The organism is Anaerococcus obesiensis, from assembly GCF_016599815.1.
In the GTDB taxonomy this organism is placed as follows: Bacteria; Bacillota; Clostridia; order Tissierellales; family Peptoniphilaceae; genus Anaerococcus; species Anaerococcus vaginalis.
Genome location: NZ_CP067016.1, coordinates 1,557,131 through 1,614,801, shown reverse-complemented (window position 1 = coordinate 1,614,801; position 57,671 = coordinate 1,557,131). Strand labels below are relative to the sequence as shown.

At 26.7% G+C, this 57,671-nt stretch carries 65 protein-coding genes and 2 pseudogenes (2 of these 67 running past the window's edge); 8 read left to right on the top strand and 59 right to left on the bottom strand.

Features of this window, described 5'->3' with window-relative positions; genetic code table 11:
* The 4 genes from I6H46_RS08190 to I6H46_RS08175 form a co-directional block, all read left to right on the top strand.
* Positions 1-90, top strand: partial view of a hypothetical protein gene (locus I6H46_RS08190; protein ID WP_200225791.1) — the 3' end only. Its footprint begins 159 nt before the window's first position; 90 of the gene's 249 nt are visible here — the last part of the coding sequence; the start codon falls outside the window, past its left edge; it ends in the stop codon at positions 88-90.
* Between the two features lie 104 nt (positions 91-194).
* On the top strand, positions 195-563 hold the full coding sequence (locus I6H46_RS08185; protein ID WP_200225789.1) for a hypothetical protein: 369 nt from the start codon (positions 195-197) through the stop codon (positions 561-563).
* 134 nt (positions 564-697) lie between these two features.
* On the top strand, positions 698-1,435 hold the full coding sequence (locus I6H46_RS08180; protein WP_200225787.1) for a glycoside hydrolase family 73 protein: 738 nt from the start codon (positions 698-700) through the stop codon (positions 1,433-1,435).
* A 708-nt stretch (positions 1,436-2,143) separates the two neighbouring features.
* Positions 2,144-3,139 (top strand): tyrosine recombinase XerC, encoded by a 996-nt coding sequence (locus I6H46_RS08175; RefSeq protein ID WP_019117665.1) that lies wholly within the window; start codon positions 2,144-2,146, stop codon positions 3,137-3,139.
* Positions 3,140-3,244: 105 nt separating this feature from the next.
* Here I6H46_RS08175 and I6H46_RS08170 read toward each other — a convergent pair whose 3' ends face one another.
* From I6H46_RS08170 to dut, 6 genes are all read right to left on the bottom strand, one after another.
* Positions 3,245-4,531, bottom strand: a complete 1,287-nt coding sequence (locus I6H46_RS08170) for a methionine gamma-lyase family protein (protein ID WP_019117666.1) — start codon at positions 4,529-4,531, stop codon at positions 3,245-3,247.
* The gene (gene miaA / locus I6H46_RS08165; RefSeq protein WP_019117667.1) at positions 4,518-5,474 is read right to left on the bottom strand and encodes a tRNA (adenosine(37)-N6)-dimethylallyltransferase MiaA; all 957 of its coding nucleotides are present in this window, start codon (positions 5,472-5,474) and stop codon (positions 4,518-4,520) included. Before miaA ends, I6H46_RS08170 begins: the two co-directional genes overlap by 14 nt.
* The gene (mutL, locus tag I6H46_RS08160) at positions 5,464-7,275 is read right to left on the bottom strand and encodes a DNA mismatch repair endonuclease MutL (protein WP_040401569.1); all 1,812 of its coding nucleotides are present in this window, start codon (positions 7,273-7,275) and stop codon (positions 5,464-5,466) included. The genes miaA and mutL overlap by 11 nt, the downstream gene beginning before the upstream one ends.
* Entirely contained in the window at positions 7,272-9,881 is a 2,610-nt protein-coding gene (gene mutS / locus I6H46_RS08155; protein ID WP_019117669.1) for a DNA mismatch repair protein MutS, read from the bottom strand. The genes mutL and mutS overlap by 4 nt, the downstream gene beginning before the upstream one ends.
* Before the next feature lie 74 nt (positions 9,882-9,955).
* Positions 9,956-10,498 (bottom strand): hypothetical protein, encoded by a 543-nt coding sequence (locus I6H46_RS08150; RefSeq protein WP_019117670.1) that lies wholly within the window; start codon positions 10,496-10,498, stop codon positions 9,956-9,958.
* Positions 10,498-10,932 carry a dUTP diphosphatase gene (gene dut / locus I6H46_RS08145; RefSeq protein WP_019117671.1) on the bottom strand — a complete coding sequence of 145 codons (435 nt, stop codon included), beginning with the start codon at positions 10,930-10,932 and terminating at the stop codon, positions 10,498-10,500. Before dut ends, I6H46_RS08150 begins: the two co-directional genes overlap by 1 nt.
* 117 nt (positions 10,933-11,049) lie before the next feature.
* On the opposite strand from dut, the gene pepT reads away from it, so the two are divergent.
* Both pepT and I6H46_RS08135 read left to right on the top strand, forming a co-directional pair.
* Positions 11,050-12,267, top strand: coding sequence for a peptidase T (gene pepT / locus I6H46_RS08140; protein WP_019117672.1), 1,218 nt, complete (start codon positions 11,050-11,052; stop codon positions 12,265-12,267).
* A gap of 71 nt (positions 12,268-12,338) precedes the next feature.
* The gene (locus I6H46_RS08135) at positions 12,339-12,575 is read left to right on the top strand and encodes a hypothetical protein (protein WP_019117673.1); all 237 of its coding nucleotides are present in this window, start codon (positions 12,339-12,341) and stop codon (positions 12,573-12,575) included.
* A gap of 85 nt (positions 12,576-12,660) precedes the next feature.
* On the opposite strand, the gene I6H46_RS08130 is transcribed toward I6H46_RS08135, so the two are convergent.
* The 21 genes from I6H46_RS08130 to I6H46_RS08030 all read right to left on the bottom strand — a co-directional run bounded on the left by I6H46_RS08130 (position 12,661) and on the right by I6H46_RS08030 (position 28,402).
* On the bottom strand, positions 12,661-13,278 hold the full coding sequence (locus I6H46_RS08130) for a class I SAM-dependent DNA methyltransferase (RefSeq protein WP_019117674.1): 618 nt from the start codon (positions 13,276-13,278) through the stop codon (positions 12,661-12,663).
* A gap of 166 nt (positions 13,279-13,444) precedes the next feature.
* The gene (locus I6H46_RS08125; protein ID WP_019117675.1) at positions 13,445-14,674 is read right to left on the bottom strand and encodes a peptidase U32 family protein; all 1,230 of its coding nucleotides are present in this window, start codon (positions 14,672-14,674) and stop codon (positions 13,445-13,447) included.
* Positions 14,664-15,299 (bottom strand): O-methyltransferase, encoded by a 636-nt coding sequence (locus tag I6H46_RS08120; RefSeq protein ID WP_019117676.1) that lies wholly within the window; start codon positions 15,297-15,299, stop codon positions 14,664-14,666. Before I6H46_RS08120 ends, I6H46_RS08125 begins: the two co-directional genes overlap by 11 nt.
* Entirely contained in the window at positions 15,289-16,965 is a 1,677-nt protein-coding gene (locus tag I6H46_RS08115; protein ID WP_019117677.1) for a ribonuclease J, read from the bottom strand. Before I6H46_RS08115 ends, I6H46_RS08120 begins: the two co-directional genes overlap by 11 nt.
* The gene (locus I6H46_RS08110; protein ID WP_019117678.1) at positions 16,949-17,407 is read right to left on the bottom strand and encodes a Fur family transcriptional regulator; all 459 of its coding nucleotides are present in this window, start codon (positions 17,405-17,407) and stop codon (positions 16,949-16,951) included. Before I6H46_RS08110 ends, I6H46_RS08115 begins: the two co-directional genes overlap by 17 nt.
* On the bottom strand, positions 17,397-17,639 hold the full coding sequence (locus I6H46_RS08105) for a DUF1292 domain-containing protein (RefSeq protein ID WP_019117679.1): 243 nt from the start codon (positions 17,637-17,639) through the stop codon (positions 17,397-17,399). The genes I6H46_RS08110 and I6H46_RS08105 overlap by 11 nt, the downstream gene beginning before the upstream one ends.
* The gene (ruvX, locus tag I6H46_RS08100) at positions 17,632-18,051 is read right to left on the bottom strand and encodes a Holliday junction resolvase RuvX (RefSeq protein ID WP_026074029.1); all 420 of its coding nucleotides are present in this window, start codon (positions 18,049-18,051) and stop codon (positions 17,632-17,634) included. The genes I6H46_RS08105 and ruvX overlap by 8 nt, the downstream gene beginning before the upstream one ends.
* Positions 18,044-18,301, bottom strand: coding sequence for an IreB family regulatory phosphoprotein (locus I6H46_RS08095; RefSeq protein ID WP_019117681.1), 258 nt, complete (start codon positions 18,299-18,301; stop codon positions 18,044-18,046). The genes ruvX and I6H46_RS08095 overlap by 8 nt, the downstream gene beginning before the upstream one ends.
* A 9-nt stretch (positions 18,302-18,310) precedes the next feature.
* Positions 18,311-20,923: an alanine--tRNA ligase gene (gene alaS / locus I6H46_RS08090; RefSeq protein ID WP_019117682.1), complete on the bottom strand. Its 2,613-nt coding sequence runs from the start codon at positions 20,921-20,923 to the stop codon at positions 18,311-18,313.
* 14 nt (positions 20,924-20,937) lie between these two features.
* Complete coding sequence (locus I6H46_RS08085; protein ID WP_004838796.1) at positions 20,938-21,342, bottom strand: RrF2 family transcriptional regulator; 405 nt, start codon at positions 21,340-21,342, stop codon at positions 20,938-20,940.
* A 9-nt stretch (positions 21,343-21,351) separates the two neighbouring features.
* Positions 21,352-21,990, bottom strand: coding sequence for a DUF655 domain-containing protein (locus I6H46_RS08080; RefSeq protein ID WP_019117683.1), 639 nt, complete (start codon positions 21,988-21,990; stop codon positions 21,352-21,354).
* 24 nt (positions 21,991-22,014) lie between these two features.
* Positions 22,015-22,326 carry a ribosome silencing factor gene (rsfS, locus tag I6H46_RS08075; RefSeq protein WP_004838794.1) on the bottom strand — a complete coding sequence of 104 codons (312 nt, stop codon included), beginning with the start codon at positions 22,324-22,326 and terminating at the stop codon, positions 22,015-22,017.
* A complete protein-coding gene (gene yqeK / locus I6H46_RS08070) occupies positions 22,319-22,879 on the bottom strand; it encodes a bis(5'-nucleosyl)-tetraphosphatase (symmetrical) YqeK (protein WP_019117684.1) in 561 nt (186 codons plus the stop codon). Before yqeK ends, rsfS begins: the two co-directional genes overlap by 8 nt.
* Positions 22,872-23,465 carry a nicotinate (nicotinamide) nucleotide adenylyltransferase gene (nadD, locus tag I6H46_RS08065; protein ID WP_019117685.1) on the bottom strand — a complete coding sequence of 198 codons (594 nt, stop codon included), beginning with the start codon at positions 23,463-23,465 and terminating at the stop codon, positions 22,872-22,874. Before nadD ends, yqeK begins: the two co-directional genes overlap by 8 nt.
* Positions 23,465-23,752: a ribosome assembly RNA-binding protein YhbY gene (gene yhbY, locus I6H46_RS08060; RefSeq protein WP_004838791.1), complete on the bottom strand. Its 288-nt coding sequence runs from the start codon at positions 23,750-23,752 to the stop codon at positions 23,465-23,467. Before yhbY ends, nadD begins: the two co-directional genes overlap by 1 nt.
* An 8-nt stretch (positions 23,753-23,760) precedes the next feature.
* Complete coding sequence (gene obgE, locus I6H46_RS08055; protein WP_019117686.1) at positions 23,761-25,044, bottom strand: GTPase ObgE; 1,284 nt, start codon at positions 25,042-25,044, stop codon at positions 23,761-23,763.
* A 56-nt stretch (positions 25,045-25,100) separates the two neighbouring features.
* A complete protein-coding gene (gene rpmA / locus I6H46_RS08050; RefSeq protein WP_004838789.1) occupies positions 25,101-25,394 on the bottom strand; it encodes a 50S ribosomal protein L27 in 294 nt (97 codons plus the stop codon).
* 1 nt (position 25,395) lies between these two features.
* Positions 25,396-25,707, bottom strand: a complete 312-nt coding sequence (locus I6H46_RS08045; RefSeq protein WP_019117687.1) for a ribosomal-processing cysteine protease Prp — start codon at positions 25,705-25,707, stop codon at positions 25,396-25,398.
* Complete coding sequence (gene rplU / locus I6H46_RS08040; protein WP_004838787.1) at positions 25,707-26,018, bottom strand: 50S ribosomal protein L21; 312 nt, start codon at positions 26,016-26,018, stop codon at positions 25,707-25,709. Before rplU ends, I6H46_RS08045 begins: the two co-directional genes overlap by 1 nt.
* A 99-nt stretch (positions 26,019-26,117) precedes the next feature.
* Positions 26,118-27,284 (bottom strand): tRNA uracil 4-sulfurtransferase ThiI, encoded by a 1,167-nt coding sequence (gene thiI, locus I6H46_RS08035; protein WP_019117688.1) that lies wholly within the window; start codon positions 27,282-27,284, stop codon positions 26,118-26,120.
* Positions 27,284-28,402 (bottom strand): cysteine desulfurase family protein, encoded by a 1,119-nt coding sequence (locus I6H46_RS08030; RefSeq protein WP_019117689.1) that lies wholly within the window; start codon positions 28,400-28,402, stop codon positions 27,284-27,286. The genes thiI and I6H46_RS08030 overlap by 1 nt, the downstream gene beginning before the upstream one ends.
* A 73-nt stretch (positions 28,403-28,475) precedes the next feature.
* Here I6H46_RS08030 and I6H46_RS08025 point away from each other — a divergent pair, with 73 nt between their 5' ends.
* Positions 28,476-29,393 (top strand): ribonuclease H-like domain-containing protein, encoded by a 918-nt coding sequence (locus tag I6H46_RS08025; protein WP_200225785.1) that lies wholly within the window; start codon positions 28,476-28,478, stop codon positions 29,391-29,393.
* On the opposite strand, the gene I6H46_RS08020 is transcribed toward I6H46_RS08025, so the two are convergent.
* The 16 genes and pseudogenes from I6H46_RS08020 to recJ all read right to left on the bottom strand — a co-directional run bounded on the left by I6H46_RS08020 (position 29,388) and on the right by recJ (position 42,655).
* Entirely contained in the window at positions 29,388-30,071 is a 684-nt protein-coding gene (locus I6H46_RS08020; RefSeq protein WP_200225783.1) for a uracil-DNA glycosylase, read from the bottom strand. The genes I6H46_RS08025 and I6H46_RS08020 overlap by 6 nt on opposite strands.
* Positions 30,049-30,516: a signal peptidase II gene (gene lspA / locus I6H46_RS08015; RefSeq protein WP_019117692.1), complete on the bottom strand. Its 468-nt coding sequence runs from the start codon at positions 30,514-30,516 to the stop codon at positions 30,049-30,051. The genes I6H46_RS08020 and lspA overlap by 23 nt, the downstream gene beginning before the upstream one ends.
* Positions 30,513-30,791, bottom strand: coding sequence for a S4 domain-containing protein (locus tag I6H46_RS10485; RefSeq protein WP_325100599.1), 279 nt, complete (start codon positions 30,789-30,791; stop codon positions 30,513-30,515). Before I6H46_RS10485 ends, lspA begins: the two co-directional genes overlap by 4 nt.
* 84 nt (positions 30,792-30,875) lie before the next feature.
* A pseudogene (locus I6H46_RS10480) lies at positions 30,876-30,929 on the bottom strand (hypothetical protein); the annotation flags it as partial.
* Positions 30,930-30,995: 66 nt separating this feature from the next.
* A complete protein-coding gene (locus I6H46_RS10475; RefSeq protein WP_325100598.1) occupies positions 30,996-31,280 on the bottom strand; it encodes a hypothetical protein in 285 nt (94 codons plus the stop codon).
* Positions 31,281-31,302: 22 nt separating this feature from the next.
* On the bottom strand, positions 31,303-31,869 hold the full coding sequence (locus tag I6H46_RS08005; protein WP_019117693.1) for a cell division protein SepF: 567 nt from the start codon (positions 31,867-31,869) through the stop codon (positions 31,303-31,305).
* Positions 31,859-32,533, bottom strand: coding sequence for a YggS family pyridoxal phosphate-dependent enzyme (locus tag I6H46_RS08000; RefSeq protein WP_019117694.1), 675 nt, complete (start codon positions 32,531-32,533; stop codon positions 31,859-31,861). The genes I6H46_RS08005 and I6H46_RS08000 overlap by 11 nt, the downstream gene beginning before the upstream one ends.
* A gap of 12 nt (positions 32,534-32,545) precedes the next feature.
* Positions 32,546-33,526 (bottom strand): annotated as a pseudogene (locus I6H46_RS07995) (NAD(P)H-dependent glycerol-3-phosphate dehydrogenase).
* Positions 33,527-33,535: 9 nt separating this feature from the next.
* Entirely contained in the window at positions 33,536-34,114 is a 579-nt protein-coding gene (gene plsY, locus I6H46_RS07990) for a glycerol-3-phosphate 1-O-acyltransferase PlsY (protein ID WP_019117696.1), read from the bottom strand.
* Positions 34,111-35,427, bottom strand: coding sequence for a ribosome biogenesis GTPase Der (gene der / locus I6H46_RS07985; protein WP_019117697.1), 1,317 nt, complete (start codon positions 35,425-35,427; stop codon positions 34,111-34,113). The genes plsY and der overlap by 4 nt, the downstream gene beginning before the upstream one ends.
* A gap of 64 nt (positions 35,428-35,491) precedes the next feature.
* The gene (locus I6H46_RS07980) at positions 35,492-35,905 is read right to left on the bottom strand and encodes a SoxR reducing system RseC family protein (protein WP_004838775.1); all 414 of its coding nucleotides are present in this window, start codon (positions 35,903-35,905) and stop codon (positions 35,492-35,494) included.
* A 12-nt stretch (positions 35,906-35,917) separates the two neighbouring features.
* Positions 35,918-37,675: an aspartate--tRNA ligase gene (gene aspS / locus I6H46_RS07975; protein WP_019117698.1), complete on the bottom strand. Its 1,758-nt coding sequence runs from the start codon at positions 37,673-37,675 to the stop codon at positions 35,918-35,920.
* 9 nt (positions 37,676-37,684) lie between these two features.
* Positions 37,685-38,260 (bottom strand): MBL fold metallo-hydrolase, encoded by a 576-nt coding sequence (locus I6H46_RS07970; protein WP_234287349.1) that lies wholly within the window; start codon positions 38,258-38,260, stop codon positions 37,685-37,687.
* Between the two features lie 29 nt (positions 38,261-38,289).
* Positions 38,290-38,739: a D-aminoacyl-tRNA deacylase gene (dtd, locus tag I6H46_RS07965; protein WP_019117700.1), complete on the bottom strand. Its 450-nt coding sequence runs from the start codon at positions 38,737-38,739 to the stop codon at positions 38,290-38,292.
* Positions 38,739-40,916, bottom strand: a complete 2,178-nt coding sequence (locus tag I6H46_RS07960; protein ID WP_019117701.1) for a RelA/SpoT family protein — start codon at positions 40,914-40,916, stop codon at positions 38,739-38,741. The genes dtd and I6H46_RS07960 overlap by 1 nt, the downstream gene beginning before the upstream one ends.
* Before the next feature lie 8 nt (positions 40,917-40,924).
* Positions 40,925-42,655: a single-stranded-DNA-specific exonuclease RecJ gene (recJ, locus tag I6H46_RS07955; protein WP_200225780.1), complete on the bottom strand. Its 1,731-nt coding sequence runs from the start codon at positions 42,653-42,655 to the stop codon at positions 40,925-40,927.
* A gap of 172 nt (positions 42,656-42,827) precedes the next feature.
* Here recJ and I6H46_RS07950 point away from each other — a divergent pair, with 172 nt between their 5' ends.
* Positions 42,828-44,210, top strand: a complete 1,383-nt coding sequence (locus tag I6H46_RS07950) for an alanine/glycine:cation symporter family protein (RefSeq protein ID WP_019117703.1) — start codon at positions 42,828-42,830, stop codon at positions 44,208-44,210.
* Between the two features lie 75 nt (positions 44,211-44,285).
* Here the strand turns inward: I6H46_RS07950 and I6H46_RS07945 are convergent, their stop codons facing one another.
* From I6H46_RS07945 to I6H46_RS07870, 16 genes are all read right to left on the bottom strand, one after another.
* Positions 44,286-44,555: a preprotein translocase subunit YajC gene (locus tag I6H46_RS07945; protein WP_234287348.1), complete on the bottom strand. Its 270-nt coding sequence runs from the start codon at positions 44,553-44,555 to the stop codon at positions 44,286-44,288.
* A complete protein-coding gene (gene tgt / locus I6H46_RS07940; RefSeq protein ID WP_019117705.1) occupies positions 44,545-45,669 on the bottom strand; it encodes a tRNA guanosine(34) transglycosylase Tgt in 1,125 nt (374 codons plus the stop codon). The genes I6H46_RS07945 and tgt overlap by 11 nt, the downstream gene beginning before the upstream one ends.
* 8 nt (positions 45,670-45,677) lie before the next feature.
* Entirely contained in the window at positions 45,678-46,700 is a 1,023-nt protein-coding gene (gene queA / locus I6H46_RS07935; protein WP_019117706.1) for a tRNA preQ1(34) S-adenosylmethionine ribosyltransferase-isomerase QueA, read from the bottom strand.
* Entirely contained in the window at positions 46,700-47,710 is a 1,011-nt protein-coding gene (gene ruvB / locus I6H46_RS07930) for a Holliday junction branch migration DNA helicase RuvB (RefSeq protein WP_019117707.1), read from the bottom strand. Before ruvB ends, queA begins: the two co-directional genes overlap by 1 nt.
* A gap of 9 nt (positions 47,711-47,719) precedes the next feature.
* Positions 47,720-48,319 carry a Holliday junction branch migration protein RuvA gene (ruvA, locus tag I6H46_RS07925; RefSeq protein WP_019117708.1) on the bottom strand — a complete coding sequence of 200 codons (600 nt, stop codon included), beginning with the start codon at positions 48,317-48,319 and terminating at the stop codon, positions 47,720-47,722.
* A complete protein-coding gene (ruvC, locus tag I6H46_RS07920) occupies positions 48,319-48,813 on the bottom strand; it encodes a crossover junction endodeoxyribonuclease RuvC (protein WP_019117709.1) in 495 nt (164 codons plus the stop codon). The genes ruvA and ruvC overlap by 1 nt, the downstream gene beginning before the upstream one ends.
* A 51-nt stretch (positions 48,814-48,864) precedes the next feature.
* Entirely contained in the window at positions 48,865-49,614 is a 750-nt protein-coding gene (locus tag I6H46_RS07915) for a hypothetical protein (protein ID WP_234287347.1), read from the bottom strand.
* Positions 49,615-49,769: 155 nt separating this feature from the next.
* Positions 49,770-50,513, bottom strand: coding sequence for an HAD family hydrolase (locus tag I6H46_RS07910; RefSeq protein WP_019117710.1), 744 nt, complete (start codon positions 50,511-50,513; stop codon positions 49,770-49,772).
* Positions 50,500-50,847: a hypothetical protein gene (locus I6H46_RS07905; protein ID WP_019117711.1), complete on the bottom strand. Its 348-nt coding sequence runs from the start codon at positions 50,845-50,847 to the stop codon at positions 50,500-50,502. The genes I6H46_RS07910 and I6H46_RS07905 overlap by 14 nt, the downstream gene beginning before the upstream one ends.
* A gap of 2 nt (positions 50,848-50,849) precedes the next feature.
* Positions 50,850-51,251 (bottom strand): metallophosphoesterase family protein, encoded by a 402-nt coding sequence (locus I6H46_RS07900; RefSeq protein ID WP_234287346.1) that lies wholly within the window; start codon positions 51,249-51,251, stop codon positions 50,850-50,852.
* Positions 51,252-51,309: 58 nt separating this feature from the next.
* On the bottom strand, positions 51,310-51,918 hold the full coding sequence (gene rdgB, locus I6H46_RS07895; protein WP_019117713.1) for an RdgB/HAM1 family non-canonical purine NTP pyrophosphatase: 609 nt from the start codon (positions 51,916-51,918) through the stop codon (positions 51,310-51,312).
* A gap of 58 nt (positions 51,919-51,976) precedes the next feature.
* The gene (locus I6H46_RS07890) at positions 51,977-53,452 is read right to left on the bottom strand and encodes a hypothetical protein (RefSeq protein ID WP_019117714.1); all 1,476 of its coding nucleotides are present in this window, start codon (positions 53,450-53,452) and stop codon (positions 51,977-51,979) included.
* Positions 53,449-54,888: a sensor histidine kinase gene (locus I6H46_RS07885; RefSeq protein WP_200225778.1), complete on the bottom strand. Its 1,440-nt coding sequence runs from the start codon at positions 54,886-54,888 to the stop codon at positions 53,449-53,451. The genes I6H46_RS07890 and I6H46_RS07885 overlap by 4 nt, the downstream gene beginning before the upstream one ends.
* Entirely contained in the window at positions 54,879-55,574 is a 696-nt protein-coding gene (locus I6H46_RS07880; RefSeq protein WP_019117715.1) for a response regulator, read from the bottom strand. The genes I6H46_RS07885 and I6H46_RS07880 overlap by 10 nt, the downstream gene beginning before the upstream one ends.
* Complete coding sequence (locus tag I6H46_RS07875; protein ID WP_019117716.1) at positions 55,567-56,469, bottom strand: ROK family protein; 903 nt, start codon at positions 56,467-56,469, stop codon at positions 55,567-55,569. Before I6H46_RS07875 ends, I6H46_RS07880 begins: the two co-directional genes overlap by 8 nt.
* Positions 56,462-57,671: the 3' portion of a nucleoside kinase gene (locus tag I6H46_RS07870; RefSeq protein ID WP_200225776.1), read on the bottom strand. Its footprint extends 419 nt past the window's final position; the window shows 1,210 of its 1,629 coding nt (coding positions 420-1,629); its start codon lies beyond the right edge, outside the window; the stop codon is at positions 56,462-56,464. The genes I6H46_RS07875 and I6H46_RS07870 overlap by 8 nt, the downstream gene beginning before the upstream one ends.

Sequence of the window (57,671 nt, the reverse complement as noted above, 5' to 3'; positions counted from 1 at the left end):
AAAGACAAAATCAAGGAAAATGAATCTATACAAGAATCAGAAAAAATGAAGAAGTTGAAAACACTGATAAAAACATTGAAGAAGTTTTAAATAATCAAAATGAAGATAAATCTGAGGAAAATTCAACTATCCAAACTCTTGTAGATAATATAGAAGATGATCAAACAAATACTGTAGAATCAGAAAAAGAAACTTTGGAGGAAAATCTTAATGAAGTTAAAAATCCTGAAGTTTCAGAAAATAATATAGAAAATTCTAAAAATGAAAATGAAAAAGTTGAAAATGTTGAAGATGTAAAAGAAGAAACTGAAGAAACTGATGAAGATAAGCTTATAGTAGATGAAAAAGACAATATTCAAGAAGAAAATATTGATAATGTAAAAGAAAATTTACCTGAAAATCCTATAAATGATAAAAAGGATGAAGAGCCTATTAGGGAAAAAGCTGAAGAAAATAAGGCTGTTGATAATAAAATAGAAACTTCTGAAAAAGAATTAATAAAAGAAGAAAAGTCTGTTATTGAGCAAAAAGAAGAAAAAATTCTAATGAAGCTTTACAAGTAGCACCTGTAATTAAAAAGGTTGCTGTAAAAAGTCCTGCATTAAAAGCTGCGCCTAAAGCTGTTTCTTACCAAAATAAATCTTCTAATAATGGAAAATATATAAATAACTACAATAATAGAAAAGAATTTCTTGCTATGCTTGCAAGCCATTCAAGTCTTGCTAAAGAATATAATATTTTCCCGGAAGTAATGATGGGACAAGCTATCCTTGAATCAGGATGGGGAGAATCTACACTTGCAAAATATAGTAAGAATTTATTTGGAGTAAAAGTTCCTAATTCTGAAAAAGGAAAAGGTAAAGGTCACGTTTACCTAACTAACGAAGAAATTAACGGTAAAAATATAAAAATAAAAGACGAGTTTAGAAAATTTGATACTTACGAACAAAGTATTAGACAATACCTAAGCTTACTAAGTGGTAGATATTATAGCAGTTTTGGTGTTACTAAAGCTAAAGATTATAAAGAACAACTAAGATTAATTAAAAAAGCTGGATATGCAACAGCTAGTAATTATGTTGATGCTGTTTTGAATGTAATTACTAGAAATAATTTATCTGCATTAGCTAATCAATATTTAAATTCAAATACAACAAGAGCTAATAATTCTGCTGCAAAACCAAATAACGCAAAGAAAAACTCTAATACTTTAGCATCTAATACATCTAATAAAAATATAAGTACAATTAAAACCGACAAAAAGGCTAACGCAAATAGCAAGCAAAGTCAAAGAGTTGCTAAAGCTACACAAAAACCAAGTGTTAAAGTTGCCGATACTAAATCAACTACAAATCCACAAAATATTCTTGCATCATCTACTAAATCTAAAAACTTTCAAGCGATAGCAAAATATTATTGTAGCTTCAACAGCTAACGCAGTAAAAAACCGGTTGAAAATATTCAGGCAAATAATAATGTAGAAATAATGAAACTAAAAAATCTAGCCCAATAAATAATAGAAAGAAATCACAAACTACAGATAATAATGTAAGTGCAACAACAAATACTACTTACAGCAACAGTAGTTCAAAAAATGTAAAAACTGGAATAGGTTCACTAAGTTCTATTTTAACCACACTTTCTGCAGCAAGTTTTGCTCTAATAGCATCTAAGAAAAGAAATAATTATTTAAATTTTGGATAAAGAAAATTCTTTATCCAATTTTTTTATTTATATATTTTTTCAAATTATACTGTAATGAATTGTTTAAATCGATTTAAAATTAAATCAATACTCAAATATAAAAATTCGATTTTTATTATTTATTTAGGAGTAGAATTGTATTAGCAAAAATATAAAATCGCTTAAAACGCAAAATACGACGTCTGATTTTTTAGAAATTTAATATATTTTTAAAATTTGTTGTAATGATTTATGAGTCAACTATAAAGCTGCTGTTTTTATTTATAATTTTATTTCCAAAAAGTTTTTATGCTAAATATTTTGAACAAAAATACTTTATTAGTGGAGAGGTTTTTTGATTCTAAAATTATTGCACAAAATTATTATTTTGTGCAATAATTGATATTTTTATTTTTTTCTGCTATAATGATCTTAGCACAAAATATTTAGGAGTTTTTTTATGACTAAAATAAAGTCCCCCTTAATTTTAAAAGATTATCTTTCCTACTTAAAATCTATTAGAGCCTTATCCGAAAAAACTATTAGTGAATATCATTATGACCTTATTAATTTTATTTCTTTTCAAATATTAAGAAAGGTTTATTTTGATGATAAGGAAAAATTTGATTATGATTTAAAAAAATCAAATTTTGATTCTAATAAAATTTTCAATCAATCTTTTATTAATGATATTAATATTCAGGATATGTATTCTTATATATCTTATTTGGATAACGAATTAAACGATAACACTTCTACTAGGTCAAGAAAAATTTCTGCTTTACGTTCTTTTTATAAATATTTACATCAAGAAATTGAAATTATCGATAATAATATAACAGAAAAATTAAGAAATCCAAAAATTCAAAAAAGACAACCTGTCTACCTCACTTTGAGCGAAACAGAACACTTACTTGAAATTGTTAGTCAAGAAAAAAATGAATTTCTAAAAAATAGAGATATGGCTATAGTTTTCACTTTTTTAACAACAGGCATGCGTCTTTCCGAACTTGTTAGTGTAGATTTAAAAGATATTAAAGATGATCATTTTTCAATTATTGGCAAGGGCAATAAAGAAAGAACTATATATTTAACTAAAAATTGCATAGATTTAATTGAAAATTATATAAAGATTAGGAAAAAATATTTAAAAGATAAAAAAATCGACGCTTTGTTTATATCTACTAGAAAACAAAGAATATCAAACAGGGCTGTTCAATCAACTGTTGAAAAATATTTAGAAAAAGCAGGTTTTGATACAAAAATCTATTCAACTCACAAACTAAGACATACAGCAGCAACTTTGATGTATAAGTATGGAAATGTGGATATAAGAGCTTTAAAAGACGTATTAGGACACGAAAGTGTATCAACCACTCAAATTTACACCCACTTGGATGATGAAGATTTGAAAAAAGCAGTAAACAAAAATCCTTTATCAAATTTAAAAATATAAAAAAATTCTTATCTATTAATATTAATTTTTCAAAGTTAGAATTTATAAAAAAATACTCAATCAATAACTAATTCTTATTGGTTGAGTATTTTTTAGTTTCATCACTTATTTTATGGAATTTATATCTAAAATTTTATTATCCACAAATTTTTCTAATACCTTCATCAAGGCAAGTTTTCCGTGGTATTTATTTAATCCTCCTTGCAAATAAACTGTGTATGGTTTTCTCAAAGGACCATCGCAGGATAGTTCAGAAGTAGCTCCTTCTACAAAGCCTCCTGATGACATTATAACAGGGTCTTCATATCCAGGCATTTGGTCAGCTATTGGTGTTAAATTGGAATCTACACTACAAGATTCTTGGATTGCTTTTGCAAATAATTCTAATTTTTCGCTAGAATGTAATTTTATAGCTTGGACTATATCGCTTCTTGGATCATCTAATTTTGGGATTATTTCATACCCTAAATCATCAAAAACTTTCGCGAAAAGAAGAGCAACTTTTATAGACTCAATTGTAGTTTTGCTTGAAAAATATAAACCTTGCAAGACATTTCGATTCATTCCAAAACTTAATCCTTCATCTTTTCCAATTCCAGGTGCTGTAAGGGTATTTGCACAGTATTCAATTAAATCTTTTTTTCCAGAAATATATCCGCCAGTTATTGCAATTCCACCACCAAGATTTTTAATTAAAGAGCCAGCAATTATATCTGCACCTATTTCTATAGGTTCTTTGATTTCTGTGAATTCCCCATAACAATTATCTACAAAAATAATTACGTCTTTATTTATTTTTCGAATTTCAATAATAGCTTTTTCTATTTCACTAATACTAAAAGCTCTCCTATTTGTATATCCTGTTGATCTTTGAATCATTACAAGCTTTGTTTTATCATCTAATTTCTCTTTTATTTTTTCATATTGGATTTCTTGTTCATTTTTTAATTCTAATTTATCGTATTTAATTCCTTTTGAAAGCAAATTTCCTTTTTTATTTCCTTCAATTCCAATAACTTGTTGTAAAGTATCATAAGGATCTCCATTTATTGATAAAATCTTATCTCCATAATTTAAAAGAGAAAATAAAACCAAAGAAATAGCATGAGTGCCGGATACTATATTTGGTCTTACAAGAGAATCTTCAGATTTAAAAATTGAAGAAAAAATATTTTCAACCACCTCTCTACCAATATCTGCATATCCATATCCTGTTGCAGAGTTAAAATGAATAGCGGAAAGATTATTATCGCTAAAAGATTTTAAGACCTTTATTTGATTGTATTCACTTATCTTATCTAATTTTTTAAATTTATCTTCTAAATCTAGATCTATTTTTTCAATATAATTTTCAATCTTTGTATCAATTCCATATAATTTATTGTAAATCATAAGTCTCCTTTACAATTTTTTCCATATTTTCCAAGATTTTTTCATCCATATCCTCATCCCTATAAATTAAATTAGAAAAATCATATTTTAAATATTTTTTCATCCATGTGATTTGCCTTTTGGCATATCGTCTTGTATTTTTTTTAATTTCACTTCTTAGCTCATCATAAGAAATTTCATTTTCTTTATAAGTAAAAAATTCTTTATAACCTATAGCCTGTAATGACTTAGATAATGAACTTAGTTTATAGTTTTTAACTAGCTTATCAAATTCATTTTCTAATCCGTCATTAATCATTTGGTCAACTCTAAGATTGATTTTTTCATAAAGTTTTGACCTATCCTTATAGTTTATAAAAAATAATATAGGATTTATATTTTTATTTAAATTTTTTAGACCTTTTCTTAATTCACTTGGTTTTTTTCCAGTTAATTTGTAAGTTTCAAAGGCTCTTATAATTCTTTGAGTTTCATTTGGATGATATTTTTTAGCTTCTATAGGATCAATTTCACAAAATTTTTCATACATATATTCATTTCCATACATTTGAAAATCTTTTGTAAGCTTATCCCTTAAATTTTTATCTTTTTTATTTGTTCCATAATTCATATCAAATAAAATTGAATCAATATAAAAACCCGTACCACCAGCCACAATAGGAATTTTATTTTTTGAATTGATTTCACTAATTAGATTTCTTGCCATATCCTTAAATTCTTGAACAGAATATTCTTCATTAGGATATTTTATATCAAGCCCATAATGTTTTATGCCATCCGTTTCGATTTTTTTTATTTTGTTTGTTCCTATATACATATCTTTATAAATTTGTTGGCTGTCAGCAGAAATAATTTCTCCATCAAATTTTTTGGCAAGTTTTATAGCAAACTCACTTTTCCCACAAGCTGTAGGTCCTGTTACAATCAAAACTTTATCTATCAAAATATTTCTCCAATTCATCTTCTTCAATCATAATAATAGTCGATTTTCCATCGTAAGTTTTATATGGATTATCACACTTATTTAATTTATCTATTGTAGCCATAACTTCTGCTTTATTAAGAATGTCTCCTTTTCTAAAGACATTTTTGTTTATTAGCTTTGAAATTTTATTTAAAAATAAGTTTTCATTTTTCTCATCAATATCTAATAAATCATAGAAAAAATTTTTATTTTCAGGTTCTTCAAATATTAAAGGAACAGCTCTAATTATCAATTTGTCATAAGAAAATTCCTCAATATCAAAACCCATTTTTTTGAAAATTTCTTTTTTTTCAAGATATTTATTATATTCTTGAAGATTTACTTTAATAGTTTTTGATTCAATTAATTGTTGAGAGGAAATTTTTCCATTATTAAAATTTTCTATATATTTATCAAATTTAATTCTTTGATCAGCTCTTCTATTATCAAGGATTAAAATTTTATCATTATAAGAAAATAAAGCATACTTATTAAAAATTGAACACTTATAAGAAAGCTTATCAATTTCTAATTTTTTTACTGTTCCAAGGCTTTTCTTATCGTAGTCTATATCTTCTATTTTTTCATTTTTTTCTATAAAATTTAATTCTGCACCTCTAAAGAAATCTTCTTCCTTTTTTGCTTGGTCTTTTGTATCTGGATTTTTTTCAAAATTATAGGAATTATCTTCCTCTTTTACCCTATTGTATGAATTTAAAATCTCGCTATAATCATCATAAAAATTCAATTCTTCTTTATTTTTTTCTGATACTTTAACTTCCCTAATATTAATATTTTCATATAAGATTTTAGATACTTCATCTTCTAATAAATCAATCAACTCATTTTGATATGTGAATTTAATTTCTTTTTTGTTAGGATGAATATTTACATCAATATTGTTAGAATTTGTTTCTATAAAGATAAAAAAAGCTGGAAATCTTTGACTTGGAATAAGTGTTCTATATTCATTTTCTATAGCCTTGCTTATATTCTCATTTTCAATAAGCCTATTATTTACAAAAATATATTGAAAAGACCTATTTCCCCTATAATAATTAACTTTTGAAATAAATCCATTAATTTTATAAAGAGAATTTTGAATTTCTATTTTGATAAGATTGTCTTTTAGATTCTCATCCAACAATTCAATAATTTTATTATCCATAGCTTGGTCTTTTAATGTATGAAAAATCAGCCTATTATCTTTTATAAATTTAAATGAAACATCATTATATCCAAGAGCTAATGCTTGCATTATTTTTGCTATTTTATTTGATTCATTTATATCAGATGATAAAAATTTACGTCTTACAGGAAGATTTAAAAATAAATCATAAACTTCTATACTTGTCCCCATATTTGTAGCTATAGAATTGTATGACTTTATATTTCCATTTTCAAAAATCAATTCTTTTCCTAGATTTTGATTTTTTGTTTTTGAAATTGCTTTTATATTTGCACAAGCAACAATTGATGATAAGGCTTCGCCCCTAAATCCAAGAGTAAATAAATCATATAAATCTGAGAAGTCTTTAATTTTTGAAGTTGCATGTCTTTTAAAGGCTCTTTTAAAATCATCCTCATCAATTCCTATGCCATCATCTGTAACTCTTATATAAGATTTTCCGCCATTTTTTATTTCTACAACTATATTTTTGGCATTTGCATCTATTGAATTTTCTACTAATTCTTTTACTATAGAAACAGGAGATTCTATAACTTCTCCTGCCGCTATTTTTTCTATTGTTTTTTTGTCAAGTTCTATGATTTTCATCATATCTCCTTTATATTATCAATAAGCTTATTAAGAATATTTATTGCTTCTAATGGGGTTAATTCATTTATATTTATCAAATTTACTTTATTTTTCAATTCATCAATTTTAATTTTATTCAAATCATCTATAGAAGATTTTATTATTTTGTTATTGTCTTTGAATATCTCATCACTTTCATCAAGTTTATTCATAAATACTTTTGCATTTTCTATTAAATCTAATGGTAAGCCGGACATTCTAGCAACTTCAATCCCATAAGACCTATCAGATTTTCCTCTAGAAATTTTTCTCAAAAAAACTAAGCTATCATTTTCTTCTAATATATCTATTTTTAAATTGATGACATTATCCAATTTATTTTCAAGAACTGTCAATTCATGAAAATGCGTAGCAAAAACTGTTTTAGCCTTCTTCTTTTTGCTTAAATAATCAACCAAGCTCATAGCTATTGATAAACCATCATCAGAGCTTGTCCCCCTCCCTACTTCATCTAAAATAATGAAGGACTTGTCAGTTGAATTTTTTAATATATTACTTACTTCATTCATCTCAAGCATAAAGGTTGACTCGCCTTTTGAAATATTATCGCTAGCTCCAATTCTTGTAAATACCTTATCACAAATACAAATACTTGCCTTTTCGCAAGGAACAAAAGAACCCATTTGAGCAAGAATTATAATTATAGCCATTTGTCGCATATAAGTAGATTTTCCTGCCATATTAGGCCCTGTAATTATTTGAATTAGATTATTACTTTCTCCGATGTCCGTATCATTTGAAATAAACTCATTTTCTTTAAGTTTTTTTTCAATAACAGGATGTCTGCCATTTTTAATTTTTATAATATTATCTGTAGTAATTTTAGGTTTACAATAATTATTTTCCCTAGCAAGTTTTGACAATGCATTAATAGAATCAATAATTGAAATTAATTTTGATAAGTATTGGAGTTTTTTGGTATTATCCAATATAAATTCTCTTATTTGACAAAAAATTTCATACTCAAGGTTATTTATCCTATCGCTAGAGCCCAAAATCAAATTTGAAAGCTCCTCAAGTCTTTCTGTAGTATATCTTTCTCGATTAATTAAAGTTTGTTTTCTTATATAAGTATCAGGAACTAAATCTAAATTTGATTTAGTTATCTCTATTGAATACCCGTTATTTTTATTGTAATTTATTTTTAATTTATTTATGCCTGTCTTTTCTTTTTGTTCATTTTCATAAGCAATCAAATCATTTTCTGCTGACAAAGAATCTTTTTTTAACTTATCCAAATCATCATTGAAACCTTCTTTGATAATTTCCCCTTCAGTAATTAAAACAGGTGGATCTTCAACTATAGATTTATCTAAAATATCATAAATATTTGAAACATCTGGAAGATTTTTTGAAAAAGAAATAATATCTTTATTATCAAGTCCTGCCAAAAATTTCTTAAATTCTGGAATATTTCTTATTGATGTTTTCAAAGAAATAAAATCTCTTGCATTAGCTCTTTGATAAGAAATTTTTCCAATAATTCTTTCTAAATCAAATATATCATCCAAAAAATATGAAACTTTATTTGATAAATCAGGGTTTAAAAAGAAAAATTCGACTAAATCTAGACGTTTATCAATTTTTTCTTTTTCGATTAGTGGTCTTTCAAGCCACATATTTAAAAGCCTTGAACCCATAACAGTATCAGCTTTATCTATTAATTTAAATAAAGAATTATCCTTACCTTTTTTATCAATATTTGAATGTAGTTCAAGATTTCTTCGTGTATTTGCATCTAACTGCATATAAGATGCAATATCTAAAATTTCAATATCATTTATATGAGCTAATTTTTCCTTGTGATAACTATAAATATAATCCAATAAATTTGAAATAGCTATTAAAGCAATTCTCATATTTTCTATTTTTTTGAAATTTTCTACTCCCAAATTTTTATATACATTTTCACTTAAACTTTCATAGTCCTTGCTATCGTCAATTTTATTTATAAGGATTTCTTTATTTAAGTTTAGATATTTTAAAACTTTTTTATTAGAAAAATTTGAATTTATTATTATTTCTGATGGAGAAATTTTTTCTATTTCATCTATTAGCTTGTTTGCACTAATGCTTTGATTATTTCTTATTTCAAAAGCCATTAATTTACCAGTTGAAATATCTGAAAAACAAGCGCCAATTCCGTATTTATTTTCATATATTGAAAGTAAAAAATTATTTTCTTTTTTATCAAGCGATTCCAAATCTATTATTGTACCTGGACTTATAACTCTTGTTATAGCTCTTTTTACAAGGCCTTTTGCCATTTTTGGATCTTCTACTTGATCACACAAGGCTATTTTAAATCCATTTTGAACTAATTTATTTATATATGTATCAATAACATGATGAGGAACTCCACACATAGGTGCTCTTTTGTCATGACCACATTCTTTTCCAGTCAAAGCTAATTGGAGATTTTTGCTAATAATTATAGCATCATCAAAAAAAGCCTCGTAGAAATCTCCGACTCTATAAAGTAATAGAGAATCCTCAAAGTTTTTTTTGACATCCACATAGTGCCTTAACATAGGGGTTAATTTATCATATTTAAAATCTGAATTCATATAATCACATCCTTTGATTATTATAACATATAGGAAAATTCATATAAAAGAAATAACCCATGATAAATCATGAGTTATTTAATATTTATTGATTGAATATTTTTTATCCATTTACTTGAATCTTTTTCTTGCTTGTCAACTATAAAAAATATGCCCAATTTTTTGTCATAGTCCATATTAGCCTTATTATTGATTTTATAAACTAATAAAACTCTGTTTACTTCAAGAGCAGTTTCCATACTCATATTTGTAGTGTGTCCATACCCATCCGAAAACTCAACTGTATTATTCAAATTAGGATTAATACCTTCTTTGTTTAGGATTTTTTCAATTGATACTCCCACAAGTTTAAATTCCTCTCCCTTAGGAGTAGTAAATTTCATTTCGTTTTTTCCCATTTTTCTTATATCTTTCAAAGACAAGGAATCTATTTCGCTATCATTATTTTTAATTACAATAATTTCATTATCATAATTAGATAATGACTTATTAGAAATATAACTTGCTAGCTTTGAAAATAAAAAGATTGAAATCAATAATACTATTACAAGTAAAACAAGATTGTATTTATTTTTATTATAAAGTTTTGAAATATTGTTACTTTTATTATTTCTCATTATTTTCCGGTTGAACCGAATCCACCTTCTCCTCTTTCACTTTCACATAAGTCATCAACTTTTTGAATTTCAACTTTTTCATAAGGTTGAACTACCATTTGAGCCAATCTTTCATTTTTTTTGATAACTTGTTCATTTTTCCCAAAATTATAAAAAAATAATTTTATCTCTCCCCTATAATCACTATCTATAATTCCTGTAGAATTAGCAAGCATTAATTGTCTTTTAACACCTGTAGATGACCTAGGATAAATGGCAACAAAAAAGCCTTCAGGAATTTCGATTTTTAAATCAGTAGGAACTTTGCCTACTTCTCCTGGCTTTATTATAATTTCTTCTTCATTTGAAGAATATATGTCCATACCAGCTGAATAAAAAGTCTTATATTCTGGTAATATATTATTAGTTTTTATTTTTAAAATTTTTTTAGTCATAATTTCTCCTATCTAATCGTCTTTTATATTTTATCATATATCAATAGAAATTTGAATTAAAAATACCAGTATAATTAAATATTCTAAGGGTGTATAATTAATTTATAGGAGGATAAAATGGAAAAAATAAAAAACAGATTTTTAAAATATATTGCAATAGATACAAGAAGTGACGAATCAAAAGCAAATTTGATAAAACCAACAAGCAAAGGTCAATTAGAATTAGGTAAAATTTTAAAAGAAGAATTAAATGATTTAGGTCTTGATGCCTATATAAATGAAGAAGGATTTGTTTTTTCATGCCTAAAAGCAAATACAGATAAAAACTTACCAAAAGTAGGATTCATTGCTCACATGGATACTTCTCCAGAAATGCCAGGAGGAATAAAAAATCCACAAATTATAAAATACGAAGGTGGAGATATAAAATTAAAAGAAAATATATTTATAAAAGAAAAAGATTTTCCATTTTTAAAATATTTAAAAGGAAAAACTTTAATTACAACAAATGGAGAAATGTTATTAGGAGCTGACGACAAGGCAGGAATTGCTGCAATAATGGATGCCATAGAATTTCTTATAAATAATCCACAAATAGAGCATGGAGATATAAAAATTGCTTTCACACCAGATGAAGAAATCGGAACAGGATGCGATAGCTTTGATGTTGATTATTTTGATGCAGATTTTGCCTATACCCTAGATGGAGGACGACTTGGAGAATTAGAATATGAATCATTTAATGCAGCAGAAGCAAAAATTTCAATAAAAGGCAAATCCGTCCATCCAGGTACTGCAAAAAACACAATGATTAACTCTATAAGCGTTGCAAAAGAGTTAGATGATTTAATAGGTCAAGTTCAAAGACCAGAGCATACAGAAGGCTATGAGGGCTTCTATCATATGATTTCAATTGATGGAAGTATTGAAGATACAAATTTAGTTTATATAATCAGAGATTTTGATAAGGAAAAATTCGAAAAAATGAAAAAATTCCTAAATGATTGTGTGAATTTCTTAAATTCAAAATATGGCAATATTATAAAAATAGAAATGAGCGACACTTACTATAATATGGGAGATGTTTTAAAAAATCATAAAGAAATAATAGATTATGCAAAAGATGCTATGGAAAATTTAGGAATAAAAGTAATAACACAACCTATTAGAGGCGGAACTGATGGTTCAAAATTATCATTTATGAATCTTCCTTGTCCAAATTTATTTACGGGTGGTTATAATTTCCATGGTATTTATGAATTGATACCTATTGAAGATATGAAAAAAGCATCTGATACAATTGTAGAAATTATAAAAGAAATATCAAAAAAATAAAATGGTTAAATTTATTCAATTGGGTATAGTAATAGTAAGATTCTAATTTTAAAATTTAAAAGGAGATTAAAATGACTGACGAAAACAGAATAAGCAATGACAACCAATACAGAGGAGACAAAGAACTTGATAAAAAATCAAGAGAAGCAAATAAAGCTGATGGTAGTGAATCTCTAGATAAAAAACATACTGCAGATCAAGAAAATTTAAGAAGTATAACTGATGAAGCTGACACCAACTCAAACGTTGGAGCAGAAGCAAGAAGAACAAGATCAGATTTTTCTGAAAATCCATCAAAAGATAAGTAAATTTAAAGGCTGTAAAATAATTACAGCCTTTTTTGTATTTTATCTAAAATTTTATTATTACCATTTAATTTATCTAGAAAATATCCTATTTTTTTAATGTAATTAATCCTGAGCATTCAGAAAATTTTTCAAATTTCAATTTAGGAAAATAAGACCTAAATTCATCCACAACAAAATAAATCTCATCATTATCCCACTGTTCATAAGATTCTTTCATACATTTATCATGTAAAGCACGAGATACAAAAGCTATATCTCCAATGTATATACATCCCCCACCATCTAATTGTTCTAGTAATTTTTTCAAAAATATAACTTTTTTCTCATTAGTTATATGATGAAGTGAATATGTAGCAATTATTGCATTATATTTATGTTCTAACAAGGGATTAACCAAGCCCTTAGAAATATCTCCATAAAAAAGCTTCGCATTAGGCATTTTATTTTGTGCTATTTCTATCATTCTTTTAGAAAAATCTTGCCCATAGATTTTATAGCCATGATCATATAACTTGGATATTAAAGTTCCTGTACCAAATCCAATGTCTAAAATATTTCTATAAGATTCATTTAATATCCTATTATATATTTCATTAAGTATATTTTTATATCCTGCAAAAGGATATGAACCATCATTATCAGATATTTCAACGCTTTGATCATAATCATCAGCCCACAAATCAAAACCTTTATTACTTAACAATTTATCCTCCAAATTACTATCTTGATTATACCAATTTTAATAAATAATTAAAATTTAATAATTTTCTTTTTGAAATAAAAAATCCTCCTGATTAGTTTTGTTAATCCTAATCAGAAGGTGCTTGCAAAAATTTTATATGATTTAAAAAATCATTTAAAATTTAAAGTTATTCATCAATTTTGCGTCTTACCATATCTCCTTTTTTAAGCTCATGGTCAATTTTTATATAAACTATTTGTTTTGCCTTGTTGGCTATTTCTATACCATTTCCTTTGGAATCTTTCATATTTTCAATTTTAAATTTTATAAAGTCTGGACTATCTCCAAAAATTTCGACTTCATCTCCCAAAACAAATCTATTTCTTTCTTCTAGTTTTGCAATTTTATTTTCTTTGTCATAATCTAAAACCACAGCAATAAAATCATAATTTCTAATGTATGAAGAATTTTCATAAATTTGAGAAGAAGAATCCGCTTTATTATAGAAAAATCCTTTTGTAAAATGTCTATGGCTAGCTTTTTTTATTTCATCCATATATTTTTTAGCAATTTCTTTATTATAAACTCCATTATAGTATGCATCAATTGCTTGTCTGTAGCTTCTAATAACTGTTGCAACATAAAAGACGGTTTTCATTCTTCCTTCAATTTTAAATGAATCAACTCCTGCCTCTATTAGCTTATCAATTTCATCTATTAGGCATAAATCTTTGGAATTCATAATAAATGTTCCATTTTCATCTTCGCCTATAGGATAATATTCGCCTGGTCTTTTTTCTTCTTGTAGGGCATATTTCCACCTACAAGCATGAGCGCAATCTCCTCTATTTGCATCTCTTCCTGTCATGTAATTACTTAATAAACATCTTCCAGAATATGAAATACACATAGCTCCGTGAATAAAACATTCAATTTCTAAATCTTTTGGAACATTTTTTCTAATTTCTATTATTTCATCAAGTGATAATTCTCTTGCAAGTATAACTCTTTTTGCACCAAGTTTATACCAAAAATTAATTGTGTGAGAATTAGTTACAGATGCTTGAGTTGAAATGTGTAAATCTATATTAGAATTTTCTTTTGCTATATTAAAAATACCAGGATCTGAAATTATTAAAGCATCTACTCCAATTTTTTCAAGATATTTGATGTATTCTACAATTCCCTCAAGATCATTATCATGAGGAACTATATTCATAGTAATATGACATCTAACTCCATGTTCATGTGCGTAATCAACTGCTTCTTTAAGTTCATCTTTATCAAAATTTTTTGAATTTTTTCTAAGACCAAAATTATTTCCAGCCATATAAACAGCATTTGCTCCAAATTTTATAGCTGCTTTTAATTTTTCCATATCTCCAGCTGGTGCTAATAATTCAACTTTATCTTTCATCAACTCTCCTTGTCGTTAAACTAATACCATCGCCTATTGGTATTATACTTGTTACATATTCATCTAAATTTGTAATATGAGATAAAAATTTTCTCAAATTTTTTACCATAGTTATGTGTCGTCTATTAATTAAATCATCGTTTGTAATTTCTCCCCTAAAGAGAATATTATCACAAACAATAAGGCCATTTTCATTTAATAATTTTAATGATTCATTAAAGTAATATTCATATTGTGATTTATTTGCATCTATAAAAACAAAATCAAAGCCTTGATTAAAATTATTCAAGGCTTTTTTTGCATCCATATTTATTAAATTTATTTTTTTATTATATTTAGAAAAATTAGCTTTTGCTATTTCTGATATATCTTTACTCTTTTCAATTGTAGTAATATTTGCATTAGAATATTTAGAAAAAAGTAATGAAGAATAGCCAATCGCTGTTCCAATTTCTAGAATATTTTTAGGTTTTGAAATTGAAATTAAAGTTTTAAGAAATTCTTTTGTTTCTAATTTCATTATAGGAATATTATTTTCAATTCCGTAATTTCTTAATTCAATAAAATCTTCATCAATATAAATATTATTTAAATAATCAACTATATGATTATAATTAATATTCATTGCTATCAACTTCTGTTAAAACTGGTAAAATCATAGGATCTCTTCCAGTTTGATTATAAATATATGATTTCAATGCTTCTCTTATTTGATATTTAATTTGACTAATAGCATGAATATCTTTTTTTTCACATTTTTTCATTGTTCTCATTACAATATCTTTTGAATTTTCAATAAGATCTTGATTTTCTTTTACATAAATAAATCCTCTTGAAACAATTTCAGGATTTGATAAAACTCTTTGTGTATGTTTTTCAATTGTTAAACTTACAACTAAAAGTCCATCTTCAGAAAGATGTTTTCTATCTTTAAGAACAATATTTCCAACATCGCCAATACCGGAACCATCTACTAGAACATTTCCTGCTTGAACTTTACCATTAATTCTAGCAGATTTTTTGGTAAATTCAAAAACGTCTCCATTTTGACCGACTAAAATATTTTCTTTATTCAATCCCATATCCATAGCTATTTCCATGTGTTTTTTCAATTGGCGTGGTTCCCCGTGAGCTGGAATAAAATATTTTGGTGTTGTTAATTGGTGCATTAATTTAATTTCTTCTTGGCAAGCATGACCTGATGCATGAACTTTTGCCAAAGAATCATATATAATATCACAACCAATTTTTGTTAAATTATTAATTGTATTATTAATTGGCATTTCATTACCAGGAATTGCTGATGATGACAAAATTACAGTATCTGATGAATTTAAATGAACTTGCTTATGTTCATTATTTGCCATTCTTGTCAATGCAGATAGTGGTTCTCCTTGAGTTCCGGTTGACAAGACAACAATTTGATCATCAGAATAATCTTTAATATTTTTCATATCAATTAAAGTATTATTTCTAATTTTCAAATATCCTAATGAACTTGCAATTTTTACGTTATTTATCATAGATCTTCCAGATAAAACTACTTTTTTATTATATTTTTCAGCAGCAAATATTACTTGTTGAACTCTATGAAGGTTTGAAGCAAAAGTTGCTACAATTATTCTACCTGGTGCTTGTCCAAATAAATTAATAAAAGTTTCTCCTACTTCTTTCTCACTCATTGAACTTCCTTCTATTTCTACATTTGTAGAATCAGAAAAAAGACATAATAATCCCTTTCTACCTAAAGAAGCAAGCTTTTGTATATCAGTAGGTTCGCCATCTATAGGCGTAAAATCCATTTTAAAATCGCCAGTAAATAATATAGTTCCTATTGGAGATTTTACAGCTATTGCGCAAGAATCTGGAATTGAGTGACTTACTCTGATAAATTCTGCACTTAGATTTCCAACTTTTACTGTATTATTGACATTAACCATCTTTAATCTATTAGAATTAAGTCCATGTTCTTTAAATTTATTTTCTAATAATCCTTTTGTAAGTTTTGAACAGTAAACATTAGTATCTACTGTTTTTAAAAGGTATGCAATTGCTCCAATGTGGTCTTCATGACCATGAGTAATGAATATACCTTTTAACTTATCTTTGTTTTCTTCAACATAGGTAAAATCTGGTATAACTATATCTACACCTAACATATCCTCATCTGGAAAAGTTAAGCCACAATCTATCATAATCATTTCATTTTTATATTCGACAATTGTACAGTTTTTACCTATTTCTCCAAGTCCTCCTAATGGGATGACTTTTAGTTTATTTTGCATTCTCATTTTTACTCCTTAAATTATCTTCACATTCGGAGCAAATACCATATATTCTTAAAGAATAATAATCCAATTCAAAGTTATATTTATCTTTTAAACTTTTTGCTAATTTTTCATTATCTAAAATTTTTTCTTCAACAATTTTTCCACAATTAGTACAAATTAAATGGTCATGGTGTGCATCTTTTTGACTAATAAGCTCATAAGTATTCACAGAATCTGTAAATTCTTGCTTATTAACAATTCCCAAATCTTCAAAAATATTAAGAGTTCTATAAACAGTTGCTATACCAACTTGTTTATTATCTTCATGTACTATAGAAAACAACTCTTCTGGTGTCAAATGTTTTGAATTAGAATTTTTAAGAGCATTGAAAATTATTTGTCTTTGTTTTGTAAATTTATGACCATTTTTTTCAAATACTTTTTTTAACTGTTCAATGTTCATTTTCATCTTCTTTCATTTCTTCATATATTTTTACAATTTCGTCTAATTCTTTATTATTATCGATTGCCTTAAAGCTAACAGAATCTTTACTTTTCATCATTTCAAAAATCAATATAAAATCTTCATCTATTGGCTCTAAAACAGCATAATCTTTATCGTCTACTCCGAATGTATCTATCAAATTAAATTCGACTTCGTTATTATTTTCATCTGTTAAAATTATCTTATTCATTATTTCTCCCATCCAAATAGGTCTGTAAAATAAAAGAGGCAGCAATTTTATCTACATATTTTTTTCTATCTTTAAGATTAACATTCATATCCATCAAGACCTGATCTGATTGTATAGTAGTCATTCTTTCATCCTGATATTTAATTTCAATATCAGTGGATTTTTTTAATAAATCGACAAAAGAAATCACCTTCATGGCTTGAGGACCTAAGGTGTTATTCATATTTTTTGGAAGTCCAATAATTATTAAATTTACTTCTTTTTCATTAATTATTTCAATTAATTTTTCAATATCTAAACTTGCTTTTTTTCTTTTAATTGTAATATAGGCTTGGGCAGTGATAAAAAACGTATCGCTTAATGCGACTCCGATTGTTTTATCACCCAAGTCTAATCCCATAATTCTACTCATTAATATAATATTTTAATATTTCTTCTAGAATAGTATCTCTATCAACTTGTCTTATCAATTTTCTAGCATTTTTGTGTCCTGTAATATAAGTAGGATCTCCACTAATTAAATATCCAATAATTTGGTTTGTTGGCTTATATCCTTTTTCTTCTAAAGCATTATAAACTTCTGTAATAATTTCTCTTATATCAACTTTTTTCTCATCTTGTGGATTGAAACGCATAGTTTCATTGAAGTTTTTGTCTGACATAATTTCTCCTTATATTAAATCATAAACTTTTTCTAAAGCTTCATCTAGTTTAGAAATATCTTTACCTCCAGCTTGAGCGAAATTTTTCTTTCCTCCACCATTTCCACCTGTTATTTTACTAACTTCTTTGACAATTTTTCCTGCATTGTATTTATCTGTTAATGAATCAGAAACAGATGCTGTAAAGATTATTTTATTATCTTTTACAGTAGCAAATACAATTATTAAATCTTTGTATTTGTCTTTTATTCTGTTTTCAAAATTTCTCAATGTATCAAGATCTTCATTCTCAAATTTATGAACTAAAAGATTTATTCCATTAATATCCTTAACTTCACTTTCTATATCTTTATAAATATCTTTTTCATTGAATTCTTTTAGCTTTTGAATGTCATCTTTGAGCTGTTTTATTTCTTCATTTAAAGATTTAGCTCTTGACAATACATTTTTAGGGTTTGTTTTTAATTCATCAGAAATTGAGTTAACTATTTCTATATTATTATTTAAATATTCATAAACTTTTTTTCCTGTTATAGCTTCTATTCTTCTTATACCTGAAGCTGCAGATGATTCTTGAATTATTTTAAATATTAAAATCTCAGATGAATTATTTACATGACATCCACCACATAATTCTTTTGAATAATCAGAAACTGAAACAACTCTAACCATATCTTTATATTTATCTTCAAATAAACCTATAGCTCCAAGTTTTTCTGATTCTTTATAAGACATAATTTCTTTTTTTACAGGCAATTGTTCTCTGATTTTTTCATTTACTTCATCTTCTATTTTCTTGATTTCATCCTTAGTTAAAGCATTTGGATAAGTAAAATCAAATCTTAATTTATATTCATCTACTAATGATCCAGCTTGTTTAACTTCATCACTTAATAAATTTCTTAAGGCTTGATCTAGTAGATGTGTTGCAGTGTGGTTTCTTGTTATATCTAATCTTCTTTGTTTATTAACTTTAAATAATGCATTACAAGATTCTAACTTACCTTCTTCAACTTTAACATAATGAAGTATAACATCTTTTTTCTTTTGTACATTATAAACTCTTGCTTTTGAATCATCTGTGATAATAAATCCTGTATCAGCTACTTGTCCGCCACCTTCTGCATAAAAAGAAGTCTTATCACTTACAATTATACCCTTATGACCTTTTTTTATAAAGTTTACTTTTTCTTTATTATCAAATAAGCCAATAATGTTTGCATTTATTTCAAAATTTTCATAACCTACAAATTCTGTTTGTTTAAATTCATCTACATTTATCGATTCAAGAGACCAACCTGCATCAGATTTTCTTGCATTTCTTGCAAGGTTTCTTTGATTTTCCATATATTCATCAAATTCTTTTGTATCAACTTTTAAATCATTTTCGTCAAGAATTTCTTTTGTCAAATCTAATGGAAAACCGTAAGTATCGTACAATTTAAATGCATCTTTACCTCTAAGTATATCTTTATTATTTTCTTTTAATTCTTTAATATAAGAATTTAAAATATCCAGACCACTGTCAATTGTTTTTTGGAAATTTTCTTCTTCTTTTTCTATAATATTAATGATTTTTTCTCTATTTTTTGTAAGTTCATCATACTCAACTTTATAAGAATCAATAACGCAATCAACAATAGATGATAAAAATTCTCCTTCAATTCCTAATAGTTTTCCATGTCTAAATGCTCTTCTTATTAGTCTTCTTAAAACATATCCTCTTTTTTCATTTGAAGGTTGAATACCGTCTGATACCATAAAAGTCATGGCTTTAGCGTGATCTGCAATAACTCTTATAGAAATATCATCTTTTTTATTTTCCTTGTATTTTTTATTTGATAATTCTTCAATTTCTTTGATAATATTTTGGTTTACATCAACTTCGAAAATATTGTCTTTATTTTGAAGAACCATTGCCATTCTTTCAAGTCCCATTCCTGTATCAATATTTGGATGAGCTAATGGTATATATTCCTTATTTGCGTTTTTATTAAATTGAGTGAAAACTAAGTTCCAAACTTCCATAAACCTATCTGAATCATCATTTCCTGGTTTATTATCATTTTCATCAACAGCTTTTTCTATACCTCTGTCAACAAAAATTTCTGAATCTGGGCCACATGGACCTACTTCTAGTTCCCAAAAATTATCTTCTTTTCCAAATCTTAAAATTCTATCTTTGGCAATTCCTATTTCATCATGCCAAATATCAAATGCTTCATCATCATTTTCATAAACTGAAACCCACAAAAGATTTTTATCAATTTCAAGATTAACTGTTAAAAATTCGTATGCCCAATGTATAGCTTCTCTTTTAAAATAATCCCCAAAAGAAAAATTACCAAGCATTTCAAAAAAAGTTCCATGTCTTTCGGTTATTCCAACTCTTTCAATATCTCCAGTCCTTATACATCTTTGTGAAGATGTAGCTCTGTTATTTTTCATTTTCTTTTCGCCAGTAAAATATTTTTTTAATGGTGCCATACCAGCATTGATTAAAAGTAATGATTCGTCATCTTCTGGTATCAAAGAAAATGATTTTAATACTGTATGATTTTTTTTAGAGCCAAAAAAATCTAAATATTCTTTTCTAAGTTCGTTCATTCCTAGTTTTCTCATAATTTTCTCCTAATTTATAGTTTTTCATTAACCATATCTTTTATAGTTATTGAATTAACTGCCTTGTTGATAGCATCATCAATTTTTGCAAAAACATAATAAGCTTCACATTCTGAATTATTACAGTTATTTCTATCAGCTACGCATTCGCTTGAGGTCATTTCGCCTTCCAATACTCTCAAAACATCTCCAACTGTAATTTCGCTAGAATTTCTAGAAAGTTTGTAACCTCCCTTAGCACCTCTTGCTGATATTACTAAATTATTTCTTTTAAGTATTCTTATTAATTGTTCTAAGTAATTTTCTGGCAACTTTAAGGCATTAGAAATATCAGAAACTGAAATATATCCATTATCTTCATTTTCTGCTAAATAATGTATAGCTCTAAGTCCATACCTACCTCTAGTTGATAATTTCATATTTACTCCTCAATCTATCACTATCATATCTTTCATCGCTTCAAAATACTTATCCCCAATGCCAGATACATTTTTAATATCTTCAATCTTATTAAATTTGTTTTTTTCTCTATATTCGATAATAGCTTGCGCTCTTTTTTCTCCAATATTTGGCAAAGTCATCAACTGAGCCTTATCAGCTTTGTTAATATTAACTTTTTTATCGTCAATTTTTTCTACGGGACTAATAAGTTGATTTGTAGAATTATCCACATCATTATTTTTGTCATTGATGTTTGGAATTATTATTCTCATTTGGTCTTCAAGCTTTAATGCCAAATTTATTTTATCAATATCAGCGTTTTCAGTAAGCCCTCCCGCATCATTTACTAAATCCTCTAATCTATAATCTTCATTTATTTTATAAACTCCAGGCTTATTAATTTCACCACTAATATGTACTTTTCTAATAGAATTTTTAGATTCAGAATTTAGTTTATTATCATCATTATTTTTCTTATCTTCATTTGATTTCATTTCAATTGACAAGCCTTGTTTTTCAAATACAAGCTCATCATTATTTCGACTTGAAACAAAATTTCGAGATATAACAATAACAATTCCAATTATCAAAGCAATGATAATCTTATCTTTTTTATCAGTTTCCATAAAATACCTCTATTTAACGATAATTTATGACTCCCATAAATCTTCTATATTATAAAATTCTCTTTGATTTGATGAAAATATATGAACTATCACTTCGCCACAGTCCATTAATATCCATTTTCCTTCTCTCAATCCTTCAATAGATAAAACATCAAATCCTTCTTTTTTAAGATTTTCCTCAATATATTCTATTAAAGCTTTATTTTGATTAATTGAATTTCCAGTAGCAAGTACAAAATAATCTGCTATTGAAGATTTATTTTCAAGATCAATAACTTTAATATCATAAGCTTGTTTATCTTCTAAAGTTTTTACTATAATATCTAATTTACCCATTTTTCTCCCTTAATAAATAATTTCTTGCTTTTATAGTCAAAGGAAATATTACCATCTTCCTATCAACCAATGACTTTATAGTTCCATCTAAGCTAAATAAAACAGCATCATCTAAATTTTTAAAGGCTAACTCTCTTAACTTATCCACGCCTTCATAATTTCTATTTTCTTCACAAGCATCTGCAAGAAATATTATTTTTTCAAAATCAGTCATATTTTCTTTTCCAGTAGTATGATATTTAATTGCATTTAAAATTTCTTCATCATCTACACCATATTCATATTTAGCAACAATAGGTCCTAAAAATGAATGTAAAATTGCTTTATTAGAAATAATTTCATTTGAAAAATCACAATATTTCTTATACTTATCTAAATAATATTTTTCATTATATTTTGCACAATCGTGTAATAAAGCTGCTGTTTTTATTTTCTCAATATCTATATTTTTATTGATTTTTAAGGCCATATCCTTAACTCTGATTACATGATTAAATCTTTTTTCTCCAATATCATTTTTAAGCTTGTCTTTATATTTAGAAAAATCAAACATACAATTTCTCCTCTTTAATGATATTTATAACTTCATCGTTTACCAAATATCTGATACTTTTATTTTCTTTTACTAAGTTTCTTATCAAAGTTGATGAAATATCTAAAGCTATATTATCAATTAGGTATATATTTTTATTATACTTTCTTACTTGATTTATTTTAGATATAAGAGAAAAATTTTTGTTGCTATATCTTTTAAAAATAATCAAATTTTCTTTTAATATTTCTTTGTAATTTTTCCATTTTTCAATATCAAGAAATGAATCTTCGCCCATTATAAAGAAAAATTCATCATTGGGATAAGATTTTTTAAAATAATTAATTGTGTTAAAGGTATAGTGAATTTCATTATCTCTATAATCATAATCATTTATTTCAAGTTTTGGATTGTCTTTTATTGTTTCATTTACCATTTTTAGCCTTAAATTTAAGGCTGTTTTTTTATTTTCTAATTTGTGTGGTGGATTTGAATTTGGAAGAACATATATTTTATCCAAATCCAAATTATTAATCACATTTTCCATCAATATCATGTGCCCAATATGAATCGGGTCAAATGTACCACCAAATAGACCAATTTTCATTATAAATCTATCTTTTTATTTTTCTTGCTTTCTCTATATATGGTAAAAATATTACCTAAATGAGAAACAAATTCGCAATTTAATTTTTCAATAACTTCATCAACAATTTCATCATTATCGTCTAAGTTATTATTTAGTATTTTTATTTTTATAAGCTCTCTTTTTTCCAAAGCCTCATCAATTGAAGTAATTACTTCATCAGTTAATGAATTTTTTCCTATATTAACAATTGGCTTTAAATCATGAGCTAAAGATTTTAAATATGATCTTTGTTTTCCTGAAATCATTTTATCTCCTATTCATAATAATCAAAAACTATATCTCCTATAGCAACAGAATCTCCTTCTTGGATTCCCATTTCTACAAACTTTTCAAAAACACCCATTTCTCTTAGATTTTTTTCGAAATACATACGACTATCATAATCATCTAAATTAACTTTTTCTAAAAGCTTATCGATTCTATATCCGTTGCAAACATAAATCCCATCTTCTATTTCAAAATTTAATTCATCACTTGCAATTGACTTATCATAAAATTCTTCAAGATAAGCTTCATCGACTTTTTCATCAAGATCGTATTGTTCATCTTCAAAATTATATAAAACTCTTGAAACTTCATCAATCAAATCTTTTATTCCATTTGTTGTAGCAGCTGAAATTCTAAAAATTTTATATTTATCTGAGTATTTTTCTTCGAATTTTTTATAATTTTCATTAAAATCTAAGTCTGATTTATTAAGAGCAACTATTTGATATTTGTTATAAAGATTTTCATCAAATAATTTTAATTCTTTATTTATAAGCTCAAAATCTTCAATAGGATCTCGTCCTTCAAAACCTGAAATGTCTACTAAATGAACAAGAATTTTACATCTTTGAACGTGTTTTAAAAAATCATGGCCAAGACCTAAACCTTCATTGGCACCTTCTATTAGTCCTGGAATGTCAGCAACTATAAAAGATCTTTCTTTATCAATTTTAACGACTCCTAGATTTGGATCAAGAGTTGTAAAATGGTAATTTGCAATTTTTGGTTTTGCTTTAGAAATAACAGAAATCAAGGTTGATTTTCCTACATTTGGAAGTCCAACCAAACCGACATCAGCCAAAATTTTAAGCTCAAGACTTATAGTTATTTTTTGACCTTCTTTTCCTTTTTGAGCAAAACGTGGAGCTTGTCTTGTGGAAGATTTGTAATGAACATTTCCTTTTCCACCTTTGCCACCCTTCGCTATTAGAAATTCTTCTCCATTTTTTTTCAAATCTTTTATAATTTTTCCGCTTGTACTTTCTCTAACAATTGTTCCAACTGGTACATATAAATAAAGATCTTCTCCTTTTTTCCCAAATCTTTTTTTACCCATACCGTCTTCGCCATTTGTTGCTTTATATTTTGTTTTATATCTATATTCTTCAAGCGTTGAAAGGGAATTTGTAGCTTTTATATAAATACTTGCTCCATCTCCTCCATCTCCACCTGCAGGCCCTCCTGTAGGTTCATATTTTTCTCTTCTGAAGGCGACTGCTCCATCTCCACCTTTTCCGGCTTGAAGTTCAATTTTTGCATAATCAATCATTGGTGTAAATTTCCTTTTTACAAAAAAAGCTTGCCCGTGGGCAAGCTAGTTCTCTATTAAGCAATGTCTTGCTTTGGATATACAGAAACTTGTTTTCTATTTTTTCCTTTTCTTTCAAATTTAACTACTCCTTGGCATACAGCAAAAAGTGTGTCATCGCCACCTTTTTTTACATTTTCGCCAGGGTGAATTTTTGTTCCTCTTTGTCTAACGATAATTGTTCCAGCATTTACTGTTTGTCCATCAGCTCTTTTAACGCCAAGTCTTTTTGCATTAGAATCTCTACCGTTTTTAGAAGAAGAAACTCCTTTTTTACTAGAAAATCTTTGTAAGTTTATGTTTAAAAACATCCTAAACCTCCCTATAATTTAAATTAACATATTCATTATAATTTGTGAGTAAAGTTTTAATACCAATTTCAAAATCATTTAAAATAATTTCAGATTTTTCATTTGAATTTTTTAACGAAACTTTCATTTCGTTTTTATCATCAAAAAAATCAAATTGTACTTCGTAATAATCTAAGGTATTTACTGCTGTGTATGATAAAATAGACACTGCAGCACAAACTATATCATATCCGTGTTGATCAAAATTTGCATGACCTTTTATTGCAAATCCTAATCTTTTTTCTTTTTTTATTAATAAAGTAACATCAATCATTAACAAGAAATATTGTTAATTTCAACTAAAGTATATGGTTGTCTATGACCTTTTTTAGTTTTTGATGCTTTTTTAGGTCTATATTTAAACACAACTATTTTTTTGTCTTTAGCTTGATCTTTTACAGTAGCTTCAACTTTTGCATTTTCAACTATTGGAGTTCCAACTTTTAAATCACTATCGCTTTTTACTAATAGTACATCTTCAAAGCTTACACTATCTCCTATTTCTGCATTAAGTTTTTCAACTCTAACTAGATCGCCTTCTGATACTTTATATTGTTTTCCACCTGTCTTAATTATAGCGTACATAGTACACCTCCTATTTAGATTCTCGCCAGTCAAGGTGATCAGTACCCATACTGAGCGGTTTACCATAATATATTACCAATAAATACAAGTTTTGTCAACTTATATATCAAATATTTCCATATTTTCAATTGCCTTATTTTCTAGATTTTCAATATCTAAATTACTTTCACTTTCTTTTATATATTTTAGTTTTGGTTTTGTAATTGGATTTGATGGGGCAAAAATTGAGCAACAATCATCATAAGGTTCAATACTTTTTTCATAAGAACCAATGAATAGTGCCCTATCTATTATTTCTGTTTTATCAAGTGCAATTAATGGTTTAAAAATTGGAAGTTTTGTTGCATCTTCAATTACTGTCATAGACTCTACTGTTTGGCTTGCAACTTGACCTAAACTTTCTCCTGTAATTAAAGCATGGTAATTATTTTTTTCTGAAATTTTTTCAGCTATTCTCATCATAAATCTTCTTGATAAAATTGTTGTTTGATTTCTATGACAATTTTTATTTATTGCCTTGTAAATTTCTGCCATATTTACAGAATATATTCTCATTTTCCCAGTATATTGGGATAATATTTTTCCTAAATCAACAGCTTTTTGCAAGGCTCTTTTTGATGTAAATGGATAAGAATGAAAATGCAGACAATTAATTCTCATTCCTCTTTTTGCCATCATAAAACCTGCAACTGGTGAATCAATTCCTCCTGATAATAACAAAAGTCCATTTCCACTTGAGCCTAGTGGAAGTCCTCCCATTCCTTCGTGTCTATTTGCATAAACATAAGCGTATTTTTTTATATCTATAAAAACTTTAAAATCTGGATTATGAACGTCAACTTTTAAATTATTTTCTTTTGCATAATTTTTTAGGATAAATCCACCCATCATTTGTGAAAAGTCTGGAGATTTTATTTCAAATGATTTATCAACTCTATTTGTTATAACTTTAAAACTTTTATTTTTTATATCCATATTATCCAAGATTTCTTTTAAAGCATCTTCAATTGATTCGATTTTTTTATCGCATCTTTTTATCTCGGAAATATAAATTATTCCAAAAACTTTTTTTATTTCTCTAATAAGATCATCAAAATCATTTTTATCGGCTTTTATATATAATTTTGAGCTTTCAAGATACATATCTTCATAGCCAATGTCTTTTATATTTCTTTTTATATTATCGATTGCAGCCTTAAAAAATTTATTTCTATTTTTTCCTTTTAAAAACAATTCCCCAAAGCTTACTGATAGTAAATCTTCCATTAAAACACCTTTCTTATTTCTTCTACATAAGCATATAATTTACTAGCTACAAGATCCAAATCTTCGATGGAAATATCATTTGAAAATGAAAATCTAATAGCTCCATCCATATATTTTTCATTCAAATTAAGTGCTGAAAGTATCCTGCTATTATTTCCTTTTGAGCAAGCTGAACCGCTTGATACATAAATTTCATCTGATTCTAGCATGTGAAGTAAAACTTCTGATTTTATTTTACCAAAAGATATATTTAAAATATAAGGGCTTGAATTTTCTAAGGGAGAATTTACGTGAATATCAGAAAATTTATCCAAAATTTTATTTCTTAAATAAATATTTAAATTTTTAACATAAGAAAAATCTTCTTTTTCTTTTGATAATTCTAATGCCTTAGCAAAGCTGTAAATTGCAGGAGCATTGGTTGTACCTGAAGAAAATATTTCTTGCCTTCCGCCATACATTAAGGGTTTAATTTTATTTTTAAAGGAATTTTTAATATATAAACCACCAATTCCTTTTGGTCCATGAACTTTATGTGATGAAAAGCTCATAGCATCAACCCCTAATTTTTTAACATCACAAGAAATTTTACCTAATGCTTGAGTTGCATCTATATGAAATAAAATATCCTTATTTTTTTTCTTAATAAGATCAGAAATTTTTCTTATATCTTGAATACTTCCTATTTCATTTTGAACATAAATTATTGATACTAATTTTGTTTTTTCATCAATAGCTTTTTCTAATTTATCAACATCAACAAATCCAAATTCATCATTTGAAATAAGTTTTACTTCCTTATAAATTGAATTATCAAAAGCATCAATAACAGACGAATGTTCTAATTTTGTTGTTATCGCCTTATTATTTTCGCCTGCTAATGAATTTATTACTATATTATTGGATTCTGTTGCTCCTTTTGTAAAATAAATTTCTCTTTCATTTGCATTTATGTAAGAGGAAATAATTTTTCTAGCCTCTTTTACTTTATTTTCCACATCCATACCAAAACTATGTAAGGCTGATGGATTGGCAAAAAAATTTTTTTCAAAATCTTTTTCTATATCAATAACTTCATCATACATTTTTGTTGTAGCAGCATTATCTAAATATATCATTTTATCACATCCTTTAACTTATTTATTATATTATTAGAAAGAAAATAAATCAAATATAAGGTATAGTATAAGTATGTTATGTGTTAGATACCCTTTTTATGGGAAAAATTTAAAAAAAGATGAATGTATTTTAGATATTGAAACTACAGGACTTGATCCAAAAAAAGATAAGCTTGTAGTTTTAGGACTAATATATTTTGATTATAAAAAAAGTAAATTTTATATAGACCAATATTTTTCAAAAAATGATAAAGAAGAAGTAAAATTATTAAAAATTTATAAAGAAAAAATTCAAAATAAAAAATTAATAACCTATAATGGAGATATTTTTGATCTACCTTTTTTAAATATTAGATTAATAGAAAATGAAGAAGAACCAATCTGGCAAATTAATTTGGACCTTTATAAAATTATAAAGAATAAAAGAAAATTAATAGAATTTGATTCTATGAAACTTACTAATATTGAAAAAATTGTTGGAATAGAAAGAAATGACCCATCTAGATACAAGGTTATTAGTAAATTAAATGATGATATTAAAAACAGGAACAATCCATGGCCTATATTAATTCATAATAAAAATGACCTAATATCAACAGAAGCTATTGCTAACATTGAAGAAATTATTAATGATGAACTTTCATTTGAAATAAATAATTACAAAATTCACTTAGATAGTGCTTATATTGATAAGGATATTGCCTATATAAAATTTTTTTCAAACAAAAGTTTAAAAAAATCATATTTTCGTGGAGAAAACTATTCATTAAATATTAACGACCATTCTATTGAATTAAAAATTATAGTTTTGTATGGGAAATTATCAAAAAATTCATCGGGTTTTGTAACAGTTAATAATTTTAATATCGAAAATAAAGGAAAGTATAAAATAAATAAAAATTTAATATCCATATTGGAAGATAAGATTTTTTCTTGTGAAACTATCTTAAATATTATGAAATTTTTAATCGAAAAAAACCTAGATTTATAAGTCTAGGTTTTCTATTTGCCAATCAATTGAACTCATATTATTTTTTATTAAAAAATTATTGGTTTTTGAAAATGGTTTTGAACCAAAAAATCCTCTATGAGCTGCGAATGGAGATGGGTGAGCACTTTTTAAAATTAAATGCCTATTATTTGTTATTAACTCTTCTTTAGATTGAGCAAACTTTCCCCAAAGAATAAATACAAGAGGTTTTTCTCTTTGATTTAATAATTTTATAATATTATCAGTTAATATTGTCCAACCTATGTCTTTGTGAGAATTTGCTTGATGAGCTCTAACTGTTAATGTAGAATTTAATAACAAAACTCCTTGATTAGCCCATTTAATTAAATTTCCATTATTAGGTATATATAAGCCTAAATCATCATGTAATTCTTTGTAAATATTTAACAATGATGGGGGTGTTTTTATACCTTCTTGAACAGAAAAAGAAAATCCATGAGCTTGCCCCACACCATGGTAAGGATCTTGCCCTAATATTACAACTTTTGTATCTTCATAAGAAACTTTTTTTAATGCATTAAAAATATCATACATATTTGGATAAATTGTATAATTTTTATATTCATTAATAAGATTTTTTCTTAATCTAATATAATAATCTTTTTTCCATTCATCTTTTAAAATTTCATCCCAATCATTTCCTATTTGAACTGACATTTTCTTCTCCATCCATTTTTCCGAAAATTATAAAAATAATCAACAAAACTGATCCAGTTGTAACCAAAATATCTGCTACATTAAAAACTGGAAAATCAAAAAAAGAAAATTCTATAAAATCTACAACAAATCCATGAAATAATCTGTCATAGAAATTTCCTAAAGCTCCAGAAACAATTAAAGATAATGAAATGTTTAATAATTTCGGATTGCTTTTTATGTTTCTAATGAAATAATACAATAAATAAATAACAACAACTAAAGTCAATACAAGAAAAAATATCCTCTTATTTTGCAATATCCCAAAAGCTGCACCCCTGTTTTCTACATAAAGAAAATTAATAAAATTTGTAAAAACTGGATTTTCAATAAAATGTGATATTGCATAAGCTTTTGTAAACCTATCTAGTATTATTCCAATAATTATTAAAATTGTGTAAATCATTTATACTTCCTATATTCTATGTGATAATTATCTTTTTTACTCTTTCCTATTACCTTATCAAAAATAAATCTGCCTTCTTTTCTAATCGATATTAAAGAATTATCATCAATAATTTTTGAAGGATTATCAATAATTTGATAATTAACCTTCACTAACCTTCTTTGAATTAAAATTTTTGCCTTTGATCTTGAAAGATTTATAAATTCACTAACAATATTATCAAGTCTAAGCGAAGAAACAAATCCTCTATTTTCTATATAATCAATTTTTGGCAAATTTAAAATATTATCTTTTTTAAAATCAATATTTACTCTTTCATTTTTTATTTTACTTAGGTTAAATTTAACAAAATCCTTATCCTTATTTAAAACTACAAATTCGCAAATTTTATCTCCAACATAAATATCCCCAATATCATTTCTTTCAAGACCTAAATTTAAAAGAGCTCCAAGGACATCTGGATGTTTTATATTATTTTTTTAGAATTCTAATACACTTATGTAGTTTCTAGTATTAATTTCATTTGAATAAGGATTTGCAACAAATATTTGTCTTTCGCTAGATTCATTGCATGACAAAAAAACTATCTCTATATTATTAATTTTTGCTATATCATTTAATACAGAAATCTCAAATGGATTTAAGAAAAAACTTGAAACTTCCTTTCTAGTATAAAATGATTTTTCTAATAAAGAGATAGCTTTTTTTATATTTGCTTTGACAGACTTATCTTCAACAAAATCAATATTATATTCTAATTTCATAAAAGATTTATTAAATTACAAATTATAATTGATTGTAATTTCCGCTAGAAATTTGATCTTCTACATAATTATCAATATCTACGCCCTTTGGACAAATTACAAAAATTCCTTTAGAAACTTTTTCTACTGTTCCTTCAAGAGCATAAACAGCACCAGATACAAAATCTAAAATTTGTCTTTTTTTGTCAACTTCAAGCATTTCAAGATTTAATACTACAACTTTTTTATCTAAAATATCATCAACAATTTTTGGACCATCTTCATCGTAGCTTAATGGTTCTTGAATAGAAATTCTAAAAGAATTTGATGTGCTTTTGCCGAAGCTTCTATTATTACTATTCATACTAACTATATTGTCTCCTCCCCTAATTTTTCTAGCTTTGTTATTAGAAGAATAATCATTTGAAAATGATGAATAGGTGCTTGTCTTAGCGTTATCTGAGCCCATTGTACTACTAAAATCATAAGTTGAGCTAGGGCTGTAAGTTTTTTCGCTAGTTTTTTCTAATTCTTCCTCTTCATCAACTTCTTCATCATATTCATCGTAATCATCGTCAATTCCTATAAATTCTTTAAATTTATCTAACATTTTTATACATCCTTTTACCAAATATTTTTGATCCTACTCTAATTATATTAGCTCCTTCTTCAAGAGCTATTTTATAATCATGAGTCATTCCCATAGAAAGATATTTCATTTCAATATTATTATAACTTAAATTGGATAATTTTTCGAATATTTTTTTAAGTTCCCTAAAGCAATTTCTAATAAGATTTTCATCTTCTGTATTAGGAGCCATAGTCATTAAACCTTTTATGTTAATATTATCTAATTTTGAGGCCTCTTCAATAACTTTATCAATCTCATCAACAAAAAATCCTGACTTTGTTTCTTCTTTTGAAACATTTACTTGTATCAAACAATCTTGAACAATTGATAAAGATTTTGCCCTGTTATTAATTTTCTTTAAAATTTTTAAAGAATCAACAGAATGAATTAATGAAACTTCTCCTACAATTTTATTAACCTTATTAGTTTGTAAATGACCTATCAAATGCCAATTAATATCTTCTGGCATTTTTTCTTTTTTTTCTATTAATTCTTGAACTTTATTTTCTCCAAAATCCCTTAAACCGTAATTGTAAACTTCCATAATTTTATCTATTCCATGAGTTTTTGTTACAGCCAATAGATTAGCATTATAATTTTCTAAGTCTTTTTTTAAATCATCAATATTATCTTTTATACTCATAACACATCCAATCTAATATTCGCTTTTTTTATCTCTATTCATCAAAACTTCTACAGAATCTTTTGGATTTTTATTTTCAAAAATCACCTTATAAATTTCGTTTGTAATAGGTAGCTCAATATTTTCTTTTTATGATAGATTGTAAAGAGCCTTTGTAGTTGGAATTCCTTCAACAACTGTTTTAACTTCCTTACAAGCATCATCTAATGAATAGCCTTTTCCAAATAATATTCCACACCTATTATTTCTTGAATGCATACTTGTAGCAGTAACAATTAAATCTCCTATTCCACAAAGTCCATTTATTGTTTTTCTATCTGCTCCTTGGCTTATAGCAAATTTATTCATTTCATAGATTCCTCTAGTCATAATCGCAGCCTTGGTATTATCTCCAAATCCCAAACCTGTAACCATTCCTATGCCAAAAGCTAGTACATTTTTTATAGCTCCACCAATTTCACATCCTATAACATCAGTTGAAGTATATACTCTTAGATAATATTTTGAAAATATATCTTGAATTTCTTTTGCGATTTTTTCATCTTCACAAGCACAAACCAAAGCTGTAGGCATTTTTCTAATCACTTCTTCAGCATGACTTGGCCCTGACAAGACTGCATAAGTGCAATTTGGATTTAATTCGTAAATTACTTGTGATATTCTTTTTAATGTTTTAATTTCTATTCCCTTGGATAAATTAACCAAAATTTTCTCATCAAGACCATCTTTTATATTGCTTAATACTTCTCTTGTATGTTGAGTTGGTATAGCATTAATTATTATTTTATTTTCTAATAAGTCTTCTATTTTATTAGTAGACTTTATATTTTCACTTAATTTTATATCAGCAAAATATTTTTTATTGATATGCAAATCATTTATATTATCTACATCTTGAATATTTCTAGCATACATTAAAACTTCATTGTCTTTTGAAAGGAAATCAGCAATAGCACTTGCCCAACTTCCTGCTCCAATAATTGAAATTTTCATAATACTCCTTTAAAACATTTTCTTTTCTTCATGATTTTTAATTCTAATTATATTTGACCTATGTTCAATTATTATTGTAATTGCTACAAATAATATAATTAGTGTAAAGGCACTTAGACCTTGAAAATAATAAGAAATAAATGGAGCAAGTAAACTTGCACTTAATGATGCTTTTGAAACTGTTCTTGTAAGTAAAAAAACTATTAAAAATAAAATTAATAGACACAAGAAAACTCTCAAATCATAAGCAAACAACGCTCCAGCAGATGTTGCTACCCCTTTTCCGCCCTTAAATTTTAAAAAAATTGAAAATATATGACCTAAAACTACAAAAACAAGAGCAGTTAAAGCATATTTTTCGCCAAGGAAAAACATAGAAAAATAAACTGCCACTAATCCCTTAGCCATATCTAAAAACAAGCAAAAGCAACCTGCAAGTGCTCCAAAATTTCTAAATACATTTGTAGTTCCAGGATTTCCACTTCCCATAATTCTTATATCTTTTTTGAAAAAAACTTTAGCTATTATATAAGAAAAAGGGATAGAACCAATTAAATATGAAAAAAGTGCAACTAAAACAAATTTCATTTTTCTTTCCTTTCTCTAATTTCAAAAGTAAAAGGTACTCCTTGAAGACTATAATTTTGTCTTATTTGATTTTCCAAATATCTTTGATATGAAAAATGCATCAACTCTTTGTCATTTACATGCAATAAAAACTTTGGTGGAGCAGTTTGAACTTGTGAGATATAGAAAATTTTTAATCTTTTCCCCTTATCTTGAGGAGGTGCTGTCATCATTATTGCATCTTGCAAGATAGTATTTAATACTCCAGTTTTTATTCTTGTGTGATAATTGCTATTTACAATTTCAATTAAATTCAAAAGATCTGTAATCCTTTGTCCTTTTAAAACTGAAATAAAAATAATTGGGGCATATAAAGCAAAAGAAAGTTTATTTCTAATTTCTTTTTCCATATTTTTCATTGTATTTGTTTCTTTTTGAACCTTATCCCATTTATTAACAGCAATTATAATTGCTTTTTTCTGGTTGTGAGCATATCCTGCAATTTTTGTATCTTGTTCAGTTACTCCAACTGTTGCATCTATTAAAAACAAACAAATTTCTGAGCTATCAACAGCATCAAAAGTTCTTTGATTAGCATAATATTCTATATTATCGCTTACTTTATTTTTTCTCCTAAGTCCTGCTGTGTCAATCAAAACATAGTTATTATCTTTATATTGCCAATAAGTATCTATGGCATCTCTTGTAGTTCCTGCAATATCGGTAACAATCATTCTTTCTTCATTCAAAAGATGATTTACAAGAGATGATTTACCAGCATTAGGTTTTCCAATTATTGCAATTCTTGTAGCATCTAAATCCGTATCGAATTTAGAAAAATCTATAAAACCAACAATTTTATCTAACAAATCTCCAAGATTTTTTGAACCTTCTGCAGATGTACTAATCAAATCATCAAAACCAAATTGATAAAAATCATAAATATGATCTGGTATATTTGCTCCATCAATTTTGTTTGCTACAACTATAACTTTTTTATTATATTTTCTAATTTCATCAGCTATTTCATAATCGTGTGGATTTATTCCTTCTCTTCCATCTACAACAAAAAGAATTAAATCACTTTCTAATAAGGCTTTTTCAACTTGAGACTTTATTTCTTGATTCATAAGTTCTTTATTTGAAATATCAAGTCCACCCGTATCAGCTAGTATAAATTCATGACCTATCCATTCAACTTTGTCATAAACCCTATCTCTAGTGACTCCATTCACATCTTCTGTAATAGCTTTTCTTTTGCCAACTAATTTATTAAATAATGTCGATTTCCCAACATTAGTTCTTCCTACCAGTGTAACTATTGGTGCGTTCATTATATTCTCCATTAATTTTAAGATAAATAAATAGATAAAGTTAGCAAAGCTAACCTTATCTATATTAGGCTTTTCTTATTGTAATTATATCCTTATTTTCATATCTCTTATCCATCATTCTTAGAATAAAAATAGATATTGCTAAAAATAAAAATATAAACAAAACAGTAAGTAAATTATTATCTAGAAACTTATCTTTAAATATTGTATTGGCTAAAACAGCTCCAAATATCATCATAAAAACTGGAAATAAATAAGTGAAATAAGAAAGTCTATTTACAGTTTTTACATCTGAATCTAGATAAACAAAGTCTCCAGGATTTAGATTTTCATTAGTAAATGTAGTGTAGTAAGATGGTTTTATTTCACAACCACCACATGAAGAGCAAGATCCACATCCTGATTCCTTTTGAATCATTACTTTTACATTGCCATTTAAATTTTCTACGACTATTCCTTTTTTACTAATAGTTTGCATCCAATGCTCCTTTTATTCTTTTACCTCAATGCTTAATTCATTTAAACTTTTTTCATCAACTATACTTGGAGCTTGAGTTAATGGGCAAGTTGCTGATTGAGTTTTTGGAAATGCAATAATATCTTTAATATTTTCAGTTTTTGCAAATAACATTACCAACCTATCAAGTCCATAAGCAAGTCCTGCATGAGGAGGTGTTCCATATTGTAAAGCTTCTATAAAGAAACCAAATTTTTGTTCTATGTCATCATCAGATAATTTTAAAGCCTTAAATACTTTTTCTTGAAGTTCTTGATTGTTTATTCTTACTGAACCTCCACCCATTTCATCACCATTTATTACAATATCGTAAGCTTGAGTTCTTACCTTTTCAGGTTCTGTAAGTAATAAATCAATGTCTTCCTCATTTGGCATTGTAAATGGATGGTGTTGTGAAACGTATCTGTCTTCTTCTTCGCTATATTCAAACATAGGGAAGTTTACAACCCAACAAAAAGCATATTTTTTTTCATAAAGATTTTGATCTTTTGCAACTTTTCTTCTTAAAGCTCCAAGTCCTTCAAGAACTGTTTTATTTTTATCAGCTCCAATTAAAATCAAATCATTATCAGAAATATCTAATTTTTCTATTAAATTTTCAACAATTTCGTCAGTTAAGAATTTTTTAATAGAAGAATTTATATCATCTTTTGAATTAAATTTAATAAAACTCAATCCTTTTAAACCATAATCTTTTACAAAATCTGTTAATTTATCTAATTGCTTTCTTGAATAATTTCCTGCTTGTCCTTTAAAATTAATTGCCCTAACAGAATGGCCTTCTTTGATATTATCTGTAAAAACTTTAAAGTCAGAATTTTTAAATATTTCTGAAATATCATTTATCTTATATCCATATCTTAAATCTGGTTTATCAGATCCGTATGAATTCATAGCTTCAGAATAATCCATTCTTTGGATTGGAAGTTTTAAATCATAGTCAGTAAAATTATCAAAAAGTGTTTTTAATAATCCTTCATTCACTTTAATAACATCATCTTGATCTGCAAAACTTAATTCAAGATCCAGTTGTGTAAATTCTGGTTGTCTATTTGCTCTTAAATCTTCATCTCTAAAACATTTTACTATTTGGAAATACCTATCCAATGAACCAATCATTAACAATTGCTTCATTAATTGTGGAGATTGTGGCAATGCGTAAAACTTTCCTTGATTAACTCTTGATGGAACCAAATAATCTCTTGCTCCTTCTGGAGTTGGTTTTGTAAGAAATGGTGTTTCAACTTCTGTAAATCCATTATCATACATATACTCTCTCATACACCTAACAATATCAGATCTTAATTTTAAATTTTTTTGAACTGATTGTTTTCTCATATCAAGGTATCTGTATTTTAATTTTAAATTTTCACTTACATCATCATCTTCTTTAATATAAATAGGAGGTGTTTTTGCCTTATCTAAAATATTGATTTTACTAGCTATTATTTCTATGTTTCCTGTTGGAATTTCTGGATTTTTAGATTCTCTTTCTCTAACTTCTCCCTTAACTTCCAAAACATATTCTCCAGCTACATCTTTTGCTATTTTATAATTTTCATTATCATCTTCACGTGTTACAATTTGTGTTATACCTGTTTTATCTCTAAGATCTATAAACACCAATGAGCCAAGATTTCTTTTTTTGGCAACCCAGCCCATAAGTACAACTTCATCTCCAATATTTTCTTCTCTAAGTTCGCCACACATGTGACTTCTTTTAAATTCCATACTAACCTCCTAATTTAAAAATGGATTATTTTCTTTTTCAAAACCAATATTACTTGATTGTCCATGTCCTGGATGGATCCTTGTTTTTTCATCATATATAAATATTTTATTTTTTATAGAATTAATCAAAGTGTTAAAATTTCCTCCTGGAAAATCACTTCTTCCAATTGATAAATTAAATAAAGTATCTCCAGAAAAAATATCATCTTCAATTTTATATGACATTGAATCTAAACTATGACCAGAAGTTTTGATAGCTTTTATTTTGAATGGAGAAAATTCTTGACCATCTTTTAAATATGAATCAATTTCTACATTTATATTGCAATATCCTCTAGATAAATTATAGTCTGGATCATTTGCAATATTTTTACTATCATCACTAGCGTAAACATCTACATTCAATTTGTTTTTAAAATATTCAAGCCCCAACACATGATCAAAATGTGTATGGGTTAATAAAATAAACTCTATATTAATTTTATTCTTATCTATATAATTTTCAATTTTTCCACCTGGATAAACTGGGTCAATCAAAAATCCATTTTTATTTTCGTCATAAACTACATAACAATTAGCCATCATTGGCCCTTCTGTGATTTTTTATATATTCATTAATACAACCTTTCACTATCAAGCTGTATAGTAACAGGTCCATCATTTATTAATGAAACTTCCATATGTGTTTGAAATTTTCCGGTTTTTACATTAAATCCATCATCTTTTAACTCTTTAATCAATATTTCATAATATTCTTCTGCCTTATCTGCACTTGATGAATTTATAAATGAAGGTCTATTTCCTTTTCTTGCATCGCCATATAAGGTAAATTGGCTTACAATTAATAATTCGCCCCCCTCATCTTCTACAGACAAATTCATTTTTCCTTGGTCATCTTCAAAAATTCTTAATTTTTCAATTTTCTTTTTTATATAATCAATATCTTTTTTTGTATCAGAATCTGTTACTGCTACAAAAACCAATAATCCTTCTCCTATTTCTGAAATCAACTCATCAGAAACTTTTACACTTGCTTTTTTTACTTTTTGTACAATTGCTCTCATTAACTTTTCACCCTATATATACTTTCAATCATTTTTATTGTTTTCAATTTCATAATTAATTCATTAAGTTTTTCTGTATTTGGAACTGAAACTGTAAGATCAATAATTCCCTCATGATTTTCATTGCTTCTTACATTCATCGCCTCAATACTTACATTTTCTGTTGAAATTAATTTAGTTATTTCAAAAATAATTCCAGTTTTATCTTTTGTTGTAATTTGTATTCTTACAGGGAACATATCATCAGAATTATTTTGCCAATATACATCAATTAATCTTTCTGGAGATTTTAAGCTTGTTATATTTGGGCAAGTCCTTACATGAACGCTTATGCCATTTCCTTTTGTAATATATCCAACAATTTGATCTCCTGGTACTGGATTACAACATTTTGCAAATTTTACATCCACTTGGTCATCAAGATCGCTTACCCTTACTTCATTAGAAAAAGATTTTTTTGGTTTTTCCTTATTTATATCTAAATCTTCAATTTTTTTAGGCAATTCATCTTTGTGTTTTTTTATCAATTTTTGAATTATTTGGTCTGTATTTGTTTTGCCAAATCCAATCGATGCAAACATTTCATCTTTTGTTGGATAACCTAAGTCGTTTGCAATTTCTATTAGCCAATCATCTTTTATATCTTTTTTGTAAATCTCGTTTGATTTTCTAAGCTCCCTGTATAAGGAATCTTTTCCTATTTCAATATTTTCTTCTTTTCTATATCTTTTGAAAAATTGTTTGATTTTGCTTTTGGCTTGGTTTGATTGGACCATATTTAACCAATCTCTTGATGGACCTTGAGAATTCTTACTTGTAAGAATTTCAACTACATCTCCTGTATTTAGCTTGTGGGAAAATGGAACAATTTTTCCATTTACTTTAGCTCCCACACATTTATTTCCAACTTCTGTGTGAACTCTATAAGCAAAATCAATTGCACAAGAATTTACTGGCAAAGAATAAATTTCTCCTTTTGGAGAATATATATATATTTCTTTTGAGAAAAAATCTCCTTTTAAGGTGTCCAAAAATTCCTTACTATCTACATCCTTGCCACCTTCTTTTTGCCATTCCATAATTTGTCTAATAAAAGTGAGTTTTTCATCAAATTCTGTTGATTTACTTTTATTTTCTTTGTATTTCCAGTGAGCTGCAATTCCATATTCACATTCATAATGCATTTGCCTTGTTCTTATTTGAACTTCAAATGGCTTAGAATCTTCTCCAAATACTGTTGTATGCAAAGACCTATAACCATTCGGCTTTGGTTGTCCAATATAATCTTTAATTCTATTTGGAATTGGTCTCCAGATTGAATGAACTTTTCCCAAAACTTCATAGCAATCTGCAACCGTATCAACTAAAACTCTAACAGCTGTCAAATCATAAATTTCGTTAAATTCAATTTTATTTCTACTCATTTTTTTATAAATTGAAAATAAACCTTTTGGTCTTCCAGAAATTTCATAATTTATATTTGAGGATGAAAGAGCCTTATCCAAAGTTTCAATTATTTGATTTATGTAGGCTTCTCTTTCTCTTCTTTTATTATGAACCATTTGAGCAAGCTCATAATATTCTTCAGGTTTTTGATACCTAAAACATAAGTCCTCAAGCTCCCACTTCATAGTATATATTCCAAGCCTATGTGCTAGTGGAACATAAATTTCTAAAGTTTCACTAGCTGTTTGCTTTTGTTTTTTTTCAGTCTTATATTCCAAAGTTCTCATATTATGCAAACGGTCAGCAAGCTTTATCAAAATAACCCTAATGTCATTGCTCATAGCCAAAACCATTTTTCTAATGTTTTCGGCTTGTTTTTCTTCTTTTGTTTTGTAATTTAATTTTTTAAGCTTTGTAACTCCATCTACTAAAAAAGTTATTTCTTCCCCAAAAATTTCTTTCATTTGTTCTTCTGTTACAGGCGTATCTTCCAAAACATCGTGCATCAATCCAGCGCAAATTGTTTGGTCATCTAACTGCATATTAGATATAGTTGTTGCAACAGCTATTGGGTGAATAAAATAATCTTCTCCAGAATTTCTTTTTTGACCTCTGTGATGATATTCAGCAAAATCATAAGCCTTTTTTATTAAATTAATATCTGCTTGTTCATTATTTTTTAAAATAATTTTTTTGAAATTTAAAAATTCTTTTTGAAAATCTTTTGCCATAATATCACCTACCTTATATCTATTAATTTCACTTGTAAATTTCTTCTACCATTAAATTCATTTATATCTGGATAAAATACAGCGTCAATTCTATTTCCTATTATATTTGCCTTAAATTTATCACTTAAATATTTATAATCTTTTTGTGCGTTAAACTTTATAGCTTCTATATCACGACCATTTTTATTTAAGATCATTTTCATGGTATTATTGTTTTTTCCAATCATATTTATATTTTTTATAAATAGGTTTTTGTCGGCAAATTTTGCTTTTGGATTGTCTTTTCCAAAAGGTTCTAGCCTTTGTAAACTTTCGGCAAATTCGAGTGAAAGTTTGTCTATAGGTATTTGAGCATCAATATTTATAATATTTACAAAATCATCTTTTTTTAATTTTGATTTATCATTTAATTTTTGCCTAAAATCATCAACTTTTTCACTTTTTATAGAAAGTCCGCAAGCCATAGGATGTCCACCGAATGATTCAAGTAGGTCTTTTATTTCAAAAACTTCCTTGTAAATATTATAAGCTTCTATGCTTCTTCCAGAGCCTTTTAAAATCCCATTTTGACTTGACTGAGTCATAATTATAGTAGGTTTATTAAACTTTTCTTTTATTCTTCCTGCTATAATACCACAAATACTTTCTTCAATATTTTCAACATCTACAATAATAATATCATCATTATAATATTTTTTATCTTTTATAATTTCTAAAGTTTTTTCAAGACCTATATTAGTCAATTCTTTTCTTTCAGTATTTAAGCTAACAAGTTTTTTTGCATAAGTACGAATTTTTTCTATATCATCTTCCATTAGCATATCAATAGCAAGTTTTGCAGTAGAAAGTCTACCAGTAGCATTCATACATGGTCCAATAATAAATCCTAGCGTATAAGCACTAACTTCTCTATTCCAAGAATTTTCTTCAACCAAGGCTTTTATAGCTAGTTTTTCAGTATTATTAATTCTTTTTAGACCTTCTCTTACAAAAATTCTATTTTCATCAGTAAGTGAAACAACATCACAAACAGTTCCCATAGCTACATATTCCAATAAACCATATAAGTATTCCATATCTCCATCAAGTCTTTGGTACAAAGCTTGTATTAATTTAAAAGCAACTCCTGCTCCGCACAAATCATCAAATGGATAAGTATTGTCAAGTCTTTTTGGATTTATAACGCAATCAGCTTGAGGTAAAATTTGCTCAACCCATTCCCCATCTTCTTTTTTTGAAACTTGATGGTGGTCGGTTATTATAACTTTAATCCCATTTTCTTTTAATCTTTTAACCTGATCAATAGCACTAATTCCATTATCGCAAGTGATAATAAGACTTACATTTGCTTCAATCGCCCTATCAATCATTCTATCGCTAATCCCATAGCCATCAATAACCCTATCTGGAATATCATAGCTTATATCATCATAAAAATATAATAAGCCATCCAAAAGTGTCATAGTTGAGCTTATACCATCTTGATCATAATCTCCAAAAATCCTAATAGATTCTCCGTTTTCCATAGTTTCAATAATCAAATCAATAGCTTTTTCCATATCTTTTAATAAAAAAGGATCATGAAGCTTTTCTAAAGTAGGATTAATAAAACTATCAACAACTTTCGGATCAACTATATCTCTATTTGCAAGTATCAATGCTTCTAATTTGGTAATATTTTTATTTTTTAAATTTGATAAATAATTATTTTTTTTATTATATATATACCACTTGGTCATAATTTCCTCTCTTATGAATAAATTATACCATTTTTAGAATCAATATAAAGATATGGGTACAAGCAATGTTAATTATAAAATACAAAGTTAAAAATTTTGATAAATTATAAATTATTTTGCATTTATTTTAAATGATGATAAAATAATAAAATAAAATTTAATGGAGAATTATATGGTAGATATATTAAAAAGTTTTAATGATTTGCTATGGGGTTTGCCTTTGATTTTGGCAATTGCTGGAACAGGAATATACATAAGCATAAAAACTCAAGCAATTCAATTTAGAAAATTAGGATACGCTTTAAAAAATACTTTGGGAAAAATTTTTGAAAAAAATAGCCATCATGCCAAGGGAGATATAAGTCCTTTTGGTGCATTAGCAACGGCTCTTGCAGCTACAGTTGGTACTGGAAATATTGTTGGTGTTTCTCTTGCAATTATTCTGGGAGGACCTGGTGCAATATTTTGGATGTGGATTGCAGCCTTATTAGGAATGGCTACAAAATTTTCTGAAGTAACCTTAGCAGTTACTTATAGGGAAAAGAAAAATGGAAAATATGTTGGCGGACCAATGTATTATATTGAAAAGGGTCTAAATAATAAAAAACTTGCAAAAACTTTTGCAATTTTTGCAGGAATTGCCGTTTTTGGAATTGGAGATTCTACCCAATCAAATGCAATTTCAGGTGTACTTAAAGATACTTTTGGAGTAAATACAATAATTAGTGGAATAATTTTATCGATTATAGCGGGTGTTGTAATAGTTGGAGGAATAAATTCAATTACAAAAGTTACTGAAAAGTTGGTTCCATTAATGTCCCTTCTTTACATTCTTGGTTGTTTATGGATTTTATTTTTAAACAAAGCAAATATTTTGCCAGCTTTTAAATCAATTTTTCTAGGAGCCTTTAGTCCAAAAAGTCTTGGCGGTTCTTTTGCTGGTCTTTCTGTTAAAGCAGTTATATCTGCTGGTGTTGCTAGAGGAGTTTTTACAAACGAAGCTGGTTTAGGTTCATCTCCTATGGCTCATGCGTGTGCAACAACTGATCATCCTGTACGTCAAGGTCTTTGGGGAATTAGCGAAGTTTTTGTAGATACAATTATAATCTGTACCATGACAGCTTTAGTAATTCTTTCTACAAATGTAGATATTACTGATACAAACAATGCAGCAAGCCTTGTTGCACGTGCTTTTGCAACAGGCTCAAGTTTTGGAAATATTATAGTATGCGTTGGCTTAAGTCTTTTTGCCTTATCAACAATTCTTGGATGGGCATATTATGGAGAAACTGCTCTTACATATTTATTTGGAGATAAAATTATAATTCATTATAGAATTTTGTATGTTATTTTCGTTTTTGTTGGAGCAAATATTGATCTTGGAGTAGCTTGGATTGTGGCAAATATTTTAAATGGTTTTATGGCTTTGCCAAATCTTTTTGCAGTTGTCACTCTTAGTCCTGTTGTAGTGAAACTAAGTAATGATTTCTTTAAAAATCCAGAAAAAATCAGAAAAAGTCCAGAAGAATATAAATCATGTATAGAAATAAAATAAAATATTTATATAATCCCCAATAAAAAAGCCTAGCTTAGACCAAATTAATTAAAGTCCAAGCTAAGCTTTTTTATTTTAAATTTCTATAATATTTTCGATACTTTCAATATTTACTAAAATATATGAAAATTTGTCATCTTTTCCGCTAACAATAAGGCAATCTGTCTTATTAAATTCTACTACTTCTCCAATAATTTTACTTTCAGTTATAATTTTTGAACCGATTTTAAGATTTTCTTTTATAAATTTTTTATTCTTTTTCCTATTTATATCGTCCTTTAAGGAATAAAAATAAAACATCAAAGCTAAAATTATTAAAATAATATATTCTAATTTAAGATTCATATCCATACTTTTTATAAAATTCTTTTTTAAATTCCAAAAATCTATCTTCCATTATAGCTTTTCTTATATTTTCACATAATTTAAGTAAGAAATATAAATTATGATAAGTTAAAAGCCTTGCTCCCAAAATTTCATTTACATTTACAAGGTGTCTTAGGTAAGCTCGTGAATAATTTCTACAAGTATAACAATCACAATCATGATCAAGTGGCGTGAAATCTTCCTTGTATTTTGCATTTCTTACAACAAGTCTTCCCTCTGATGTTATAGCTGTTCCATTTCTTGCAATTCTTGTAGGCAAAACACAATCAGCCATATCAATTCCTGCTTCAAAAGATTCAAATAAATAATCAGGACTTCCTACACCCATATTATATCTTGGTTTATCTTCTGGTAAAAGTGGAGTTGTATATTTTAAAAGTCTTATCATTTCCTCTTTTGGCTCTCCAACAGATAAACCTCCCAATGAATATCCATCAAAATCCATTGCACAAGTTTCTTCAACTGATCTTTTTCTTAAATCTTCAAACATTCCACCTTGAATAATTCCAAATAAGGATTGATCTTTGTGGGAATTTTTTTTGTGATAATCAAGTCCTCTTTTTGCCCACCTAATTGTTCTTTCTATAGATTCTTCTACATATTTATAATCTGCAGGATAAGGAATACATTCATCAAAGCTCATCATTATATCTGAATGAATATCATTTTGAATTTCAATTGACTTTTCTGGTGTAAATAAATGTTTTGAACCGTCAATGTGGGATCTAAAAACTACACCTTTTTCAGAAATATCTCTTGTATCTGACAAAGAAAAAACTTGAAATCCACCACTATCTGTTAGAATTGGTCCATTCCAATTCATAAATTTATGAAGACCGCCAGCTTTTTTCATAATATCCATGCCTGGTCTTAAATACAAATGATAGGTGTTTCCCAAAATTATTTTTGCATCAATTTCTTTTAATTCTTCAACACTCATAGTTTTTACAGTAGCCTTTGTTCCAACTGGCATAAAAATCGGTGTTGGTATATCTCCATGGTCTGTGTGAATTATTCCACATCTTGCATTGGAATATTTATCTTTTTTTATTAATTCATATTTTATCGGCATTTTCTCTCCTATTTCAAAAACATTGCATCGCCAAAGCTAAAGAACCTATATTTTTTATCAACAGCATCCTTATAAGCATCTAAAATTATTTCTTTGCTAGCTAAAGCTGACACAAGCATTATTAGAGTAGATTTTGGCAAATGAAAATTTGTTATTTGACAATCTATAACATTAAATTCAAATCCAGGATAAATAAATATATCAGTCCAACCTGAATCTTCTTTTATTTGTCCATTTTTTTTGTAAACTGATTCAAGTGTTCTTGTAGTTGTAGTTCCTGTTGAAATAATTCTCTTATTATTTTTCTTTGTTTCATTTATTAAATCTGCAGTTTCTTTGCTTATTTGATAAAATTCAGAATGCATTTTATGATTTTTTACATCATCAACTTTTACAGGTCTAAATGTTCCAAGCCCTACATTTAAAGTTATATATGCTAATTTAACACCTTTTTCTTCAATTTTTTTAAGTAATTCTTTTGTAAAATGAAGACCGGCTGTTGGTGCAGCAACTGAACCAGGATTTTTGGAATAAACTGTTTGGTATCTTTCTTTATCTTTTAGTTTTTCTTTTATATAAGGTGGCAAAGGCATATTTCCAAGTCTATCTAAAATTTCTTGAAAAATTCCATCATAGAAAAATTCAACAATCCTATTTCCATCTTCTTTAATATCAATAACTTCAAGACTTAATTCATCAGAAAAAATACATTTTGTTCCGATTTTCATTTTTTTCCCTGGCTTTACAAGTACTTCCCACTTATCATCTTCAACATTTTCAAGCAAAAATACTTCTATTTTTTCTTCTTTTCCTTCTCTATGACCAAAAAGTCTTGCAGGAATAACTCTTGTATCATTCATTACAAGAAGGTCGCCTTCATTTAAATAATCAATAATATCATAAAAATGTTTATCTTCTCTTTTACCAGTTTTTCTATCAACAACCATTAATCTAGAAAAATCTCTCTTATCTGCTGGATGTTGAGCAATTAATTCTTCTGGTAAATTGTAATCAAAATCTTCTGTTCTCATTATTTATCCTCATATTTTAATCCGTAATGTTCATAAGCTTTTCTTGTCAAAATTCTTCCTCTTGGAGTTCTTGTTAAAAACCCAATTTGTAATAAATATGGCTCATAAACATCTTCTATTGTAATATTTTCAATTCCTGTTGATGCAGCAATAGTATCAATTCCAACAGGACCTCCTGAAAAATTTTCATACATAGTTAGAACTATTTTTTTATCCATATTATCAAGTCCCATAGGATCAACTTCTAATAATTCTAAGCCCTCACAAGATGTTTCATAATCTATAATTTCATCTTTTTTTACTATTGCATAATCTCTTACTCTTCTTAAAAGTCTATTTGCAATTCTTGGCGTTCCTCTACTTCTTCTAGCTATTTCAAAAGCTCCCTTATCCTCTATTGGAATTTCTAAAATATCAGCAGACCTTTTTACAATTTTTGTTAAATCTTTTGTATCATATAGGTTTAAGGATAATAAAACGCCAAACCTATCCCTTAATGGTGCAGAAAGCATTCCAGCTCTTGTTGTAGCACCAACCAAAGTAAATTTTTCCAAATCTATTCTAATAGACTGAGCATTTGGTCCTTTTCCTACAATAATATCAAGGGCAAAATCTTCCATAGCAGGATATAAAATTTCTTCAACTGATCTATTTATCCTATGAATTTCATCAATAAATAAGACATCTCCCTTGTCAAGATTTGTAAGAATACTTGCAAGGTCGGATGGTCTTTCTATAGCAGGTCCACTTGTAATTCTAATATTAACTCCCAATTCATTGGCAATTATATTTGAAAGAGTTGTCTTACCAAGTCCTGGAGGACCTTGCAATAAAACATGGTCAAGAGCTTCTTCTCTTTTTTTTGATGATTCAATAAAAATTTTCAATTTTTCTTTAGCCTTATCTTGACCTATATAATCTTTTAGCCACTTTGGCCTTATAGTCATTTCCTTATATTTATCATTTATTTGCTCATTAGAGCCAACTATTCTTTCGTTTTGATCATACATATAATCACCTTAAATCATTCGCTTCAAAGACTCTTTAATAATTTCTTCAAGACTAAGATCACTATCTTTTAGGCTAGCAAGAACTTTATCTATGCTATTTCTTTGATAGCCAAGATTAAGTAAAGCCTCTCTTGCAACTTCAATTTCTCCATTAGAAGTAATATCATCAATATCCGGGTTAGAAATTGAAATATCATCATTAATAGCCATTTTCTTAACCTTATCAACAAGCTCAAGAATAATTCTTGATGCAGTTTTTTTACCAATCCCCTTAGCCTTGGTTAAAGTATCAATATCATTATTTACTATAGCAAGTTTAATCTTATCTACATTTAAAGTTGACAAAATTGCTATAGCGTTTTTAGGTCCTATTGTAGATACACTTGTCAAAAGCTCAAAAACTTCTAATTCATCTTTTGATGAAAAACCAAATAAAGATATATCATCTTCTCTTACATTCATTTTTGTAAAAATTTTAAATTCATTATTTATTTCAAGAGTTTTTATAGTATTAAAAGAAGAATTAATAAAGTAACCTATATTGTTATTTTCAATTACAAAATTATCTTCTCCTATATATTTTATTTCTCCAATTATATAACTAATCATTAATTCATCCTAAATTGTTCTTTAAATCTTTGACTAAAAGCGTGAGTTAAAGATACTGCCAAAGCATCAGCAGCATCATCAGGTTTTGGAATTTCACTTAAATTTAGTAAAGTTGTAACTGTTTGTTGCATTTGTTTTTTATTCGCCCTACCAAATCCAGTAATAGCTTGTTTTATTTGTAAAGGAGTATATTCGTAAATCGGAAGATTATTTACTTGCGCACACAAAACTTGCACTCCCCTTGCATGTCCTACAGTAATAGCCGTTTTAACATTTTGATTAAAAAATAATTCCTCTATGGCAAATTCATCTGGCTTATACTGTTTAATTATATCATTTAAATTATCATATAAAATTTTGAGCCTTTCAGGAGTTTTAGTTTTTGAAGAAGTTGTAACGACACCATTTTCCAAAACCTTATACCTATTTCCATTAACTTCTAAAACTCCATAACCCATAATAGCAATTCCTGGATCAATCCCTAAAATAATCATACTAACCTTTCTTAAACTTACAATTAAAAAAGGGCTAATTGCCCTTTTGTTTTAATGATACCTATTAACAACTTCTATACAAAGTCCCTTCCAATAATAATTAGCATAGACATCAATAGCTATATTGTAAAGTAGGCTTACTAATTTATCATTAATTTCTTGAGCCTGCTTTAATGTAATATCTTCGGTATAAATCATATCAATATCAAAAGCTAATTGCTTATTAGTGTTCACATCAAGATTTAAAACTTTTAACTTTAAATACGTATCAGCATATATTTTTACACTTTTTCTAATACTTGAAACCAAATCTTTATTGTCATAAATCTTTTTTATATAATTATTTTTCTCTTGATTAACATAAGGATTATCTTCTGTAAAAATTTCATTTTCTTCAAATAAAAAAACATCCCCATAATAGTTAATAGCAAGATACTCTAAATCATCAATTAATTTTTTATCTTTAAAAGCTTCATATTCACTTTTTAAAGTCAATAAAAATTCAAACCTGTCCAAATCATTTCCTATTGTTTTATCTAAGCTAATAATGATTTGATCTATATCAGACAGATACCAAAAATTCTTTTTCAAATTTTTTAATATATATGGTTTTATGAAAAATTTATTTTTTTTATAATTTCTAAAATTTTTATTATCATATAATGACATCAATGTATTTAATGAAGATATATCTTCATTAATTAAATAATCATATTCAAGTTTTTCAATTATTGGTTTTTTTTCCGCACTTGATGTCATATTTCTTATCCCTCTTCTTAGTCTGTAAATAAATTTTAACATAAAATCAAATAAATTTATTTAAGTTTATTTACAGAAAAATAAAAATAGCTAAAACAAATGAATAATTTATGCAATATTTCCTAAATATTGTATAAATTAATTGTAAATTAGCTATTTAAAAAAATTCAATTTAATTTTATTCATTGAAAAATTTATTAAAATTGATGAAAATCTACATTCAAATCACTTAACAAAAAAGTATAGTTTACATCTTTTCTTTCAACATGAATTTTCGTTTTTTCTCTTAATTTTTTATTATTATATAATCTTTCTATAAGTTCATAGCTTGGATTTATAGCATGAGCATTTCCAACTTTTTCAAACATAGAAAAATCCCCATTAGTATCTCCATAAGCATGTGAATTTTCTAAGTCTATATCATATTTTTCTGTCAAAAAATCAATTGATTTTTTCTTATTTTTGCTATCCCACATTGGCAATATTTTGCCTGTAAATTTATCTTTATCATCAAAAATATATTTTGTTGCAATAGTATGGTCAGCTCCATAAATTTTTGCAAAATCTCTAACCAAAAAATCTGGAGAGCCTGAAATCACAAATATTTTATATCCCATTTTTTTGTGATATTCTAAGGCATTTTTTGTCACTCTATAAATTTTACTTTGATTATTTTCGATAACTTTTTTTGCGTATATATTAATAGTAAGCTTATCGATGCCTTTTAAATTTTGTTGATAAAGCAATGATGCTTTATCAAGGTAATCTTCATAAGGACCTTTTCTATCTTGATATTTTTGATATAAGGGTTTCACATTTTCTTCCCAATTTTCCTTATCTAAAATTCCATCTTTTGTCATCAAAAAATAATGTTCTATTAATAATGAATTTCTAAATAAGGTTCCATCTATATCAAAAAATGCTGCCTTATTTTTTTGCATTTTTTTTCACCTTTTTTTGCTGATTGCTATCATCTTTTACACCATTAACCAAATCGATTATAATTGCAGCAAATATTCCTATAAAGGCATTTGATAGTAAAATCACTCCTATCCATGCCAAATTAAGTCCTATTGCTGTTGTTAAATTTACAAAAGCTATAATTCCAATAGCCAATCCAACAATTCCTATTATAAAAGATGGGTAAAATTTTACAATTTTATCGTCATTATTTTTGCTTATAAAATATGTCAACCCTATTATCACTAATGATAAGATTGGCAAAACAATAAGCTTTGATATATTATTTGCTACTAAAGTTATTAAACCTGCCATATTTATTCCTTTTTTAAATCTATTCTATCAAATTTTATTTTTTTATCATATTCTAAAATTACAAATCCAGCCTTATTATCTCTTGGAAGAGTCGGAGAACCTGGATTTAGTAAATATAAGTTAAAATCTTTTAAATATTCAAAAAAATAAGTGTGAGTGTGACCAAAAATTACAATATTACAATCATAATATAGGGCTTTTTGAATAAGCTTTTCTTTAGAAAAGTAAACCCCTTCTTTGTGGCCATGAACTAACAAGATATTATTATCTCCTAGAGGTATTATTTGTTCAAATGGATTTTTATAATCTCCATAATCATTATTCCCCTTAACTGTTATATAATTTATACCAGTGATTTTTGAAATATTATAAGCATCACTGGTATAATCTCCAGCGTGTATCATAAAATCTACATGATTTTTTTATATAAAATTCACTATAGAATGATAATCTCCATGAGTATCACTTGTTACCAATATCCTCATTAAATTCTTCTTTCAACAAAAATTTTTTGAATTTTTCTAAAGCCAAGGACCTATGACTGTATAAATTTTTTTCTTCATCAGTCATTTGACCAAATGTTTTATCCAATTCTTTAATTTTAAAAATTTGATCATAGCCAAAGTCCTTATCGCCATATTCTTTTTTGCTTATTTCTCCATTTATTTGGCCATCAAAATAATAATCTTTTCCTTTATCATCTATAAAGCAAACTGTAGTTTTAAAGTAAGCATCTCTATTTTCACAATTTTTTAATTCATCTAATAGTTTATCCCTATTGTCTTTATATGTTGGATTATCTCCAGCATATCTATGAGAATAAACACCTGGTCTTAAATCTAGTGATTTTACAAATAAACCTGTATCATCAGCAAGTGTTGGTACTTTTAAAATATCATATAAAGTTTTTGCTTTTTTATAAGCATTTTCTTTTAATGTTTCTCCATCTTCCTCAACTTCAAAATTATCTACATTATAATCTTTAGTTGTATATATTTTTATATTCTCCCCTAAAATTTCTTTGATTTCTCTAACCTTATCTTTGTTAGATGTTGCTAATACTATCTTCATATTCACCTCTTAATAAATCTTATCAAATATTTTAAAGTCAAGTCAATTTTTTGTTTTATTAATGTATGATTATATTATTATCGCTGAATAATTTCTCCCATTTTTCAGCATACGAACCCAAACCTTGTTCAAACATAATAATATCTGTTGAATTTGATAGTTGAATTGAAAATTTAGGATTTGGATCTATTAGTCCATTTCTTACATTATAAAATAAAATTTCATCTGGAGTTTGTACAGCAACATATTGTCCATTAACTAGCTCAAAATAATCTTTGGCATGACTGTTAATATTTTTTATCATATCAACTGTTATGTCCTTTTTATTTTGCTCTAAAAGCTCTTCTGTTATTGCCATATCTATAGGAAATGATTTTTGTTCTAAATTTTCATCCTTTTTCATTTGATAAGAAGATTCCAACTGCCACAAACCAAAATTTCTTATAAAACCAAAATTTGTAAAATCGTAAGATATTTTATTATCATCAAGAGAGCCTACATTTTGACTAATTTGATCATAAACTACATTTTTAAATATGTCCTTACTCTTACTTTCTCCTGTAAACTCTTTAATTGTAAGAAAAGAATCATTTGATAACTGGTCAGTTTTTAACATAGCATATTTATTTATTGGAAGTTTATCAGAAACTAAGTTGTAGTCAAAAGAAATATAATCTTCATCTACATAATTGATTTTTAAATCAATATCACTGTTTTCAAACTTATACTTATCCTTATATTTTTTATCATTCATCTTGTTTTCTAATTTTATTGGATAAGCTAAAATATTATCGTATTTTTTATTTTTAGTATTTATTTCACATTTTAAACGCCAAAATTCTTCTTTTAAAGGGAAAAATATATGCTCAGCTTTTTCAATTCTCGCCATTTTATTTGGCTCAAGTCTAATACAATAAGTATAGTAATAATAATTTGGACTTGATGTATTATTATCAACTCTTTCCCTTACGCCTATTAATACACTTGTATCTTCTTCTACTTTTTCTCCAGTTTTTGTAGTAGTTCTTTCTTTTGACGCTCTCTTTGCATATTTTTTTATAACATTTCTTTTTACAGATTTATCTATTTTCTTTAAAATAACTGCACAATCTTCTTGAATATAAAAGATAGTATCTTTGTCCAAAACAACAAAATCTCTAGAATACAATTGTCCTTGATTTGCTGATAAGATTTTTACGTATGATTTTGATGATAAATCTAAATCTAAGGACCTACTTTCTAAATAGGATTTTAAATTTACATATTTTGTAGAAAATTTTGGTGGATAAGCATAATCATCATTTAAAGCTACTAAATTTTTATCAATATATAATTTGTCATTTATTTTTACATTTGATAAATCAGTTGTGCCTGATGCCTTTTTTATTTCGCTTACTTGCCATGTTCCTTTTAAAATTGGATCTTCTACTTTTGGAGCTTCAATTAATTCTGTCACATCTTCAGGTCTTCCAAAACTACATGCAGTTAAAACAAAAAGAAATATTAATAGTATTAATTTTTTAAATTTTTTCATACTTTAGCCCTCGGTAAAACTACAATGACAGAAGTCCCAACTGTATATTTACTTTTTATTACAAGTTTTCCATCATGAGCTTTTACTATTTCCTCACAAATAGATAAGCCCAATCCAGTTTGGCTTTTTGATGAAGAACCTTTGAAAAATTTACTAGAAACAAAAGAAATTTCATCTTCCTTTATTCCTTCCCCATCATCTTTAACTTCAATATTTACATTTTCGTCTTCTTTGCTTATAAAAATATCAATATGTCCATCTTTTGGAGTAAATTTCATGGCATTGTCAATGATATTTATAAAGACTTCTTTCATTCTATTTTTATCACAATTAACAATAATTTCTTCATAAGCAGTTTTAAAATCAAAATTTATTTTTTCGTTTAAACTTCTAGGATAAAGTTGTTGATAAACTTCTTTTGCAATCTCAACAATATTAAGATCTTCTTTTTCATATTGAAAAGATGTGGAAGATAATCTTGAAAAATTAAGAAGATCTTCTACCATAAGTGATAATCTTTCTCCCTCATTTTCAATTATAGTTAATCCTTGATTTAGCATATCTTCATTTTTTTGAATTTCTTTTGCTTGTAAAGTTATTGCCCAACCTTTAATAGAAGTAAGTGGAGTTCTAAGCTCATGTGAAACAGAAGATATAAATTCATTTTTCATATCTTCTCTTTTAACTATATTTTCACTCATATAATTAAGAGTTTGCCCTAGTTCGGAAATTTCATTTTTTCCATCTTCACTGGCTTTTACTTTAAAATCTCCCTGAGCTAATTTTTCTCCAACCTTTGTCAAATTTTTAATTGGGACAATCCATCTTTTTGATGCATAAAAAGAAACCACCAGCGCAAAAAGAAAAATTGTAAAGCCAAAAAATAAAAATATAATCATTTGATTATTTACATTTTCTTTTACTTTTGCAGTAGAAGAAATTAGCCTTATAATGCCAATTTGTTTTTGGTTATCGCTTAATGGATATGAAAGAGCTATAACTTCTTCTCCAGTTTTTTGATTTATTATTTTTTGGTAAGAATATTCCCCTTTATTTGCATTGATGACATCAGTTGATTTTATTTTAGTTCCAATTTTTGAAGAGCCAAGTGAATCAAATAAAACATTGGAAGAATTATCTAAGATTTGAACTTGGCTAACATTATTTCTATAAAAAGAATTTTTATCTCCAATTACAATCTCCGAAAGATCATATCTTGACAAATAATTTGAATATAAAACCTGATTGTATTTTGCTTGATTAAGCATAGCTCCAACAAGTGCAGATTCATAATAATTAGTAATTGACCTATATGAAAAAATTTCAAATCCTACAACAACTAAAGTTACAAAAATCATTATTATTTTCATAATACTAAAAATTATGCTATTAAAATTTATTTTAAATAATGATTTTTTCTTTTTTTCTATCTCCATCTATAACCTGTTCCCCAAACTGTTTCTATATACTCGGGTCTTGCTGGATTTTCTTCAATTTTTGCTCTAATTCTTCTTATATTTACATCTACGATTTTTGTATCTGTGCTATAATTATCGCCCCAAGTATCTTTCATTATTTCCATTCTACTCATTGCCTTACCTTTATTTAAAATAAAGTTTTTTAATATTGTAAACTCAGTTGGTGTAACATCAATTTCTATATTATTTTTATAAAAATTTCTAGAATACAAATCTAATTTGAATACACCATCTTCGAGAACATTTTCATTTTTTTCTTCTTTTTCTACATCAATAAATTTAACTCTTCTCATCAAAGATTTAACTCTTAAAATTAGCTCTTGAGGATTGAACGGTTTTATAATGTAATCATCACACCCTCTTTCAAGACCTAAAATTTTATCAATATCTTGACTTTTTGCTGACACCATAATTATTCCAACTTTTGGATATTTTTTTCTTATGCTATCGCAAACTTCATAGCCACTAATTCCTGGTAGCATTATATCTAAAATACAAACCAAAGGTTCTTCTTCATCTGCTAATCTCAATGCTTCTTCTCCACTACCAGCTTCAATAATATTAAATCCAGCATACTCAAGATTTATTTTCATAAATTGTCTGATATGTTCTTCGTCATCGCAAATCAAAATTTTATCACTCATTTTTTAACCTTTCCATTGCAATTCTTCCTGCACCAATAACACCAGCTTCATTTAAAAATTTAGCTGATTTGATTTCAATTTTATCAGATAAATGGCAATATTTTTTGAAATTTTCCAAAACTTCATTCCACCAAAAATCTTTAGAATTTATTACTCCACCACCAACAATTATTAATTGAGGATCAAAAATATTTCTCAAGCTTGTTAAAAACCAAGCCAAATCGCTTGTAAATCTTTCAATGACTTTTTTTGCATTTTCATCATCATCATTAGCAAGTTTAAATATTTCTTGCCCATTTAATTCATTTCTTGTTAATTCTTCATAATGTCTTACAATAGCAGTTCCAGAACAATAACTTTCTGCACAACCACTTTGTCCACATGTACAATATTCTCCATCAGGATGTAAAATTATATGTCCAAGCTCTGCTCCTTGAAAATTACTTCCAGATAATAATCCCATTTTTTCATTATAAACAGCCCCGCCAAGTCCTGTTCCAATTGTAATCATAACTATATCATTATAACCTTTACCAGCCCCTAGCCATTTTTCACAAACCAAAGCTATATTTGCATCATTTTCTACAAATACAGGAAGTCCTGATATTTTTTCAAGTTCTTTTTTTAAATTAAGACCTGTCCAACCATCTATGTTTCCTGCAAAAGTAACTATTCCATTTTCTGAATCTATAAAACCAGGTGTTCCAACGCCAATGGCTTCAATTTCGTCAGTTTTTAAAAACTCTATAATTTTTGAAATATTTTCTAAAACTTTATCTTTTCCTTCTCTAGCACAAGTTTCAAGTCTATAAGTTTTTAAAATTTCTCCGTTTTCATCAATTACAGCACCTTGGATTTTTGTTCCACCTATATCAAGTCCTATTGTTTTAGTCATTATCTTCTCCTATAAATTCTCTTAGTATTGAGTGATCGTCAATTATTTTTGTATTTTCAATTTCTACAAAATATGACAAAATATTTTCAAGCCTATCAACCATATAATAATATTTAGAATTTTTTGAAACTTGTTTGAAACATTCTATGGCGTATTTTTTTAATGCATTATATTCATATATAAGTGATGAATCAACATAAAAATCTGCCCTGTTTTGATAAGGAAAAATATATTTTTGCTCTCCTAATTTTACCTTATCCCAAGATTTTAAAGTTTCTAAAGTATCATATCCTCTGTACTTGTTATCTCTAACTATTCTTCTTATAAGTCTTGTTTCAGTTGATGAAATTCTATTTGTTGAGTCTATATTTATACCTGTTAAAACTGAAACGTAAATTTTGTATTTATTTTTTTCTGGTATATAGTCAGTTAGTTTTGGATTTAGAGCATGAATTCCTTCTATTATCAAAATCGTATTATCTTTCATTTTTATTTTTTTATTTGATAAGGTTCTAATTCCTTTTATAAAATTAAATGAAGGTAAAATAACTTCTTTGCCCTCTAAAAGATCTAATAAATCTTCATTTAAACTATGTAGATCTATGGCATCAATACTTTCAAAATCCTTATTTCCATTTTCATCTAAGGGCGTTTTATTTCTATCTACAAAATAATCATCAGTTGAAATTACATAAGCATCTTTTCCCAATACCGCAAGTTGAATTGCTAATTTTTTTGCTGTAGTTGTCTTTCCTGATGAGGAAGGACCTGCAAGCATAACTATATTCATATTATTTGCAATAATATCTTTGGCACATTTATTTAACTGATTATTATAATATGTTTCATTAACATTAACCAAGCTTTCAATTTTATCATTTATTACTAATTCATTTAAGTCGCTTGCAAAATTAATCCCCAATAGATTTGTCCATCTTTTTGATCTTTCATATATTTTTGGTATATTAATTTGCTCTTTAAAATCTAATAATTTTGAATTTTCAGATTTTTTATAATTTATTAAAATTCCTGGATGATAATAAATTATATCAAAATCTTCTATCCAAGATGATTTTGGGCATAAATAATTAGTAAAAAAATAAAATTTATCTTTTACGTCGTATATATTTATTTCATTTAAATCTAAGCTATTTAATAAATTGTACTTATCTAAGTCATCATTTTCTTTAAAGATTTTAAGA

Excerpts from the sequence above, each read along its gene's own strand:
- mutS (WP_019117669.1), bottom strand. The coding sequence starts at position 9,881 with ATGAATTCAGATTTTAAATATGATAAATTAACCCCTATGTTAAGGCAC.
- I6H46_RS08080 (WP_019117683.1), bottom strand. The coding sequence starts at position 21,990 with ATGGAAACTGATAAAAAAGATAAGATTATCATTGCTTTGATAATTGGA.
- rsfS (WP_004838794.1), bottom strand. The coding sequence starts at position 22,326 with ATGGGTAAATTAGATATTATAGTAAAAACTTTAGAAGATAAACAAGCT.
- I6H46_RS07905 (WP_019117711.1), bottom strand. The coding sequence starts at position 50,847 with ATGGCAGGTTTAATAACTTTAGTAGCAAATAATATATCAAAGCTTATT.
- I6H46_RS08125 (WP_019117675.1), bottom strand. The coding sequence starts at position 14,674 with ATGAAAGATAAAGTTGAATTATTAGCACCAGCTGGAGATATGGAAAAA.
- I6H46_RS10475 (WP_325100598.1), bottom strand. The coding sequence starts at position 31,280 with ATGAAATTAGAATATAATATTGATTTTGTTGAAGATAAGTCTGTCAAA.
- I6H46_RS07945 (WP_234287348.1), bottom strand. The coding sequence starts at position 44,555 with ATGAATCTTAAATTAGAATATATTATTTTAATAATTTTAGCTTTGATG.
- I6H46_RS07960 (WP_019117701.1), bottom strand. The coding sequence starts at position 40,916 with ATGGCAAAAGATTTTCAAAAAGAATTTTTAAATTTCAAAAAAATTATT.
- yhbY (WP_004838791.1), bottom strand. The coding sequence starts at position 23,752 with ATGATTTCAGGAAAACAAAGATCATATTTAAAATCTTTAGCTCATGAT.
- dut (WP_019117671.1), bottom strand. The coding sequence starts at position 10,932 with ATGACTAAAAAAATTTTAAAAATAAAAACTAATAATATATTACCAGAA.
- ruvB (WP_019117707.1), bottom strand. The coding sequence starts at position 47,710 with ATGTATGATCAAAACGAAAGAATAGTTGGCTCTAATGAGCAAATAAAT.
- yqeK (WP_019117684.1), bottom strand. The coding sequence starts at position 22,879 with ATGTTTGATTTTTCTAAATATAAAGACAAGCTTAAAAATGATATTGGA.
- I6H46_RS07915 (WP_234287347.1), bottom strand. The coding sequence starts at position 49,614 with ATGTTAAAATTTATTTACAGACTAAGAAGAGGGATAAGAAATATGACA.
- der (WP_019117697.1), bottom strand. The coding sequence starts at position 35,427 with ATGAACGCACCAATAGTTACACTGGTAGGAAGAACTAATGTTGGGAAA.
- I6H46_RS07880 (WP_019117715.1), bottom strand. The coding sequence starts at position 55,574 with ATGAGTGATAAAATTTTGATTTGCGATGACGAAGAACATATCAGACAA.
- I6H46_RS08150 (WP_019117670.1), bottom strand. The coding sequence starts at position 10,498 with ATGAGAAATAATAAAAGTAACAATATTTCAAAACTTTATAATAAAAAT.
- dtd (WP_019117700.1), bottom strand. The coding sequence starts at position 38,739 with ATGAGAGCAATTGTACAAAAAGTAAAAAAAGCAAGTGTAAAAGTTTCT.
- I6H46_RS08170 (WP_019117666.1), bottom strand. The coding sequence starts at position 4,531 with ATGATTTACAATAAATTATATGGAATTGATACAAAGATTGAAAATTAT.
- I6H46_RS07900 (WP_234287346.1), bottom strand. The coding sequence starts at position 51,251 with ATGATACACGCTGGAGATTATACCAGTGATGCTTATAATATTTCAAAA.
- I6H46_RS07980 (WP_004838775.1), bottom strand. The coding sequence starts at position 35,905 with ATGCAAACTATTAGTAAAAAAGGAATAGTCGTAGAAAATTTAAATGGC.
- I6H46_RS07875 (WP_019117716.1), bottom strand. The coding sequence starts at position 56,469 with ATGACTAAAACAATAGGACTTGATATAGGTGGAACAAAAATCCAAGGT.
- tgt (WP_019117705.1), bottom strand. The coding sequence starts at position 45,669 with ATGCCGATAAAATATGAATTAATAAAAAAAGATAAATATTCCAATGCA.
- ruvC (WP_019117709.1), bottom strand. The coding sequence starts at position 48,813 with ATGATTATTTTAGGGATTGATCCAGGAATTGCTATTATGGGTTATGGA.
- mutL (WP_040401569.1), bottom strand. The coding sequence starts at position 7,275 with ATGATGAAAATCATAGAACTTGACAAAAAAACAATAGAAAAAATAGCG.
- I6H46_RS08000 (WP_019117694.1), bottom strand. The coding sequence starts at position 32,533 with ATGAGTATAAAAGATAATATTGATGATTTAAAAAAAGACTTAGAAAAT.
- rdgB (WP_019117713.1), bottom strand. The coding sequence starts at position 51,918 with ATGAAGATAGTATTAGCAACATCTAACAAAGATAAGGTTAGAGAAATC.
- alaS (WP_019117682.1), bottom strand. The coding sequence starts at position 20,923 with ATGAGAAAACTAGGAATGAACGAACTTAGAAAAGAATATTTAGATTTT.
- I6H46_RS08135 (WP_019117673.1), top strand. The coding sequence starts at position 12,339 with ATGACTGACGAAAACAGAATAAGCAATGACAACCAATACAGAGGAGAC.
- I6H46_RS07890 (WP_019117714.1), bottom strand. The coding sequence starts at position 53,452 with ATGAAAAAATTTAAAAAATTAATACTATTAATATTTCTTTTTGTTTTA.
- I6H46_RS07970 (WP_234287349.1), bottom strand. The coding sequence starts at position 38,260 with ATGATGGCTAATTGTTATGTAGTTTATGACGAAAATAAAAATGGATTT.
- I6H46_RS08020 (WP_200225783.1), bottom strand. The coding sequence starts at position 30,071 with ATGTCAGTTCAAATAGGAAATGATTGGGATGAAATTTTAAAAGATGAA.
- I6H46_RS08030 (WP_019117689.1), bottom strand. The coding sequence starts at position 28,402 with ATGATATATTTAGATAATGCTGCTACAACAAAAATGTATGATGAAGTT.
- ruvX (WP_026074029.1), bottom strand. The coding sequence starts at position 18,051 with ATGAGTAGAATTATGGGATTAGACTTGGGTGATAAAACAATCGGAGTC.
- rpmA (WP_004838789.1), bottom strand. The coding sequence starts at position 25,394 with ATGTTTTTAAACATAAACTTACAAAGATTTTCTAGTAAAAAAGGAGTT.
- pepT (WP_019117672.1), top strand. The coding sequence starts at position 11,050 with ATGGAAAAAATAAAAAACAGATTTTTAAAATATATTGCAATAGATACA.
- I6H46_RS07910 (WP_019117710.1), bottom strand. The coding sequence starts at position 50,513 with ATGCAAAAAAATAAGGCAGCATTTTTTGATATAGATGGAACCTTATTT.
- I6H46_RS08005 (WP_019117693.1), bottom strand. The coding sequence starts at position 31,869 with ATGTTAGATAAATTTAAAGAATTTATAGGAATTGACGATGATTACGAT.
- I6H46_RS08085 (WP_004838796.1), bottom strand. The coding sequence starts at position 21,342 with ATGAAATTATCAACTAGAGGTAGGTATGGACTTAGAGCTATACATTAT.
- I6H46_RS08120 (WP_019117676.1), bottom strand. The coding sequence starts at position 15,299 with ATGAATATTAATTATAATCATATAGTTGATTATTTAAATAATATTTAT.
- thiI (WP_019117688.1), bottom strand. The coding sequence starts at position 27,284 with ATGGAAGATTTACTATCAGTAAGCTTTGGGGAATTGTTTTTAAAAGGA.
- queA (WP_019117706.1), bottom strand. The coding sequence starts at position 46,700 with ATGAGAACAGAAGATTTTGATTACAATTTACCAGAAGAATTAATTGCT.
- rplU (WP_004838787.1), bottom strand. The coding sequence starts at position 26,018 with ATGTACGCTATAATTAAGACAGGTGGAAAACAATATAAAGTATCAGAA.
- ruvA (WP_019117708.1), bottom strand. The coding sequence starts at position 48,319 with ATGATTAGTTATATAATTGGAGAAATAAAATATATAGGAGAAGATAAT.
- I6H46_RS08095 (WP_019117681.1), bottom strand. The coding sequence starts at position 18,301 with ATGTCAGACAAAAACTTCAATGAAACTATGCGTTTCAATCCACAAGAT.
- I6H46_RS08180 (WP_200225787.1), top strand. The coding sequence starts at position 698 with ATGCTTGCAAGCCATTCAAGTCTTGCTAAAGAATATAATATTTTCCCG.
- I6H46_RS08110 (WP_019117678.1), bottom strand. The coding sequence starts at position 17,407 with ATGAACATTGAACAGTTAAAAAAAGTATTTGAAAAAAATGGTCATAAA.
- recJ (WP_200225780.1), bottom strand. The coding sequence starts at position 42,655 with ATGACCAAGTGGTATATATATAATAAAAAAAATAATTATTTATCAAAT.
- obgE (WP_019117686.1), bottom strand. The coding sequence starts at position 25,044 with ATGATTGATTATGCAAAAATTGAACTTCAAGCCGGAAAAGGTGGAGAT.
- I6H46_RS08025 (WP_200225785.1), top strand. The coding sequence starts at position 28,476 with ATGTTATGTGTTAGATACCCTTTTTATGGGAAAAATTTAAAAAAAGAT.
- aspS (WP_019117698.1), bottom strand. The coding sequence starts at position 37,675 with ATGGAATTTAAAAGAAGTCACATGTGTGGCGAACTTAGAGAAGAAAAT.
- I6H46_RS08045 (WP_019117687.1), bottom strand. The coding sequence starts at position 25,707 with ATGATTGATGTTACTTTATTAATAAAAAAAGAAAAAAGATTAGGATTT.
- I6H46_RS07885 (WP_200225778.1), bottom strand. The coding sequence starts at position 54,888 with ATGGAGATAGAAAAAAAGAAAAAATCATTATTTAAAATAAATTTTAAT.
- lspA (WP_019117692.1), bottom strand. The coding sequence starts at position 30,516 with ATGATTTACACAATTTTAATAATTATTGGAATAATACTAGATAGGTTT.
- I6H46_RS08105 (WP_019117679.1), bottom strand. The coding sequence starts at position 17,639 with ATGAATAAGATAATTTTAACAGATGAAAATAATAACGAAGTCGAATTT.
- nadD (WP_019117685.1), bottom strand. The coding sequence starts at position 23,465 with ATGAAAATTGGTCTATTTGGTGGTACATTTGACCCGATTCATATTGGG.
- I6H46_RS08115 (WP_019117677.1), bottom strand. The coding sequence starts at position 16,965 with ATGAGAATGCAAAATAAACTAAAAGTCATCCCATTAGGAGGACTTGGA.
- plsY (WP_019117696.1), bottom strand. The coding sequence starts at position 34,114 with ATGAAATTTGTTTTAGTTGCACTTTTTTCATATTTAATTGGTTCTATC.
- I6H46_RS08175 (WP_019117665.1), top strand. The coding sequence starts at position 2,144 with ATGACTAAAATAAAGTCCCCCTTAATTTTAAAAGATTATCTTTCCTAC.
- I6H46_RS07950 (WP_019117703.1), top strand. The coding sequence starts at position 42,828 with ATGGTAGATATATTAAAAAGTTTTAATGATTTGCTATGGGGTTTGCCT.